At 62.8% G+C, this 56,695-nt stretch carries 54 protein-coding genes (2 of these 54 running past the window's edge); 14 read left to right on the top strand and 40 right to left on the bottom strand.

Annotated features, from left to right (window positions below):
• From OS035_RS07045 to OS035_RS07025, 5 genes are all read right to left on the bottom strand, one after another.
• On the bottom strand, positions 1-2,384 hold the 5' portion of the coding sequence (locus OS035_RS07045; RefSeq protein ID WP_331813574.1) for a DUF5801 repeats-in-toxin domain-containing protein. The gene continues 403 nt to the left of window position 1, outside the view; the window shows 2,384 of its 2,787 coding nt (coding positions 1-2,384); it begins with the start codon at positions 2,382-2,384; its stop codon lies off the left edge, out of view.
• Positions 2,385-2,929: 545 nt separating this feature from the next.
• Positions 2,930-3,331 (bottom strand): GFA family protein, encoded by a 402-nt coding sequence (locus OS035_RS07040; protein WP_183779103.1) that lies wholly within the window; start codon positions 3,329-3,331, stop codon positions 2,930-2,932.
• A gap of 10 nt (positions 3,332-3,341) precedes the next feature.
• Positions 3,342-4,874 carry a S10 family peptidase gene (locus tag OS035_RS07035; protein ID WP_131710686.1) on the bottom strand — a complete coding sequence of 511 codons (1,533 nt, stop codon included), beginning with the start codon at positions 4,872-4,874 and terminating at the stop codon, positions 3,342-3,344.
• A 199-nt stretch (positions 4,875-5,073) separates the two neighbouring features.
• Positions 5,074-6,366, bottom strand: a complete 1,293-nt coding sequence (locus OS035_RS07030) for a CynX/NimT family MFS transporter (RefSeq protein ID WP_331813573.1) — start codon at positions 6,364-6,366, stop codon at positions 5,074-5,076.
• Entirely contained in the window at positions 6,363-7,040 is a 678-nt protein-coding gene (locus OS035_RS07025; RefSeq protein ID WP_183779107.1) for a FadR/GntR family transcriptional regulator, read from the bottom strand. The genes OS035_RS07030 and OS035_RS07025 overlap by 4 nt, the downstream gene beginning before the upstream one ends.
• A 507-nt stretch (positions 7,041-7,547) precedes the next feature.
• Between OS035_RS07025 and OS035_RS07020 the strand changes: the two genes are divergently transcribed.
• Positions 7,548-8,360, top strand: a complete 813-nt coding sequence (locus OS035_RS07020; protein ID WP_097624622.1) for a class II glutamine amidotransferase — start codon at positions 7,548-7,550, stop codon at positions 8,358-8,360.
• A 29-nt stretch (positions 8,361-8,389) separates the two neighbouring features.
• On the opposite strand, the gene coaBC is transcribed toward OS035_RS07020, so the two are convergent.
• The 3 genes from coaBC to OS035_RS07005 all read right to left on the bottom strand — a co-directional run bounded on the left by coaBC (position 8,390) and on the right by OS035_RS07005 (position 11,421).
• Positions 8,390-9,595 (bottom strand): bifunctional phosphopantothenoylcysteine decarboxylase/phosphopantothenate--cysteine ligase CoaBC, encoded by a 1,206-nt coding sequence (gene coaBC / locus OS035_RS07015; RefSeq protein WP_331813572.1) that lies wholly within the window; start codon positions 9,593-9,595, stop codon positions 8,390-8,392.
• Between the two features lie 176 nt (positions 9,596-9,771).
• The gene (locus OS035_RS07010; protein WP_331813571.1) at positions 9,772-10,521 is read right to left on the bottom strand and encodes an SDR family oxidoreductase; all 750 of its coding nucleotides are present in this window, start codon (positions 10,519-10,521) and stop codon (positions 9,772-9,774) included.
• 135 nt (positions 10,522-10,656) lie between these two features.
• The gene (locus tag OS035_RS07005; RefSeq protein ID WP_331813570.1) at positions 10,657-11,421 is read right to left on the bottom strand and encodes an SDR family oxidoreductase; all 765 of its coding nucleotides are present in this window, start codon (positions 11,419-11,421) and stop codon (positions 10,657-10,659) included.
• A gap of 125 nt (positions 11,422-11,546) precedes the next feature.
• Here OS035_RS07005 and OS035_RS07000 point away from each other — a divergent pair, with 125 nt between their 5' ends.
• Positions 11,547-12,452 (top strand): LysR family transcriptional regulator, encoded by a 906-nt coding sequence (locus OS035_RS07000; protein ID WP_097624626.1) that lies wholly within the window; start codon positions 11,547-11,549, stop codon positions 12,450-12,452.
• Positions 12,453-12,552: 100 nt separating this feature from the next.
• On the opposite strand, the gene OS035_RS06995 is transcribed toward OS035_RS07000, so the two are convergent.
• On the bottom strand, positions 12,553-13,428 hold the full coding sequence (locus OS035_RS06995; protein ID WP_131710685.1) for a LysR family transcriptional regulator: 876 nt from the start codon (positions 13,426-13,428) through the stop codon (positions 12,553-12,555).
• A gap of 91 nt (positions 13,429-13,519) precedes the next feature.
• Between OS035_RS06995 and OS035_RS06990 the strand changes: the two genes are divergently transcribed.
• Positions 13,520-14,770, top strand: a complete 1,251-nt coding sequence (locus OS035_RS06990) for an MFS transporter (protein ID WP_331813569.1) — start codon at positions 13,520-13,522, stop codon at positions 14,768-14,770.
• Positions 14,767-15,153: a VOC family protein gene (locus tag OS035_RS06985; RefSeq protein ID WP_097624629.1), complete on the top strand. Its 387-nt coding sequence runs from the start codon at positions 14,767-14,769 to the stop codon at positions 15,151-15,153. The genes OS035_RS06990 and OS035_RS06985 overlap by 4 nt, the downstream gene beginning before the upstream one ends.
• A 17-nt stretch (positions 15,154-15,170) precedes the next feature.
• On the opposite strand, the gene OS035_RS06980 is transcribed toward OS035_RS06985, so the two are convergent.
• From OS035_RS06980 to ubiE, 8 genes are all read right to left on the bottom strand, one after another.
• Entirely contained in the window at positions 15,171-16,832 is a 1,662-nt protein-coding gene (locus OS035_RS06980) for a urocanate hydratase (RefSeq protein WP_097624630.1), read from the bottom strand.
• 33 nt (positions 16,833-16,865) lie between these two features.
• Positions 16,866-17,195 carry a TfoX/Sxy family protein gene (locus OS035_RS06975; protein WP_097624631.1) on the bottom strand — a complete coding sequence of 110 codons (330 nt, stop codon included), beginning with the start codon at positions 17,193-17,195 and terminating at the stop codon, positions 16,866-16,868.
• A 3-nt stretch (positions 17,196-17,198) separates the two neighbouring features.
• On the bottom strand, positions 17,199-18,296 hold the full coding sequence (locus tag OS035_RS06970; protein WP_097624632.1) for a DUF917 domain-containing protein: 1,098 nt from the start codon (positions 18,294-18,296) through the stop codon (positions 17,199-17,201).
• Positions 18,277-19,557: a Zn-dependent hydrolase gene (locus OS035_RS06965; RefSeq protein WP_097624633.1), complete on the bottom strand. Its 1,281-nt coding sequence runs from the start codon at positions 19,555-19,557 to the stop codon at positions 18,277-18,279. The genes OS035_RS06970 and OS035_RS06965 overlap by 20 nt, the downstream gene beginning before the upstream one ends.
• Positions 19,554-20,933 carry a dihydroorotase gene (locus OS035_RS06960; RefSeq protein WP_097624634.1) on the bottom strand — a complete coding sequence of 460 codons (1,380 nt, stop codon included), beginning with the start codon at positions 20,931-20,933 and terminating at the stop codon, positions 19,554-19,556. Before OS035_RS06960 ends, OS035_RS06965 begins: the two co-directional genes overlap by 4 nt.
• 24 nt (positions 20,934-20,957) lie before the next feature.
• Entirely contained in the window at positions 20,958-22,544 is a 1,587-nt protein-coding gene (locus OS035_RS06955) for an aromatic amino acid lyase (protein ID WP_097624635.1), read from the bottom strand.
• Between the two features lie 199 nt (positions 22,545-22,743).
• Positions 22,744-24,318 (bottom strand): 2-polyprenylphenol 6-hydroxylase, encoded by a 1,575-nt coding sequence (gene ubiB / locus OS035_RS06950; RefSeq protein ID WP_097624636.1) that lies wholly within the window; start codon positions 24,316-24,318, stop codon positions 22,744-22,746.
• 48 nt (positions 24,319-24,366) lie between these two features.
• Entirely contained in the window at positions 24,367-25,143 is a 777-nt protein-coding gene (gene ubiE / locus OS035_RS06945; RefSeq protein WP_097624637.1) for a bifunctional demethylmenaquinone methyltransferase/2-methoxy-6-polyprenyl-1,4-benzoquinol methylase UbiE, read from the bottom strand.
• Between the two features lie 149 nt (positions 25,144-25,292).
• On the opposite strand from ubiE, the gene mutM reads away from it, so the two are divergent.
• The 5 genes from mutM to OS035_RS06920 all read left to right on the top strand — a co-directional run bounded on the left by mutM (position 25,293) and on the right by OS035_RS06920 (position 31,099).
• Positions 25,293-26,198, top strand: coding sequence for a bifunctional DNA-formamidopyrimidine glycosylase/DNA-(apurinic or apyrimidinic site) lyase (gene mutM / locus OS035_RS06940; protein ID WP_097624638.1), 906 nt, complete (start codon positions 25,293-25,295; stop codon positions 26,196-26,198).
• Positions 26,199-26,213: 15 nt separating this feature from the next.
• Entirely contained in the window at positions 26,214-26,987 is a 774-nt protein-coding gene (locus OS035_RS06935) for an enoyl-CoA hydratase (RefSeq protein WP_331813568.1), read from the top strand.
• Between the two features lie 191 nt (positions 26,988-27,178).
• Complete coding sequence (rpsT, locus tag OS035_RS06930) at positions 27,179-27,457, top strand: 30S ribosomal protein S20 (RefSeq protein ID WP_003570835.1); 279 nt, start codon at positions 27,179-27,181, stop codon at positions 27,455-27,457.
• Between the two features lie 841 nt (positions 27,458-28,298).
• A complete protein-coding gene (gene dnaA / locus OS035_RS06925; protein ID WP_331813610.1) occupies positions 28,299-29,852 on the top strand; it encodes a chromosomal replication initiator protein DnaA in 1,554 nt (517 codons plus the stop codon).
• A 164-nt stretch (positions 29,853-30,016) separates the two neighbouring features.
• Positions 30,017-31,099, top strand: a complete 1,083-nt coding sequence (locus OS035_RS06920) for a saccharopine dehydrogenase family protein (RefSeq protein ID WP_003589021.1) — start codon at positions 30,017-30,019, stop codon at positions 31,097-31,099.
• 62 nt (positions 31,100-31,161) lie between these two features.
• On the opposite strand, the gene hemW is transcribed toward OS035_RS06920, so the two are convergent.
• From hemW to rph, 4 genes are read right to left on the bottom strand one after another with little or no spacing between them, the layout of a single operon-like run.
• On the bottom strand, positions 31,162-32,364 hold the full coding sequence (gene hemW / locus OS035_RS06915) for a radical SAM family heme chaperone HemW (RefSeq protein WP_183779127.1): 1,203 nt from the start codon (positions 32,362-32,364) through the stop codon (positions 31,162-31,164).
• Positions 32,365-32,373: 9 nt separating this feature from the next.
• Entirely contained in the window at positions 32,374-33,018 is a 645-nt protein-coding gene (gene rdgB / locus OS035_RS06910; RefSeq protein WP_097624642.1) for an RdgB/HAM1 family non-canonical purine NTP pyrophosphatase, read from the bottom strand.
• A gap of 9 nt (positions 33,019-33,027) precedes the next feature.
• On the bottom strand, positions 33,028-33,444 hold the full coding sequence (locus OS035_RS06905) for a VOC family protein (protein WP_331813567.1): 417 nt from the start codon (positions 33,442-33,444) through the stop codon (positions 33,028-33,030).
• A complete protein-coding gene (rph, locus tag OS035_RS06900; RefSeq protein WP_097624644.1) occupies positions 33,441-34,160 on the bottom strand; it encodes a ribonuclease PH in 720 nt (239 codons plus the stop codon). The genes OS035_RS06905 and rph overlap by 4 nt, the downstream gene beginning before the upstream one ends.
• Before the next feature lie 127 nt (positions 34,161-34,287).
• On the opposite strand from rph, the gene hrcA reads away from it, so the two are divergent.
• Positions 34,288-35,376, top strand: a complete 1,089-nt coding sequence (gene hrcA, locus OS035_RS06895) for a heat-inducible transcriptional repressor HrcA (RefSeq protein ID WP_183779129.1) — start codon at positions 34,288-34,290, stop codon at positions 35,374-35,376.
• A gap of 109 nt (positions 35,377-35,485) precedes the next feature.
• On the top strand, positions 35,486-36,118 hold the full coding sequence (gene grpE / locus OS035_RS06890; RefSeq protein ID WP_054182041.1) for a nucleotide exchange factor GrpE: 633 nt from the start codon (positions 35,486-35,488) through the stop codon (positions 36,116-36,118).
• Between the two features lie 30 nt (positions 36,119-36,148).
• Here grpE and OS035_RS06885 read toward each other — a convergent pair whose 3' ends face one another.
• Complete coding sequence (locus tag OS035_RS06885; RefSeq protein ID WP_097624844.1) at positions 36,149-37,093, bottom strand: nucleoside hydrolase; 945 nt, start codon at positions 37,091-37,093, stop codon at positions 36,149-36,151.
• Between the two features lie 238 nt (positions 37,094-37,331).
• On the opposite strand from OS035_RS06885, the gene OS035_RS06880 reads away from it, so the two are divergent.
• Positions 37,332-37,757 carry an Hsp20 family protein gene (locus OS035_RS06880; RefSeq protein WP_097624647.1) on the top strand — a complete coding sequence of 142 codons (426 nt, stop codon included), beginning with the start codon at positions 37,332-37,334 and terminating at the stop codon, positions 37,755-37,757.
• A 47-nt stretch (positions 37,758-37,804) separates the two neighbouring features.
• A complete protein-coding gene (locus tag OS035_RS06875; RefSeq protein WP_003570822.1) occupies positions 37,805-38,062 on the top strand; it encodes a DUF1150 family protein in 258 nt (85 codons plus the stop codon).
• A gap of 147 nt (positions 38,063-38,209) precedes the next feature.
• Here the strand turns inward: OS035_RS06875 and trmB are convergent, their stop codons facing one another.
• The 16 genes from trmB to OS035_RS06795 all read right to left on the bottom strand — a co-directional run bounded on the left by trmB (position 38,210) and on the right by OS035_RS06795 (position 52,210).
• Positions 38,210-38,911: a tRNA (guanine(46)-N(7))-methyltransferase TrmB gene (gene trmB / locus OS035_RS06870; protein ID WP_097624648.1), complete on the bottom strand. Its 702-nt coding sequence runs from the start codon at positions 38,909-38,911 to the stop codon at positions 38,210-38,212.
• An 8-nt stretch (positions 38,912-38,919) separates the two neighbouring features.
• The gene (gene metK / locus OS035_RS06865; RefSeq protein WP_097624649.1) at positions 38,920-40,158 is read right to left on the bottom strand and encodes a methionine adenosyltransferase; all 1,239 of its coding nucleotides are present in this window, start codon (positions 40,156-40,158) and stop codon (positions 38,920-38,922) included.
• 178 nt (positions 40,159-40,336) lie between these two features.
• Complete coding sequence (locus tag OS035_RS06860) at positions 40,337-40,756, bottom strand: helix-turn-helix domain-containing protein (RefSeq protein ID WP_003589003.1); 420 nt, start codon at positions 40,754-40,756, stop codon at positions 40,337-40,339.
• Between the two features lie 148 nt (positions 40,757-40,904).
• Positions 40,905-42,509 carry an apolipoprotein N-acyltransferase gene (lnt, locus tag OS035_RS06855; RefSeq protein ID WP_331813566.1) on the bottom strand — a complete coding sequence of 535 codons (1,605 nt, stop codon included), beginning with the start codon at positions 42,507-42,509 and terminating at the stop codon, positions 40,905-40,907.
• Between the two features lie 111 nt (positions 42,510-42,620).
• Positions 42,621-43,775, bottom strand: coding sequence for a hemolysin family protein (locus OS035_RS06850; RefSeq protein ID WP_097624650.1), 1,155 nt, complete (start codon positions 43,773-43,775; stop codon positions 42,621-42,623).
• Positions 43,772-44,287: an rRNA maturation RNase YbeY gene (gene ybeY / locus OS035_RS06845; protein ID WP_183779139.1), complete on the bottom strand. Its 516-nt coding sequence runs from the start codon at positions 44,285-44,287 to the stop codon at positions 43,772-43,774. The genes OS035_RS06850 and ybeY overlap by 4 nt, the downstream gene beginning before the upstream one ends.
• Positions 44,287-45,336: a PhoH family protein gene (locus OS035_RS06840; RefSeq protein WP_088940002.1), complete on the bottom strand. Its 1,050-nt coding sequence runs from the start codon at positions 45,334-45,336 to the stop codon at positions 44,287-44,289. Before OS035_RS06840 ends, ybeY begins: the two co-directional genes overlap by 1 nt.
• Positions 45,337-45,354: 18 nt before the next feature.
• A complete protein-coding gene (gene miaB / locus OS035_RS06835; protein WP_097624652.1) occupies positions 45,355-46,764 on the bottom strand; it encodes a tRNA (N6-isopentenyl adenosine(37)-C2)-methylthiotransferase MiaB in 1,410 nt (469 codons plus the stop codon).
• Between the two features lie 49 nt (positions 46,765-46,813).
• A complete protein-coding gene (locus OS035_RS06830; protein WP_183852836.1) occupies positions 46,814-47,611 on the bottom strand; it encodes a lysophospholipid acyltransferase family protein in 798 nt (265 codons plus the stop codon).
• A 27-nt stretch (positions 47,612-47,638) separates the two neighbouring features.
• Positions 47,639-48,067 carry a Fur family transcriptional regulator gene (locus tag OS035_RS06825; protein WP_012556376.1) on the bottom strand — a complete coding sequence of 143 codons (429 nt, stop codon included), beginning with the start codon at positions 48,065-48,067 and terminating at the stop codon, positions 47,639-47,641.
• An 83-nt stretch (positions 48,068-48,150) separates the two neighbouring features.
• Positions 48,151-48,651, bottom strand: coding sequence for a GNAT family N-acetyltransferase (locus tag OS035_RS06820; protein ID WP_003570810.1), 501 nt, complete (start codon positions 48,649-48,651; stop codon positions 48,151-48,153).
• Positions 48,648-49,310 carry a tRNA (adenosine(37)-N6)-threonylcarbamoyltransferase complex dimerization subunit type 1 TsaB gene (tsaB, locus tag OS035_RS06815; protein WP_097624654.1) on the bottom strand — a complete coding sequence of 221 codons (663 nt, stop codon included), beginning with the start codon at positions 49,308-49,310 and terminating at the stop codon, positions 48,648-48,650. Before tsaB ends, OS035_RS06820 begins: the two co-directional genes overlap by 4 nt.
• An 89-nt stretch (positions 49,311-49,399) precedes the next feature.
• Complete coding sequence (locus OS035_RS06810; RefSeq protein ID WP_183779141.1) at positions 49,400-49,966, bottom strand: NifU family protein; 567 nt, start codon at positions 49,964-49,966, stop codon at positions 49,400-49,402.
• Positions 49,967-50,071: 105 nt separating this feature from the next.
• Complete coding sequence (locus OS035_RS06805) at positions 50,072-50,563, bottom strand: universal stress protein (protein ID WP_003583845.1); 492 nt, start codon at positions 50,561-50,563, stop codon at positions 50,072-50,074.
• A gap of 87 nt (positions 50,564-50,650) precedes the next feature.
• Entirely contained in the window at positions 50,651-51,715 is a 1,065-nt protein-coding gene (gene trpS / locus OS035_RS06800) for a tryptophan--tRNA ligase (RefSeq protein ID WP_183779143.1), read from the bottom strand.
• Between the two features lie 96 nt (positions 51,716-51,811).
• Positions 51,812-52,210 (bottom strand): VOC family protein, encoded by a 399-nt coding sequence (locus OS035_RS06795; RefSeq protein WP_183779145.1) that lies wholly within the window; start codon positions 52,208-52,210, stop codon positions 51,812-51,814.
• A 187-nt stretch (positions 52,211-52,397) separates the two neighbouring features.
• Here OS035_RS06795 and OS035_RS06790 point away from each other — a divergent pair, with 187 nt between their 5' ends.
• Entirely contained in the window at positions 52,398-52,826 is a 429-nt protein-coding gene (locus OS035_RS06790; protein ID WP_097624657.1) for a YcbK family protein, read from the top strand.
• Positions 52,827-52,838: 12 nt separating this feature from the next.
• Here the strand turns inward: OS035_RS06790 and murJ are convergent, their stop codons facing one another.
• Complete coding sequence (murJ, locus tag OS035_RS06785) at positions 52,839-54,419, bottom strand: murein biosynthesis integral membrane protein MurJ (RefSeq protein WP_183779147.1); 1,581 nt, start codon at positions 54,417-54,419, stop codon at positions 52,839-52,841.
• 10 nt (positions 54,420-54,429) lie between these two features.
• On the bottom strand, positions 54,430-56,695 hold the 3' portion of the coding sequence (locus OS035_RS06780) for a [protein-PII] uridylyltransferase (RefSeq protein ID WP_183779150.1). It continues 641 nt past the right edge of the window; only the last 2,266 of its 2,907 coding nucleotides appear in the window; its start codon lies off the right edge, out of view; the stop codon is at positions 54,430-54,432.

Below are 56,695 nucleotides of genomic sequence, written 5' to 3'. Positions count from 1 at the left end.
TGGACGCCGGCCGTTACGCCATTCTGGTCGACAAAGTCGGAGCCGCCGCCGGTGTAGAAAGCGGCTGGGTGAATATCAGCGCCGATATCGTAGCCGAAGGCTCCGCTCGCCGAGGCGTTGAGCACGTTGGCGAGGGTTTCGTGCTGGGTGCCTGCGAGAGCGGGGTTGCCGTCAAACGGCACGGTGATCGTCGGCCCGTCGTCCTCGAAATTGAGGTTCTGGCCGATATTGTGGGTGGCGGTTGCCTGATCGCCGTCCTTGTCGGTGATGGTCGCGGTCAGGGTGATGAGGTCGTCGGCCGCCAGGGTCCGGCTGTCATCTGGGTTGGCGGCATCGGCGTGGATGATCGCCCGTTGCTGGTCGAGGGTGACGACGCCGGCAGCACTGACGCTGACGGTGAAGACGATGGCGCCGGCGGCCGATCCAGCGCGACCAACGACGTTGCCACCTTCGAGGAAGAGCAGCACGGACTGACCGGTTGCCGTGTCGGTGAGGCCGCTGACATTGGTGACCTGGCTGATGCCGAGCGCATAGGTGATGCCGTCGCCGTCGGCCCCGGCATTTGAGGTGAAGAAGGTCGAGAAGTCGCCCGGCGCGTTGGTCGCAAGGATAGTCTCGTCGACCGTCAGGTTCGGCGGGCTGCCGGTTGCCGTGATCGCCGGCCCGTCATCCTTGAAGATGAGGTTCTGGCCGATATTGTGGGTGGCCGGGGCGTGATCGCCGTCCTTGTCGGTGATGGTCGCCGTCAGGGTGATGAGGTCGTCGGCTGCCAGGGTTCGGCTGTCATCCGGGTTGGTGGCGTCGGCATGGAAGATCGCCCGTTGCTGGTCGAGGGTGACGACGCCGGCAGCACTGACGCTGACGGTGAAGACAATTGCGCCGGCGGCGGATCCGGCGCGGCCGACGACACTGCCGCTTTCGAGGAACAGCAGCACGGACTGGTTGGTTGCCGTATCGGTGAGGCCGCTGCCATTGGTGACCTGGCTGATGCCAAGCGAGTAGGTGATGGCGTCGCCATCGGCCCCGGCATTTGAGGTGAAGAAGGTCGAGAAGTCGTCGCTGGCATTGGTCGCAAGGATAGTCTCGTCGACCGTCAGGTTCGGCGGGCTGCCGGTTGCCGTGATCGTCGGTCCGTCATCGTCGAAATTGATGAAGGAGCCGACCTCTTCGTTGTGAGCATTGCTGACCTCGCCGCCGTAGTGCACCTCCTTGACGTCGAAGAAGTCTTTCTCCGTGTCGATGTTCTTGATGGTGAAGCGGTCGAAGGTTCCGCCGGCCCCGCCTGCAGTGGTGAAATCGATCGTCACGCCCTCGCCGACATTTTCGAGAATCAGTCCATTGCCGCTGAGATTGACCGTGATGCCGAGTGCGGCCGCCGTTGTTGCCACACCGTTCAGCTTGAACGTCACGCCGGTTATATTGATCTCGGTATCGTTATCGTCACCCGGGAATGCGGAGCCCTCGGCATTGTCGTCGTTATTGTAGGCGTGGATCTCGATGTCAGCGACGGTGCCGGTCGGAGTCGATTGCGAAACCGAGAAGCCGGCGCTCGAGACGTTTTCGATGTGAGCGGTGTAATCAGGCGCGGTTGGCGTATCGGTAAAGTCCTTGCCCGCGCTCTGGGTGCCGCCGCTGATCAAGTCGATTTGAAGCTCACGGCCGAAGCGCACATCTTGAGAGGCGACGCCCAGGCCCTGCGTGCTGACATTGACTTCCGCCTGCGCGCCTTCGTCGTGAGCCGTCACGAGAATCTTCTGTGTGCTGCCTGTGTCGGCGTCGAGGATGTACCAGTCGTTGTGTCCGGAGGGTGCGTCGTCAAGCTGGCTGAAATTGACCACCGTGGTCCCTGTGACCGAGGCAAATACCTTATTGGTCAGATCGATGCGGTCGTCGGGGTTGGTTGCGTCGGGATGGAGCAGCGGCACGTATTGGACCGTATAGAGGTCATGGGTGGCGCCGGTGCCGATCAGTCCGAGCGAGAAGGCAAGCGGTCCCGTCTCGGCGGGTTCGGCGAGCGGATCAGAGGTACCGATGACGCCGATCACGACGTTTGCATTCGTTGCGCTCTGGAACAGCCAGACATAATTGCCGTCGACCGTGCGGATGTTGCTGTTGACGCCGACGGTGGTGGAAAACGGGGTCCCGGAAGAATTCTGCGTGAGAACCACCGAGGTGATGGTTTCCCCTGCGCTCGCCGAGGCGACGACGAAGTTGGACTGGTAGGCGACTTCAGGTGAGGATAGCCCGCCCGAGCCATCGAGGCCCAACATGTATTGCAGCGTTGTGTTGGTGCTGTGCGGCGCAAGCAGCGGATCGATGTCGTCGTCCTGCAAATTGGCGCTTTCGTCGATGACGATGTCCTGGGTTGTGATGTCGAGTGCCATGGAGATGCTCCCTCGGTTAGAGTCGCAGGGGTCCAGGCCCCGGGCGCCGAATGCACCCGGCAGGTCTCCCCCCGCGCATCGAACTTGCTGCTTTCCATCGAGTCGCGATTGTCTCGCCGATGGAGGGCGCCAGTCAGTTGGAGGGCATTAAGACCAAAGTCCGTCGGTGGATTAAGACCAAAGTCCATGTACAGAGGTTGCCATAACGACAACTCCAAATATTACATCCTCTTAAAATGCAAGAAAGAGTTTGTAAAATCCGGAATAAAGACATTTATGACTATAAAACCCCCACCGAATACGCCATGCAATTCCCCTCCGCTTTCTTTTATACTATAAGTTGGGCGAATTTGCACTTAGCAAGTTTGAGCTAATGGGGGATCTGTACTGAACCTTAGCAGAATTTTTTCCGTTTTTTGCGAATGAATACATTGCGTTGACATTTCGCCAGGTCAAACGCGGACCTGCGGCGCGGCGATATTCAAAGATCCGACGCGGCGTCCGGTTGCGACAAGAGCAAGGCAAGGGGTCGCGCCGAATGTTTCTCAGTCTTCGCCGTCGGACCGTGGCAGCGGCTCGATATTCTCCACCCAGGGCAAGGCCGAGCGGCACCATATCTGCTTCCTCGGGGTGAGTTCCCGCCGCTGGTCGATGCCGCCGAGGCGGATGCCGATCGCGCCGCCGTCGCCATCCGTGCGGTAGAGCGGCGATCCGCAGTTCGGGCAGAAGAATTGCCGGCTGAGGCCGCCGCTGTCGCCGTATTTTGCATAGCCGCGCGGCTCGCCTGAGGTGAGCTCGAAACTTCCCGGCCGCGCCGGCGCGGTGATGCGATAGGCAGAGCCGGTCAGCCGCTGGCAATCGGTGCAATGGCAGATCGACACCCGCTCCGGCTCGATCTCCGCCTGATAGCGGATGGCGCCGCAATGGCATCCTCCGGTGATATGCATCCGCATTTCCTCAATCCGCCGGCTGCGCGGCCGGGTGCGTGGCGTAGAAGGCCTTGGCATCCGCCGTGAAGGCGGCCCGTTGATCGGCCTTGGTATAGAACATATGGCCGCCGCGATAAAGTTTCAGCCCGACGCGGCCGCCGCTAAGCGATGGCGGCAAGTGGTCGACCACGTAGCGGCTGACGCCGTAGGGCGTCACCAGATCGCTGTAGCCATGCGCGATCAAAAGATGGAAGGCCGTGTTCGAGGCAAGCAGCTGCCTGATGTCATCGGTCGCACTTGCCTGGAAGCGCGATCCGCCGCCGCGTCCGCTGCCCCATTCCCAGCGCCGGCTGATATCGCTGTCGAGCAGCGAATAGGTCATCTCGGTTTTGAAGCCGAGTTGGTTGCGGGCATAGTCGGCAAAGGCGCCGCCATAGGCGCGGGCGAAGCCATCGAGAATGGCGTCGTCGCCGCGGTCGTAATCCGATTCAGGATAGGCGTCGGGGGCCGCAAAAGAGGCGTCGTAAGGGCTCATCACTTCGCCGTTGCCCCCGTCGGAATGTTTGACGAAGGAGTTGCCGAGGAAGCCGCGGTTGCGCGTGACGATATCCTCAGGGATGCCCGTCAACCCGGCAATCCTGCCATAGAAGGCGGCGGCATTGGCGCCCGTCGGCGGCGGCCCGGCGAGCGTCGTCAGATAATCCCCAAGCGCGAAGGTTTCCGCTTCGCGCAGCTTCCCTTCGTCAAAGGCGTTGTGCCGGTCGAGTTCGGCCGCCGCCAGCGACGGCAGCTCCAGTGCTGCGCCGAGCGGGAACTGATCGGCGTTGAACATCAACTGGCCCTCGAGCAGGGGCGACAGCATCACCGCGCCGGCGACGATAATGCCCTGGCTTTCCTGCAGCGCCGAGGCGACCTTGGCGGCGCGGAAGCCGCCATAGCTCTCGCCGAGAAGATATTTCGGCGCGTTGGAGCGGTTGTTGTGCGCGACATAAAGCGCGATCGCCTTGGCGATGCTCTGAGCGTCCGCGTTGACGTTGTAATAATTGGAGGCGTCGTCGGCCTTCACCGTCCGGCTCCAGCCGGTGCCGATCGGATCGATCAGCACGAGATCGGTGAACTCAAGCCAGCTCTGTGGGTTGTCGACGAGCTGCGCATGCGCGCCGTCGCGCGCCTGAGGCCCGAAATCGAGCACCTTGGGCCCGACCAGCCCGAGATGCAGGAAGGCGGAAGCCGCACCCGGGCCGCCGTTGAAGGCGAAGGTCAGGGGCCGGCCCGGGCCGCCGCCTTTCGCGACATAGGCGGTGTAGAAGATGGCGCCGGTCGGCGCGCCGTCCTGGCCGAAGAGATCGAGCGTGCCGGCGGTTGCGGTATAGGCAAACTTCCGGCCGCCGATCGTCATTTCGTGCTCGGTGACGGAATCGGCCGGCAGCAGCTTCAGCACGCCGTCGCGCGCGCTGCGCTCGACATTTGCCCCGGGTTGGGTGCTTTCCTCAGCCGAGGAAAGGGCAGGGGCCAGCGACACCGCCAGCGCTGCAAACAGAAACAGAGGTCGTAAACGCAAGATGTCTCCTCCGGCGGTACGGGCTGCAGCTAAAGCATGTCGCGCAAAAGCGTGCAGCAGTTTTACGGCAACGGCATGCGTAAGAACAAAGAGCTAAAGCGCATCGCGTGAAACAAGTTTGATGCGACGCGCTCTAGAGATAGCGTAACATCCGCGGCCGGCGACCGGCATCAAGAGATGGTGATGGGCCGGTGAGGGCTCAGCTCACCTTCTCCACGGCATGAACATCGATCTCGATCGACCGGCCGGCCTTCCAGCCGTTGATCGCGGCTCCGAGCCCAAGCGCGACGAAGAGGGCGGCGCACCAGGAAAAGCTGCCGGTCCAGCCGCGGATGAGGCCGACGATGAGCGGGCCGATTGATGCAAGCAGGTAACCGACGCACTGCGCCATGCCGGAGAGATGGGCGGCGACATCGGGATCGCGCGACCGCAGCACGATCGTCGTCATCGCCGCCGCGATCAGCCCGCCCTGGCCGATGCCCTGCAGCACAGCCCAGAGCCAGACGGTCGACAGCGGCGCAAAGAGCAGGCCGAGCAGAGCGGTGACGGCGACGCCGCAAAGGCTCGCATTGATCAGCCGCTGGTCTTTCCCGCGCACGGCGATATGCGGCACGATCAGGCAGGATGCGGCCTGCACCATCACCGAGAGCGATACGATCGCCCCGGCGGTGACGCCGTCGAGGCCGCGCTCGCGCAGGATCGGAACCAGCCAGCCGAAGACGCAATAGGCAAGTGCGGATTGCAGACCCATGAACAGCGTCACCTGCCAGGCGAGCCGATCCCGCCAGAGGCCTTTGACATGAAATCCGTTTCGCCTTGCCTTGCCTCCGCTGCGCAGAACCTGCGGCAGCCAGATCAGCCCGACGACGAGCGCCGGCAGTGCCCAGATGGCGAGCGCGCCTTGGAGAGAGCCGCCGAGCGCGTGTTCGATCGGCAGCGTCAGCCCGGCCGCACTGGCCGCACCCGCGCAGAGCGCCATGGTGTAGAAGCCGGTCATCAGCGCGGCGCGCCCGGCAAAATCCCGCTTCACCAGCCCCGGCAGCAGCACGTTGCCGACGGCGATGCAGGCGCCTGCCAGCGCCGTGCCGATAAAAAGCAGCGGTACGGAGGAGAGCCCGCGCAAAGCGGTGCCAAGGGTCAGAAGCAGGATGACGCCGAGTAGCGTCCGTTCGGAACCGAGGCGTTGGGCAAGACGCGGTGCAAGCGGCGAGAATGCGCCGAGGCAGACGACCGGCAGCGTCGTCAGCAGGCTGGCGCCGAGCGCGGTGAGACCAAGTTCCGAGCGGATCTCCGGCAGCAGCGCCGAAGCGCTCGAAAAGACCGGGCGCAGGTTGAAGGCGATCAGCACAAGGCTGGCGCCAAGCAGGAAACGATCCGCGGCTCCGCGGACCGGTGTTGCCTGCGGCGGCGGCAGGCTGCCGGCCTCGGCATCGATCAGCAGTTCGTCGGACGGGTCGAGCGTGGCGGCGAGATCGCGGGAAGGCGTGTTCATGACAGGATCATCCGGTCGAGGGCGGCAAGAACCGGCGCCATGAAGCGGCGCACAGCCAAATCCGCCCTGTCCGGATCGCCGGTTTCGATGGCGTCGACGATATCGGCATGCGCCTGCATATCCGGTTCAGGAATATCCTTCCCGAGCGTCGCCGCGATGGTATCGGCGATCGAGGCCGAGAAGAAATCGTAGATCTCGATCATCGCCCGGTTGCCCGAAGCGGCGATGACGGCCTTGTGGAAGGCGAGGTCGCGTTCGATGAAGGCGGCCTGATCGCCGCCGTCGTAACTGCCGCGTTCGGCAAGCAGCCGGCGAAGCCCGGCAACCGTCTCCGGCGTCTTGCGAAGCGCGGTCAGCCGCGCGGCCTCGACGTCGAGCGCCAGGCGAGCCTCGAACTGGTCGCGCAGGCTGGCGCGCCGGGCCATGGTCAGCGGCCGGCCGACATCGCTGGTCGCCCGCACATAGGTTCCCGAACCCTGCCTTGTTTCGAGATAACCCTGCGACACGAGAACCCGCACCGCCTCGCGCACCGTGCCGCGGCTTACCGAGAGCATGGCAGACAGCGAGGCTTCATTCGGCAATTTCTCGCCGACCGCCCAGCGTTTGCCGAGAATATCGCTGCGGATCGCCTCGACGGCATCATCCGCGAGATTGGTCCTGCTGATTGCACGCATCCCGCTACTCATAAAGTCATCTGATGACTTTATGAGTAGCGGGATTTCGATGGTCCGTCAACGATCTTATATCAGGGCAATAAAAAGGGCCGCCTCGGCGACCCTTTCCATGAGTTTGGCCTCAAACTGGCCTGGGCTGTCTACGCAGCCCCAGGAAGGCGGGATTACAGCGAGGGCTGCCTCGCTTTCATCACCTCTCCCATGCCCGTTACGAGGTCCGAAATCTCATTAGACATTGGATCACCTTCCTTTCTTTCTGTTGCTGATAGGTCAAAGGTAGGCTGATTCTTTTCAGATGCAAGAACAAATCCGTGCAACGCGCTGCCGCAAGGCAATCCGTATGTTCACAAAAGGACACAGACTTTCGCCGAATTTGAAGATGCCAGAGTCATGAATCCGTCATCTTGCGCTTGCAAATCGGCGGCGCGTTAAGCTGTTATTAGCCGCGACGACAGACAATTTCAGCATGCCCGCCGGTGCGGCGGCGGGGTCCGGAGCAAGAAAGCCATGTGTCGCTGGGCAGCCTATCGCGGAGACCCTCTCTATCTCGAGGAGCTGGTATCCTCGCCCGCCCATTCGCTGATCGAGCAGTCGCATTGCGCTACCCGCGCCAAGACGGCGACCAATGGCGACGGTTTCGGCATCGCCTGGTATGGCGACAGGCCCGAGCCCGGCCGCTACCGCGATATCCTGCCGGCTTGGTCGGATTGCAATCTGAAGAGCCTGGCGCGGCAGATCCGCTCGCCACTCTTTCTCGCCCATGTCCGCGCCGCCACCGGCGGCGGCACGCGCCGCGACAATTGCCACCCCTTCACGCATGACACCTGGTCCTTCATGCACAACGGCCAGATTTCAGGATTCGAGCGCCTGCGCCGGCCGATGGAAGCGATGCTCGACGACGAGTTGTTCAACGCCCGCGGCGGCACGACCGATTCCGAGCTGATGTTTCTGCTGGCGCTGCAATTCGGCCTGCGCGAGGCGCCGATCGCTGCGATGGCCCAGATGGTCGGTTTTGTCGAGGATCTGGCCGAAAGCATCCTCGGCTCGATTGTGCTGCGCTTCACTGCCGCCTTCTCCGACGGCAAGACGCTCTATGCGATCCGCTATGCCACCGATCGCAAGGCGCCGACGCTTTATGCCTCACCTGCAAGCGCCGGCTATTGCCTCGTCTCCGAGCCGTTGAACGACGATGTCGATGCCTGGGCGGAAATTCCCGATGGCAGCGCCGTCACCGTCGGTAAAGATGGCATCAATGTCGCCGACTTCCGGCCGGAGAAGCGGAGTGCCGCAAAGCCCCAGCGCGTGGCCATTCCTGCCTAAACGCCTGGCAGCAGCGGAGCCGCAGGCGATTAGCTCAGTTGCTTGGCGATCAGCGCCGCGAGCCTTTCGGCAACCTCTTCCTTCGCCAGATCAGGCCATTGCTCGACGCCGTCGCGGCGAATGAGTTTGACGCTGTTGCGGCTGCCGCCCATGATGCCGGTGGCGGGCGAGACGTCATTGGCGACGATCATGTCGGCGCCCTTCCGCTCGAGTTTCGCCTTTGCATTGCTTTCGACGTCCTGCGTCTCGGCGGCAAAGCCGATCACCAGCTTCGGCCGCATCGTATGATGGCCGACGGTTTTGAGGATATCGGGGTTCTCGGTCAGCGCCAGCGTCGGAATGGATTCGCCCGGATGTTTCTTCAGCTTCTGGTCGGCGGCCGAGGCCACCCGCCAATCGGCCACAGCCGCGACCATGACGGCGATGTCGGCCGGCAGCGCCGCCAGCACGGCGTCGCGCATTTCCTCCGCCCGTTCGACATGCACGGTGTTGACGCCGACAGGGTCGGCAATCGTCACAGGACCCGAGACCAGCGTCACCTCGGCTCCCAGTTTGGCAAGGGCGGCGGCGATCGCATGCCCCTGCCGACCGGAGGAGCGGTTGGCGATATAACGCACCGGGTCGATCGGCTCATGCGTCGGGCCTGAGGTGACGATCGCCTTGCGTCCCTTCAGCGGTTTCTCCCCGTCGTCGAGCATGGTTTCGGCGGCCGCGACGATCTCCAGCGGCTCCGCCATCCGGCCGAGCCCGGCCTCGCGGCTTTCGGCCATCTCGCCGGCCATCGGCCCGACGAAGCGGATGCCGTCTGCCCGGAGCAGCGCCGCATTGCGCCGCGTCGCCGGATGCGCCCACATTCTGGGGTTCATCGCCGGTGCCGCGAGCACCGGCCTGTCCGTCGCCAAAAGCACGGTCGAGGCGAGATCGTCGGCCAGCCCGTTTGCCATCTTCGCCATCAGGTCGGCGGTGGCCGGGGCAATCAGCACGAGGTCGCAGTCGCGCGCCAGCCTGATGTGGCCAACATCCTGCTCGTCTTCACGCGAAAACAGATCGAGGAAAACATGGTCAGCCGCCAGCGCGCCGACGGCCAGCGGCGTGACGAATTCCTGGGCGCCCTTGGTCATCACCGGGCGCACGCTGGCGCCGCGCTCGCGCAGCCGGCGGATCAGATCCAGGCTCTTATAGGCGGCGATGCCGCCGGAGATGATGAGGAGGATGCGTTTGCCGCTGAGAGCCATGGCTTTCTTCCCGTCGCCTTATTGACCGGTCCCGACCCTAAGCCTTTGGCGGAGAACATGCAATCGCGAGGGCGACAGGCATCGGAGCTACTCCGGAAGCCGCCGCATGACGATCGCGATCGCCATGCCGAGGCGGGCAAGCTGCGGCGGCAGCCAGTCTCCGCCGCACTCGTGGGTCAGAGGTTGCTCATCCCGCCGTCGATGATGAGTTCGCTGCCGACGATATAGGCCGCCTCATCGGAGGCGAGGAAAACGATCGTCTTGGCGACTTCGCCGGGGGTTCCGAAACGGCCGACGGGAATCTGGGCCTGGATCTGCGCAGTCATCGACTCCGATTGGGCTTGCGAAGCGCCGAGCTTGCTGTAGAGCGGCGTGGCGATCGGACCGGGGCTGAGGGCGTTGACGCGGATGCCGCGGCCGATGAGTTCGCCCGACAATGTCTTGGCAAGCGTCAGCAGCGCACCCTTCGTCAGCGAATAGACGCTGGAATTCGGCATGCCAATATGGGCGTTGATCGAAGTGTTGAGCACGATCGCAGCCTGCTTCGAAAAAATCGGCAGCAACGCCTGAATCAGGAAGAATGGGCCCTTAACGTTGATATCAACCGACTTGTCGAAGGCGGCTTCGCTCCACTGTTCCAGCGGCCCGAATTCGGCGACCCCGGCGTTGACGAAGAGGATGTCGAGCGTGCCGAAAGTCTCTCTCACGCTATCGGCGACGGCCTTCTGGCCGACCGCATTGCCGGCATCGGCCTGGATGACGGTGGCTTTGCTGCCGAATTCGGCGCGGGCCGCCTCGACGCTTGCCGCGCTGCTGCCGGTAACGACGACGCGGGCACCTTCAGCGATGAACTGGCGGGTGGTCTCGAGGCCGATGCCACTGGTGCCGCCGGTGATGAGGGCTGTCTTGTTCTGCAGGCGTGACATGATGAAGTTCCTTTGACCGAATGTTGGGGCGTGGCCCGTTCTTGTTCAATGCGAGAATGCTCTGAAAAAGGCGGCGCGATAAGCCGGCGCGTTGAAGGATCATCAACCCGCAGCGGATAACCGCGCCGCGCCGCCTCAGGTGCGGGTGATCGAAGCGCCGCCGTCGACCAGCGACGCCGTACCGGTGACGAAGCTTGCATCGTCGGAGGCGAGGTAGAGGACCGAGCGGGCAAGTTCTTCGGGTGTTGCGACACGCTTCAGCGCATGCAGATTGGTGACGAAGGCCTGCTTCTCAGGCGTATCGTTCATGTCCCGATACATGTCGGTATCGACCGCACCCGGCAGGATGGCATTGACGCGCACGCTCTGCTGTCCGAATTCGGCGGCAAGCGCCTGTGTCAGGCCGATCAGGCCGGATTTGCTGGCGGCATAGGCGGCAACCCCCGGGAAGGCGAAGCTGTAGCCGACGAAGGTCGAGGTGAAGATCACCGAGCCGCCGCCATTTTCCACCATCGCCCCGATCTGGTGCTTGGCGGCGAGGAAGGAGGCCGTCAGATTGATCGCCAGCGCCTCGCTGAAGCCCGCTTCGGAAACGGCGGTGCTCGCACCGGCTTCGCCGAGCGTGCCGGCATTGTTGAAGGCGATATCGAGCTTGCCGTAATTTCTCACGGCGGCGGCGACCAGCGCCTTGTGATAATCTTCCGAGCGCACGTCGCCGGCAATGGCGACGGCATCGCCGCCCTCCGCCTTGATCTCCGCAACGAGGCTGTCAAGTTCGCCTTGACGGCGGGCGCCGACGACGACCTTGGCGCCTTCGGCGGCGAAGAGTTTTGCCGTGGCCCGGCCAATGCCGGAGCTTGCGCCGGTGACGATCGCGACCTTGTTGTTCAAGCGGTTCATGGTTCCATCTCCTGTGTTGAGGTGAGGCGGCCCTTGCCGTCCCTTCCGTTGAATGGAAGATGGCATTTTCCTTTCGTTCGGATTAGTCTCCAGATCGGGGAATTCGAATTCGGAAAGACCGAACGATGATCAGGATAGAAGGCATTGCGGCTTTTGTCGCCGTGGTCGAGGCAGGCTCGGTCAGCGAGGCGGCCCGGCGTCTTCGGCTGTCCAAATCCGTCGTCAGCGAAAGGTTGGCCGAGCTGGAGAAGTCGCTCGGCGGCATCCTGCTGCACCGAACGACCCGCAAGCTTACTTTGACCGAGGATGGCACGGTCTTCCTGGAGCGGGCTGCGCGCATCGTGCGCGAGATCGAGGAGGCCGCGGCCGATATGGCGGAGCGGCGCGGAACGCTGTCAGGCCCGATCCGCATCGCCGCCCCCGTCACCTTTGGCCGCATGCATCTCGGCCCGGCGCTCTATCCCTTTCTCGCCAAACATCCCGAGATCGAACTGACCCTCGATATCGATGATCGGCGGGTGGATGCCGCTTCGGACGGCTATGATGCCATTATCCGCAATGGTCCGATCGCCGATAGCCGGCTGGTCGCCTGGAACCTCACGCGAAGCCGCCGTCTTCTCTGTGCCTCACCGGATTATCTCGCCCGCCAGGGAATTCCGTCGTCGCTGGCCGATCTTAACAGCCATCGCGGCATCTTCTACACCAATCGCGGCGTTGCCGACTGGCGCTTCCAGACGCCGGAGGGTGCGATCGTCGTCCGTGCGAAACTGGCGCTCGGCATCAACAATGGCGACATGCTCCGCGACGCCGCGATTGCCGGCCTCGGCATTGCGCTGCTGCCCGCCTTCATCGCCGGCCCGGCCATCCGCGAGGGCCGGCTTGCCGAAATCGATGTCGGTCACAAGCCGGAGGCCGAATTCATCTATATGGCGCATCCCGAGGGCCGAAACCCCTCCGCCAAGCTCCGTGCCATCGCCGATCACCTGAAGAAGAGTTTTGGCGATCCGCCCTATTGGGATCCGGCGGGCTAGAGCATGTCGCGCAAAAGTGTGCAGCGGTTTTGCGACAACGACATGCGCAAAAACAAAGACCTAAAGCGCGAAGAGCGAATCTGAAAGATCGCGACGCGCTTTAGCTCAGCAGGCTCATCAGGTTCTCGGTGACCGGCGAGCGATGTGTTTTCAGGATTGCCAGCGCCAGGCGCGCCACGGCCGGAGGCCCCTCGATCGGCCGGTAGGTCACACCTTCGAGCTTGATCCGCGAAATCGAGGCCGGCACGATCGAGACGCCGAGATCGGCCGCCACCAGATTGACGACCGAGGAAATCTGCGGCGCCTCCTGCGCCACGGTCAGCTCGAATCCCGCCTTGCGGCAGGCGAGCACGACATCGTCGTAGAGGCTCAAGCCCACGAGCCGGGGAAAGAGGATGAAGGGTTCGTCCGCCAGCATTGCAAGCGGCAGGCTGCGATGTCTTGCCAGAGGATGGCTGGCGGGCAGGGCGATCACCATCGGCTCGTCCGGCAGCCGCCGCAGCCGGATGCCGGCGGGATCGTCCAGGCTGGGGCGCATGAAGGTGGCGTCGAGCTCGCCGCGTTCCAGCTTCTGCATCAACGCCAGCGTATTCATTTCCGTCAACGACAGCCGAACCTCCGGCCAGCGTGCGCGAAACAGTCGAATCGTCGTGCTGACCACGGGGTTGAAGGCGGAGGATGCGGTGAAGCCGAGCGACAGCCGGCCGGTCTCGCCGCGATTGGCGCTTTGCGCCGCAAGCTTCGCCTTCTCAGCTGCCACCAGCGACGCCTTTGCCTCGCCAAGGAAGGCCGCGCCCGCTGCCGTCAATTCGGCGCCGTGCGGCACACGGTGAAACAGCGCCGCACCCACTTCCCTCTCCAGGTCGCGGATCTGCTGGCTGAGCGGCGGCTGCCCGATGCCGAGCTTGCCGGCGGCACGGGTGAAATTGCCCTCTTCCGCCACCGCCAGAAAATACCTGAGATGCCGCAGCTCCATCACTATCTCCAAAACCTATCGGAATCGACGGTCTCATATATTGGACAAATGGAGGCGCTTTGACTAGATCGGAGGCTGGAAGGATGAAGATGTGCCGACGTCAGTGCATGCAGTGAAGACCTCCGAGACAGCTGCGACCCCAGGGCAGAAGCACTACCTGACCCGTGGCGCCGGCGCCTATCGCCGCGCCAGCCTGGCACTCTTCCTTTCCGGCTTCGCCACCTTCTCGCTGCTCTATTGCGTCCAGCCGCTGCTGCCGATCTTCTCGCAGGAATTCGCTGTCAGCCCGGCCGAAAGCTCGCTGTCCCTTTCGCTCTCCACCGGTTTCCTGGCGGTCGCCATCGTCTGCGCCGCCGCCCTCTCGGAAGGTCTCGGCCGCCGCAGCCTGATGTCGATATCGCTGGTCGGGGCGGCATTGCTGACCATTGCCACCGCCTTTGCCCCGAACTGGCATCTGCTGCTCGTCATCCGCGCGCTTCAGGGCCTTGTTCTCGGTGGTGTGCCGGCCGTTGCCATGGCCTATCTCGCCGAGGAAATCGATCCGCGCGGCCTTGGCGCCACCATGGGCCTCTATGTCGGCGGCACGGCCTTCGGCGGCATGTCCGGCCGCGTGCTGACAGGCATCTTCGCCGAATATCTCACCTGGCGTCCGGCGCTCTTCATCATCGGCGCCATCGGCCTTGCCGCCGCGATCGGCTTCATCGCCCTCTTGCCACCGTCACGCAATTTCGTCCGCCGGCCGGGCTTCGACCCACGCTTTCATGCAAAGGCCTGGCTCGGCCATCTCCGCAATCCGGCGCTGCCCTTCATCTTCGCCATCGCCTTCCTGGCGATGGGCTCCTTTGTGACGATCTACAATTATGCCGGCTTCCGCCTGGTGGCGCCGCCCTACGGCCTCAACCAGACCGAACTCGGCCTGATCTTCACCGTCTACCTCTTCGGCATCGGCGCCTCCTCGATCGGCGGCCTGTTGGGAGACCGGATCGGGCACTTTTCCGTGCTTCTCTTCGGTCTGGCACTCACCGCCGCCGGCAGCGCGCTGACGCTCTTTGCCTCGCTCCCGGCGATTATCCTCGGTATCATCGTGCTCACGACCGGCTTCTTCATGAGCCATTCGATCGCCAGCGGCCTTGTCGGCAAGCTGGCACATGGCACCAAAGGGCACGCCTCGTCGCTCTATATGCTCGCCTATTATGTCGGCTCCAGCCTCATGGGTTCGGCGGGCGGCTGGTTCTTCGCGGTTGAAGGCTGGGCCGCCGTCGTTATCTTCACGCTTGCCATGCTGGCGCTGGCCTTTGTCTCCGCCTGTCTTGCGCAGCACCTCGCGAGGAGAAAAGCATGATCCGCATAGACCGGCTTGACCATCTCGTGCTGACCGTCGCCGATATCGCCATCAGCTGCGACTTTTATTCCCGCATCCTCGGCATGTCGGTCGAAACCTTTGCTGAAGGCCGTAAAGCACTGAAATTCGGCGGGCAGAAGATTAATCTGCACCATGCCGGCCACGAATTCGATCCCAAGGCAAGGCAACCCACACCCGGCTCCGGCGACCTCTGCTTCATCGCCGACACTCAGCTTGCCGATGTCATCGCCCATCTGGAGGCCTTAGGCGTTGCCATCGAAGAGGGTCCGGTCGAGCGCACCGGCGCGACCGGGCGTTTGCGCTCGGTCTATTTCAGGGACCCCGACGGCAACCTCCTCGAGGTCTCCAATCTGATTGCCTGACGTCGGCCTCCCGCACATCAACCGAGCCGGATATAGGGCACGTCCTTCTTCGCCACCTCATCCAGCGCCTCCTCGTAACCGGCATCGGCGTAACGCATGACGCCAAGCGCCGTATCGTTGGTCAGCGCATGGTCGAGCCGTTCGTCGGCGGCATCCGTGCCGTCGGCGACCACGGTGACGCCGCAGCTCGTCATGTAGCCGGCATAGCCGCCGCCGCCGGAATGGATGACGACCAGATCGGCCATCGACGAGCAGAGCATCATCGCATCGATCAGCGGCCAGTCGGCGATTGCGTCGGAGCCGTCCTTCATGCCCTCGGTCATGATATTCGGATGCGCCATGGCGCCGGCGTCGAGATGGTCGCGGGAGAAGGCGACCGGGCCTTTGAGTTCGCCGCTCGCAACCAGCGTGTTGACGCGCCTTGCGAGTGCGGTGCGTTCGCCGTGGCCGAGCCAGGCGATGCGGGCCGGCAGCCCCTCGAAGGGCACATGCTCGCGCGCCAGCCGGATCCAGTTGGTGATGATCTTGTTATCGGGAAACATCTCGAGCAGCAGATCGTCGATCCGGGCGATATCGCTCTCCTCGCCTGACAGAGCCATCCAGCGGAACGGGCCGATCGCCCGGGCAAAGAGCGGCCTGAGATAGGCTTCGGTGAAGATCGGAATGTCGAAGGCATTGGCGACACCGCCCTCGCGGGCCTGCGTGCGGATGAGATTGCCGTTGTCGAAGACCTCCGAGCCACGCTTCTGGAATTCCAGCATCGCCGTCACATGCTCGACGATCGAGGCCCGGCTTGCCGCCATCAACTGCCCCTGGCCGTCGTCGCGCAGACCCTTGACCTGATCGAGGCTCATACCCTTCGGCACGTAACCGTAGACGAGGTCATGCGCCGAGGTCTGGTCGGTGACGATGTCGGGCACGATGCCGCGCCGGGCGATCTCGGGATAGACCTCCGCCGCATTGCCGACGAGGCCGACGGACAGCGCCCGCTTGTCCTTCACCGCTGCATCGATCATCTGAAGGGCGGTATCGAGATCGGGAGCGATTTCCTGGAGATAGCCGATCTGCTGGCGCTTGCGGGCGCGCTCCGGATCGATGTCGATGCAGAGGATTGCAGCCCCTGCCATGCGGCCGGCGAGAGGTTGCGCCCCGCCCATGCCGCCGAGGCCGGCCGTCAGCACGAACCGGCCGAGGAGATCGCCGCCGAAGCGCCGCTCGGCAATGCGCATGAAGATCTCGTAGGTGCCCTGGATGACGCCCTGGCTGCCGATATATTGCCAGGCGCCGGCCGTCAGCCCGCCCCAGCAGATCAACCCCTTGCGCTGCAGCTCGTAGAACACTTCAGCCTTTGCCCATTGCCCGACGATATTGCAGTTCGCCATGATGACCAGCGGCGCCTTGGCATGCGTTCGAACGAGGCCGATCGGCTTGCCGGACTGGATGAGCAGCGTCTGGTCCTCGTCCATCTCGGTCAGCGCTTTGACGATGCCCCTATGCGCCGCCCAGTTGCGGGCCGCCTTGCCGAGCGCGGCGTAGACGATCAGATTGTCGGGGTCCTCGCCGACGGAGAGCACGTTTTCGAGCAGCCGCAGCAGCGCCTCCTGCCGCCAGCCCTTGGCGCGCAGTTCCGGCCCGCCGGGAATCGGAAATTTCGGATGACGTGGATTGGCCTTCGGCATCGTGGGTTCCTCGTTTTGCTCTGCCTTCGTTCGTTATTTCCTGGGCAGCGATTCCACATAGGCGAGTGCCGCATCGAGCAAACGCCGTCTCAGGGTATCGTCGCCATAAACTTCGGCACCGCCTCGCACCCAGCCATGCATCACCCGCTCGCCCGACAGCATCTGGATCACGCCTGGCAGTGCCAGCGCCCAGTCGTCATTGCCCTTGCCGAGACGGATCAGCATGCCGTCATGGCGTGCGCAGCAGAGAAGATTGCCGTTCAGCATGAAGGCCCAGCCGCCGAACATCGATTTTTCGGCAAGACCCGGCCGATCGCCGAGTTCCTCACGCATCAGTTCTTCGAGACCCCGATCGCGCGCCATGGCTCAGGCCTTCGTCGCCAGTGCATAGCGGGCGATCTCGATCCCCATCGCCTTTTCGACGACGGGATAGACGGTCGGATCGAGCACGCTTGCCGACAGCGGAATGATATCCATCGGCACATGCAGGATGAACACCCGCATGCCCTCCTTGAGCTGGCCGACGCTGAGCGGCTCGCCCTGTGGTGAAAGCGTGGTGATGACCGCGGGAAAGGTGGCAAGCCGCCCGCCATCCGCATCGTCCACCGCCATATATTCGTTCATCACATGCAGCGTCACCGACTTTTCGCCCGCGCCGACGGTGATCGTGCCGATGTCGAAGGCTTCCTTGGTGTAGACGACCTCCTTGCGGGTAATGATTCCTTCGGCAAGAATATGTCCGCCCGTCGTCTTGCAGATCGCGTCGATGACATCAGATCCGCCCTTCTTCTCCGCCGCGATGATCGCCTCACCGAGCGAAAGTGCCATCGAAATGCCGCCGAGCGCCGCATGGCTGCGGACATAGGAGGCTCTGAGCGGATTGCGGCAACTGGCGATGAAGCCGCCGGATTGATCGGCGGCGGCGCGCAGCACCGGCGAGATCTTCGCGGTCGCGCCCTTCACCACCAGTTCGATATAGCGGCTTTCGGCCCGATTGCCGCCGACCGCGGTCTGGATCATCTGCTCCGGCGAGCCGGCCATGCCGATCGAGCCCATGTCGCCGGTGGGATGGGCGCGGATATCCCCGACCGCGTCGACCACCTTGGTACCGAGGATCGCTGACGGCAGCCAGCCGTTCAGCGTCGAGGATTTGCCGTTCTGGCCGATGATCAGCCCGGAAAGCTTTTCGCCGAGTGCCTCCTGCAGCAATTGCACCGCCTTCACATAATCGATGCCCTGCATTTCCCAGGGGGTGGTGGAGGCCGGCGCGCCGATCGCAGCCGCGGTGGCGATCCACTCCTCGTCCTTCAACTCGTCGATCGAGACCAGCTCGGGCTTGCCGACATTGACGGCGGCATAACCGAGCATCCGCCCGTGATCGGCCCAGCCGCCGCCACCGGCGGCATAGACGGAGCCGCCCTTGACCGCGGCTTCCACGTCCTTCTCAACCAGTATGCGTCCCATCGGTCTTCTCCCGCGTCAAATCCGTGTCCATCTCGCGCACCGCCTCGAACAGCACGGCGGCGCCGAGCGCAATATCGTCATTTTCCGCCCGTTCGTCGGGGCAATGGCTGCGTCCTCCCCGGCAGGGCACGAAGATCATCGCCGCCGGCGCCACCTTGGCGATCCAGGCCGTATCGTGTCCCGCGCCGGAGGCCATGCGCCGATGTTTGGCGCCGACGCGTTGGCAGGCAGTCTCCAATGTCGAAAGCAGGCCGGCATCGCCCGGCGTCGGCATATTGTCGGAGACCCGGTTCGGCGTCTCGATCGTGACGCCATAGGGGGTGGCCAGCTTTTCGACATGGCCATCGAGCCAGCGGCAGAAGGCCTCCATGTCGGCACGAATCTCGGCGCGGCCATCGATCAGCAGCACCACTTTCGACGGCACGACATTGGCGGCATTCGGCTCGATCCTGAATTCACCGACCGTCGCCGCGAAGTGGCCCGGCGTTTTGGAGAGCTCAGCCGCGGCGTTGCGAATGTCGAGCACCAGCTGCGAGGCTGCCACCAGCGCATCCGCCCGCCGGTCCATCGGCGTCGTGCCGGCATGATCGGCCCGTCCCTCGACGGTGATCTCGATGCGGGTAATGCCTGCAATCGCGGTGACGATGCCGATATCCTCTCTTTCGGCTTCGAGCACCGGTCCTTGCTCGATATGAAGCTCGAGAAAGCCGGCGAGATCCGGCCGCTTCTGCTGCGCCAGCACGCCGGGCTCGCCGCCCATCTCAGCGATGCCCTCGGCAAGATCGAGACCGCCACTGACGCGGGAAAGCCAGGCTTCCGGCAATTGCCCGGTCATCCCGCGGCTGCCGATGCAAGAGACGCCGAAGATGCTAACCTCCTCGGCAAGGAAGTCGACGATCTCCAGATCGTGGTCGAGTTCGATCGCCTGGTCGCTCAGCGCACGCGCCACTTCCAGCGCCGAGACCACCCCGGCAACGCCGTCGAAGCGGCCGCCGTCCGGCACCGTGTCGGAATGCGAACCGACCATGATCGTGCCGAGCCAGGGCTTGCGGCCCGTGCGCCGGCCGATCAGATTGCCGGCGGCATCGATCCGCGTTTCCAGTCCCGCCGCCTTCATCTTCGCTTCGATATAGGCCCGGCCTTCGAGAAAGAGCGGTGAGAAGGCCCGCCGCGTCCAGGGGTGCCCCGGCTCGGTAATCGCGGCCAGCGCCTCGATATCCCTGGCGATACGGCCGGCATTGATGGGAAGATTTCGGTTCATGCATCCGTTCCCGCAATGACCTGGCGCGGCAACGGCCGCACGAACCGTCCGCTGCCGGGCTCGGCCAGCACCTTGCCGCCTTCGGCGATCTTTTCACCCCTGAGATAGGTGGCGGAAACGGTCCAGGGCAGGCGAATGCCGTTGTAAGGGCTCCAGCCGACGACATTGTTGCCGCTTGCCGCAGCGTCATAGACGCTGTCCCTCGGTTCGAGCACGGTGATATCGGCATCTTTGCCCGGCGTCAGCGCCCCCTTGATATGGTCGAGCCGGAAATGCCTGGCCGGATTTTCGGCCATGAGCCGCGCTGCCCAGGTCAGGGGAATGCCGCGTTCGATGGCGCCTTTGACGAAGAGCGGCACCATCACCTCGAGGCCGGGAACACCTGAGGCGTTGGCGAGCATGTCGGGATTGGTCTTGCGGTTTTCCGACCAGCTGACGTGATCGGTCGAGACCAGCCAGACATCACCCTCGGCCACCTTCCGCCAGAGCGTCTCCACCTCGGCGCGCGGCCGCACCGGCGGATTGATCTTCGCCTTGCCACCGAGGCGCTTCACGTCGTTTTCCTCGTCGAGCGTCAGATAATGGATGCAGCATTCGACCGTCGCCGCAAAGCCGTCGCGGCGATAGGCGCGGGCGATATCGTAGCCGCGCCCGAGCGAGCAGTGCACCACGTGCGCCGGGCAGTGGGTCACGGCACCGGTCTCGAAGATCGTATGCATCGCCAGCAGCTCAGTGATCGGCGGCCGTGACAGGCCGTGCGCCCGCCAGTCGGTGACGCCGCTTGCCTTCACCTCAGCCATATAGCTGCGCACCGCCTCGTCATCCTCATTGTGCACGCCTGCCGTCAGCCCGGTCGGAGCGATCTCCGCAAAACAGGCGTCGAGCAGGGTCGGCGGAATGCGCGGAAAACGCTTGGGATCGGTGCCGAAGGTCGAGAATTTGAACGCCGCAACGCCGGCCTCGACCATCTCGCCGATCCGCGCCGGGCCTTCTTCCGGGTCGACGGTGCCGTAAAGCGCGAAGTCGACGCGCGCCTGCTGCCCGGCATGGTCGATCTTGCGTTTGACCGCCGCCGCCGAGCAGACAAGATCGCCCTCGTCATAGGGCATATCGACGATTGTTGTCACGCCGCCGGCCGCTGCCGACCGCGTCGACCAGATGAAATCCTCCTGGTCCTTCTGCGAGAGCGAATGCACCTGCGCGTCGATCGCGCCAGGCAGGATCAGTGCTTTGCCGAGCAGGTGGCGTTCCCGCGCCGCAGGCGGCACGCCGAGGCCGACCTCGGCGATCTTGCCGTTGCGCACGGCAACATAACCCGCTTCGACAATGCGGTCCGGCAGCACCACCGTGCCCTGCAGAACGAGATCGAAGTCCATGTCGGCTCCTCCAAAAAGCTGAGTTCAGATTGCCTGCGCCTCGTGGCGGGTCAGCCGCTCCTCGATATGCTCCAGTGATCCGAGCGCAAAGAAATCGTCGAAGGAGGCGATCGGAACCTGTGCAGTCAGTCTCGACAGGAAGTCGTCCGAGCCGAGCTCCTCCTCGATTGCCTCCACCTCAGCCGAAAGCGGCCGGTCCACGATATAGAAATCCGCATGTTTGCGCACGACCTCGTAGAGCATGGCGGCAACGCCCTTCGGTTCATCGCCGAGGATGTCGATCGCCTGGGCGGAGAGCAGTGCCTCCAGCGCCGCCAGGCGCTTCAACGCCTGCATCTGCCGCTCGAAGCGCTCGATGACCAGCGGCAGGAACGCCGCCTCGTCCTCCAGCCCGGCCGCCACCACCAGCGACTGCGCCGACACCGGATTGGACATCGACAGCACGCGCGAAAAAATCTCGCCGGCAAGTTTGATGATCGGCCCGAATCCGGTGGCGATCCGCCCCGGCGGCACGAGATTGACCGGCAGGTCGCGCCGCTGGCCGTTGCCGAGAATGACGCAGCGGTTGAAGGCGTTGCGCGCCGCATGCGCCATGCAGAGGGCGGCCGATTCGAGCAGGATCGTCACGTCGAGCGGAAGCGATCCGCCCGAGGTCATCACCCGGCCTTCGACCACCACGGGATTGTCGTCCGAACGCCCGGTGGCGGCAAGGATTTTGTGGCCGGTCGATAGCAGGTTTTCGATGACCGCACCGAACACCTGGGCAATCATGCGCAGGCTGAGCGGATCCTGCACATGCGTTGCAACAGGCCAGTTCCAGTCATCGGATGCGTTGCAGAGCCAGGCGCCGATCAGCGCCTCGCGCGCGGTGCCGACATGGCGGACCGCCTTCCACGGATCACGCGATGCGCCGAGCGCACCGGCCGCCATCATCGCCGTCGCCAGCAGGATCCGGATCGAGGCCGCCGCATTGCGCGTCGTTTCCGCCGCCGCGGCAAAACTTACCGCATTGATGCTGAGCGAGGCGAGGCTGTCGCGCGGCGCCATCCGCACCGGCTCCAGCCCGGCCGCCCGGAAGGCTTCCGCTGCCTGCATGCGGTTGCCGCGATAGATCGCTTCGCCGACCCCGGTCAGCACCGCGCCGATCTGCCCCATCAGGCCGATATCGGCGCAGCCGATCGAGCCGGTGCGGCGCACGACCGGGATGAGATCGGCTTTCAGCATGGTGATATAGGCCTCGATCAACTCCGGCGTGCAGCCGACCTGGCCGGTCAGAGCCGTATTGACGCGGATCGCCATGGCATTGCGGACGACATTGCAGGAAAACGGCGTGCCGGTGCCGAAATGATGGGCGCGCACCAGGCCGAGATTGAAGGTGTCGAGTTCGTCGGCCGACCATTCCACATCCTTCATGGCGCCGACGCCAGTCGTCGAGCCGTAGACGGGCATGCCGGAGGCGATCGCATCCTCGACGATCTCGCGGGCAATGGCGATGCGCGCCATGCCGGTGGCCGAAGCCGAAATCGTCGCCTTGCCCGCACCGATCGTCACCATCTCGGCAAAACCGAGCGGCCGTCCGGAAAGTTCGATGCCAGGGCGTTCGTGCTGCATGTGCCATATCTCCTAGAACAGGATGATCTTAGGCCGGTCCGGCCGAAAATCTGAATCCCGTTCCAAATTAAAGAGCTAGAGCATGATGTCGCCCGAAAACCGCTTACACTTCGGCATCATGCTCTAACGGCGAGACTAAGCGAGCCCTCGGTCGCATGGGATATCCTAAATGCCGAACACAGCATGTTTTACCGATGGATCAGCTCAGCATCCAGGCAATATAGAGAAGCGTCAATGCAATGACCCAAAGGGCGATCCTGGCCGAGCGGTTGTGTCGCGCCTCGGCCTTGCCGATCGCCTCAGCCGTCTGCGCGTCGAAGCGTAAGCCGTGTTCGCTCATGTGCAGAAGCTGGTGGTGGAATTTTTCGGTCTTCGCCGCAATTTCCGGCACGGCTTCGGCAAGTTTGACCGCCGCCTTCAGCCCATCCTTGAGGTCGGTGGCGATCCGCTTCGGGCCGAGATTGGTGCGGATCCAGTCGCCGACGACAGGCTCGGAGGCTTTCCACATGTTGAAGCGCGGGTTGAGCATGCGCGACACGCCCTCGACCACCACCATGGTCTTCTGCAACATTACCAGCTCCGGCCGTGTCGCCATGTCGAAGAGTTCGGTCACTTCGAACAGCAGCGTCAAGAGTTTGCCCATGGAGATCGTCTCGGCCGGCTGCCCATGGATCGGCTCGCCGATCGCCCGGATCGCCTGGGCAAAACTCTCGACATTGTGGTGGCCCGGCACATAGCCCGCCTCGAAATGCACCTCGGCGACGCGGATATAGTCGCGGGTGATGAAGCCATAGAGGATTTCGGCGAGGAACCGCCGTTCCTTTTTGCCAAGCCGTCCGACAATGCCCATGTCGACCGCAACGATCATGCCGTCCGCATCGACGAAGAGATTGCCCGGATGCATGTCGGCATGGAAGAAGCCGTCGCGCAGCGTGTGGCGCAGGAAGGACTGGATCAGCGTGTCGGCAAGCAGGTTGAGATCGTGGCCGGCCGCGCGCAGTCCTTCGACGTCGGACATGCGGGTGCCGTCGATCCATTCCATGGTGATGACATCGCGCCCGGTGCGCTCCCAGTCGACCTTCGGCACGCGGAAGCCGGGATCCTTTTCGGTATTCTCGGCGATTTCGGAGAGGGCGGCCGCCTCGAGGCGAAGATCCATCTCCACCTTCGTCGTCTGCTCCAGCGTCTTCGTCACCTCGACCGGCCGCAGCCGTCGGCTGGAGGCCAGGAAACGCTCCTGCATATGGGCAACGAGGTACATCGCCTCGATGTCATGAGCAAAACGCTGGCGCACGCCGGGCCGCACGATCTTGACGGCGACCTTCTTGCGGCCCTCGGATGTTTCGACTTCGGCCGGATGCACCTGGGCGATCGAGGCGGCGGCGATCGGCTCGCCGAAGCTCGCATAGAGTTCGCCGATCGGCCGCCCGAGCGAGCCTTCGATATTGGCCTTGGCGGCAGCCGAGGGGAAGAAGGCCATCCGATCCTGCAACTGCGACAGGTCGTTGGCGAATTCGACGCCGACCACGTCAGGCCGCGTTGCCAGGAACTGCCCGATTTTCACATAGGAGGGGCCGAGCCGCTCGACGGCATGCGCCAACCGGTCGCTGCGCTTCTGATGGCGCGCCTTGCTGCGCTCGAAAATCGTCACGAAGGATTTGGCGAGCGCCACCGGAGGCGGCAGGCCTTCGGACGGCAGAGCTGACACGACGCCCTCACGCACGAGCACCCAGCCGACGCGCCAAAGGCGGAAATAGGCCCCGAACGTGCTCATGCTGCAGTGCCCCGCCGGCCGAGGTTGGTGTTTGCTTCCCTCATTCCCTCAGAGCTTCCAGCCGGAATGCAGCGCGGCGATGCCGCCGGTATAGTTGGTGTAGGTGACGCGGGAAAAGCCGGCCTGACGGATCATCGCCGCGAAATTCTCCTGGTTGGGGAATTTGCGGATCGATTCCACCAGATACTGGTAGGGTTCGGCATCGCCGGTAATCGCCTTGCCGAATTGCGGAATGGCATTGAACGACCAGGCGTCATAAATCTTGTCGAGCAGCGGCATGTCGACCTCGGAAAATTCGAGCACCAGCAGCCGTCCGCCGCGCTTCAGCACGCGATAGGCCTCTGACAGTGCGGCATCGATCCGCGGCACGTTGCGGATGCCGAAGGCGATCGTATAGGCGTCGAAGCTCGCCGCCTCGAAGGGCAGTTCCTCGGCATTCGCCTCGACGAAGGTGAGATTGCCGGAAAGCTTCTTCTTTTCCGCCCGCTCGGCGCCGACGCCGAGCATCGAGCCGTTGATATCGAGCACGGTCGCATGCGCCTGCCGGCCCGAGGCCTCGACGATGCGGAAGGCGATGTCGCCGGTGCCGCCGGCAACGTCGAGCACCTTGTAGCCCTGCTCCTTGCGCGGGTTCAGCGCCGAAATCATCGCGTCTTTCCAGGCGCGGTGCATGCCCATCGACATGACGTCGTTCATGATGTCGTAGCGCTTGGCGACCTTGTGGAACACCTGGTTGACCAGGTCCTGCTTCTCGCCGCCCGGCACCTCGCGGAAGCCGTAGGAGGTCTCCATGCCGCCATCGGCGGAAGTGCGGCTTTCAGGCATCAGACTGCTCCGTTCCTCGATATTCAGCCGCGCAGGCCATAGCGAAAGACCGCGCGCGACGTTATCACTGGGCCGCGCTCTCCGCGGACCACTGGCGCTATAGCGCACATCGTCCTCGGTTGAAACACGTTAGATACAGATGGGTTAAGATGCCGGAATTGCCAGAAGTCGAAACGGTAAAACGCGGCCTGGCGCCGGCGATGGAGGGGGCTCGTATTGCCAGGCTTGAGCTGCGCCGTGGGGATCTGCGCTTTCCCTTTCCCGACGCTTTCGCCGACAGGGTTTCCGGCCGCACCATCGTCAGCCTTGGCCGCCGCGCCAAATATCTGCTGGTCGATCTCGACGATGGCAACACGCTGATTTCCCATCTCGGCATGTCCGGCTCTTTTCGGATCGAGGAGGGTCGCATCGAGGAGGGCGCTGGCGCGGCCACGCCTGGCGAATTCCACCATGCCCGCTCGAAGGACGAGAAGCACGATCACGTCGTCTTTCATCTGGAAAGTCCAGCCGGTCCGCGCCGCGTTGTCTATAATGATCCGCGCCGTTTCGGCTTCATGGATATGGTGGGGCGCGCCGATCTTGCCGCCCATCCCTTCTTCCGCGATCTCGGCCCGGAGCCGACGGGAAACGAGCTCGGCGCCGCCTATCTCGCCGAGCGCTTCCGCGACAAGGCGCAGCCGTTGAAGAGTGCGCTGCTCGACCAGAAGAATATTGCCGGTCTCGGCAATATATATGTTTGCGAGGCGCTGTGGCGCGCCCATCTTTCGCCGATCCGCGCCGCCGGCACGCTGGTGACGGCAGGCGGCCGGCCGAAGGAGCAGCTCAACCTGCTCGTCGCCTCGATCCGCCATGTCATTGCCGATGCCATCGCCGCCGGCGGATCCTCGCTGCGCGACCATATCCAGACCGACGGATCGCTCGGCTATTTCCAGCATTCCTTCTCCGTCTATGATCGCGAAGGTCAGGCTTGCCGCACGCCCGGCTGCGGCGGTACGGTCGCCCGCATCGTCCAGGCGGGCCGCTCCACCTTCTATTGCGCCACCTGCCAGAAGTAAGAACGGGAGAACAGCATGGCCTATGAGACCCTGATCGTCGAAACCCGAGGCAATGTCGGCCTCGTCACGCTGAACCGACCGCAGGCGCTGAACGCGCTGAATTCCACCGTCCTGAAGGAGTTGAAGGAGGCCTATGCCGCCTTCCATGCCGACGAGGCGGTCGGCGCGATCGTCATCACCGGTTCGGAACGCGCCTTTGCCGCCGGCGCCGATATCAAGGAGATGCAGGCGCTTCAGTTCGCCGATATCTATAAGAGTGATTTCATCAGCGGCTGGGAGGAGGTCGCCAAGGCCCGCAAGCCGGTCATCGCCGCCGTCAGCGGCTTTGCGCTCGGCGGCGGCTGCGAGCTTGCGATGATGTGCGATTTCATCATCGCTTCGGAAACGGCGAAGTTCGGCCAGCCGGAAATCACCCTCGGCGTCATCCCCGGCATGGGCGGCTCGCAGCGGCTGACGCGCGCCGTCGGCAAGGCGAAGGCAATGGATCTCATCCTGACCGGCCGCATGATGGATGCGGCCGAAGGCGAACGCTCGGGACTCGTTTCGCGTGTGGTGGCGCCCGAGCGTCTGCTCGACGAGGCGTTGGCGGCGGCGGAAAAGATCGCCTCGCTTTCTCAGCCTTCGGTGCTGATGGCCAAGGAGGCGGTCAATCGCGCGTTCGAGACCACGCTGGAGGAGGGGCTCCGCTTCGAACGCCGGCTGTTTCACAGTCTGTTTGCCACCGACGATCAGAAGGAAGGCATGGCGGCCTTCGTCGAGAAGCGCAAACCGGCTTTTAAGCACCGTTGAACGCTTTTCGGCGGTTCCGGCTGCAAAGCTTGAAAATCCGCGTTGACGTGGGCCGGCTTTAGAGTTATATGCCCGCCCACGGTTCGGAAAGCCGGTTTGGTTTTCCGCGATTGCTCCCGCATTGCTGGATTTTGTGGCCGCAGGGCCCGCGGTAATGGCGGAGTTTGTTCGAATTCTTGAGAGAGGCATCCATGGCCAATACAACTTCGGCGAAAAAAGCGACCCGCAAGATCGCCCGCCGTACCGACGTCAATAAGGCTCGTCGCTCGCGCGTTCGTACGTTCGTTCGCCAGGTCGAAGAGGCCATCGCATCCGGTGACGCCGCCAAGGCGAAGGAAGCTTTCCTGGCGGCTCAGCCCGAGCTTGCCCGCGCCGCCAGCAAGGGCGTGCTGCATGCCAACACGGCATCGCGCAAGGTCTCGCGCCTGGCCGCTCGTGTGAAGGCTCTTTCGGTCACCGCGACCGCGTAATCTTCCGTTAAGAACTTCCTCGTTATGATTAGCCCGGTAATTTTACCGGGCTTTTTCGATTCCGCCGATCAGCCCCTCTATGGTTAATCCTGCGACTGTTTCGTGTCAGCGCCATGACAGGAAAAATTGTTTGATAACAAACACTTGCGCAAGGATGCTTTCACGCCACGCGACTCTGACCCGACGTTCCGGGACCAGGGGGGAGTCAAGAAGATTTTTATTTTTTTTCTTTCCATGCGTGTCCAAATAGCCCGAACGGGGAATCTCCTTGATTCAAAAGCGATTCTTTTTTGACGGTGGTGTGACGCCCGAAAAGGGCAGGCGGAGTCAATGCCCGCTTCTTAATTTTGCGTAAAATTCATCGTTGATATTGCCTTTTGATCCTGCCTAAATGGCTTCCAACAGAGGGCGCGGACATCACCTGTAGAGGCTCGGTCTTAACTGCCACGTCGGCAGGGCGATAAGTTTGTGCCATTTGTTACGGAGCCTTGCGCTTCCGTTTTTTCAAGCACTCGACGGATTTGGGCCGTAACGTGGCTGTTACGGGCAGGGATGTTTTGTGCCTTCAGTGGCCACACGTTTAAGGCGAGGTCGCCGGAGAAGGTTAAAGTAATATTGCGTACGGGCTGATCGGTCGAAAACGAGGATCGACCGCCAGCCTGGCACGGAAAGCCGGTGAAGGTTGCCGCATGAACGCGGTCCCTGCAACGGTGTTCTGCGCCATGTTTGAGTGAACCGGCAGGTAAGCGGCTTCATGAGGATGCCGTCAGCTCGCCAAAGCGGGGAATAATCGGGCGGCTATTTTAGCGGAAGCCGCCCGGTGGAATTGAAAGGCGGCATTATGCAGATGAATACGATGATGACGGCGGGCGGGCCCGACAATGGGGATGTGGCACCGCAGGCGTTTGGCTCCATTCGCCTCGAAGGGGGAGAAGCAAAGGCGGAAATGAAGCACAGCATCTTGTTTGAGCGCGTCAGCGCGCGCTTGAAGGCCCAGGTCGGCCCTGACGTCTATGCCAGCTGGTTCGCCCGGCTGAAGCTGCATTCGGTGTCGAAGAGCGTGGTTCGCCTGTCGGTTCCCACCACCTTCCTGAAGTCGTGGATCAACAATCGTTATCTCGATCTCATCACCGGTCTGTTCCAGGCCGAGGATCCGGAAATTCTGAAGATCGAGGTCCTGGTGCGCACTGCGACGCGCAGCGGCACGAAGGCGCTTGATGAGGCGGTTCAGCCCGAGCCGGTCGTTGCCCCCCAGGCGCGCCGCCCCGCAAGCGCCCAGCCGGCCGGCCAGGCCGTCCAGCAGGCGGTTTCCTCCGTTGCCGCGGCAAGGCCCGCAAGCTTTGGCGCGCCGCTCTTCGGTTCGCCGCTCGACAGCCGTTTCACCTTCGACACCTTCGTCGAAGGCAGCTCGAACCGCGTCGCACTTGCGGCCGCCAAGACGATCGCCGAAGCCGGTTCCGGCGCCGTGCGCTTCAATCCGCTGTTCATCCATTCGACGGTCGGCCTCGGCAAGACCCACCTGTTGCAGGCGATCGCCAATGCGGCGGTGCAGAACCCGCGGGCGCTGCGCGTCGTCTATCTGACGGCCGAGTATTTCATGTGGCGCTTCGCCACCGCGATCCGCGACAATGATGCGCTGACGCTGAAGGATTCGCTGCGCAACATCGATCTCCTGATCATCGACGACATGCAGTTCCTGCAGGGCAAGATGATCCAGCACGAATTCTGCCATCTCCTCAACATGCTGCTCGACAGCGCCAAGCAGGTCGTCGTCGCCGCCGACCGCGCCCCCTGGGAGCTGGAATCGCTCGACCCGCGTGTGCGCTCGCGCCTGCAGGGCGGTGTCGCGATCGAATTCGACGCGCCGGATTACGAGATGCGCCTCGAGATCCTCAGGCGTCGCCTTGCTGCGGCCCGGCTTGAAGATCCGTCGCTCGAAATTCCGGCCGAACTGCTCCAGCACGTCGCCCGCAACGTCACGGCCAGCGGCCGCGAGCTGGAAGGGGCTTTCAACCAGCTGGTCTTCCGCCGCTCCTTCGAGCCGAACCTGTCGATCGAGCGCGTCGACGAACTGCTCGCCCATCTCGTTGGCTCCGGCGAACCCCGCCGCGTGCGTATCGAGGATATCCAGCGCATCGTCGCGAGGCACTACAATGTCTCGCGCCAGGAACTGGTCTCGAACCGCCGCACCCGCGTCATCGTAAAGCCGCGCCAGATCGCCATGTATCTGTCGAAGACGCTGACGCCGCGCTCCTTCCCCGAGATCGGACGCCGTTTCGGTGGACGCGATCACACGACCGTGCTGCACGCCGTGCGCAAGATCGAAGAGCTGATTTCCGGAGACACCAAGCTGTCGCATGAGGTCGAGCTTCTGAAGCGGCTGATCAACGAATAACGACCCGATTTTCGGAAAACGTTGACGGCTGGAAGCGATTCCGGCCGTTTTGCTTTATGAGCTTTTTATTCTATACCTCCGGCCACCCCGTGCATGCCCGATTTGGAGCGGCGTGTGCCGGGCAAAGACTGAGGCGCCGAAGAGGGCGCATGGGAGGATCATAAATGAGTTTTAGAAAGATCGCCGTTCTCGGCCTGGGCAAGGTCGGACGGCTGGCGGCGACGCTGTTGCATGAAGGTGGTTTCGAGGTCATCGGCGTCGATGCGCAACTGCCGCTGAGCGACGTTCCCTTCAAGTGCCGCGCCGGCGATATCTCGGACCCGCAAGTGGTCGGCGAACTGTTGTCGAATGTCGAGGCGGTGCTCTCCTGCCTGCCTTACCATCTGAACATCGAATTGGCGCGCGCCGCCCATCTCGCCGGCATTCATTATTTCGACCTGACCGAAGACGTTCCCACCACCAATTTCATCATCGAATTGTCGAAGACCGCCCGCGGCCTGATGGCGCCGCAATGCGGCCTGGCCCCGGGTTTCGTCGGCATCGTTGGCGCCAGCCTTGCCGACGGCTTCGATCGCTGCCGTTCGATCCGCATGCGCGTCGGCGCCCTGCCGCAGCATCCGACGGGGCTGCTGGGTTATGCCTTCAACTGGTCGCCCGAAGGCGTCGTCAACGAATATCTGAACGATTGCGAGGTCATCGAAGGCGGCGTGCGCAAGCTGGTCTCGCCGATGGAATGGCACGAGACCGTCTATGTCGGCGGCGTCAAGCTCGAAGCCTTCACGACCTCGGGCGGCCTCGGCACCATGTGCGACACCATGCTCGGCAAGATCGACAATCTCGACTACAAGACCATGCGTTATCCCGGTCACATGGAACTGATGAACTTCTTCTTCCACGAGCTTCTGATGCGCGACAAGCGCAAGCTCGCCGGCGAGATTCTGACCAATGCCAAGCCGCCGGTTGAAGACGATGTTGTCTATGTCCATGTCGCCGCCGAGGGCACGGAGAACGGCAGCCTGCGCCGCAAGGAGTTCGTGCGCGCCTATTACCCGATCGAGATTGCCGGTGCACGCCGCACGGCGATCGCCTGGACGACGTCAGCCTCCGTCGTTGCCGTTATCGAAATGGTCCGCGACGGCCTGCTGCCGGCGACCGGCTTCCTGCACCAGGAGCATATTCCGCTGGAGATGTTCTTGAAGACGCCGACCGGCAGCCTGTTCAAGGCCGGCGCCACCAGCCACGGCTGAGAATTGTTTTCCAACGCGGCGTTGATGTCATCGCCGCGTTGGAAACAATCCGTTGTCAGATGTCAGCAGGCGAGATCGGCGACGACGGAATCGAGGATCAGCATGCCCGCCGGCGTGCAGCGCAGCCGTGAATTGCCGATCCGCTCGATGAATTTGTGTTCGAGCAGAAACTCTTCGCGCTTCGGGTCGAGGTCACGGCCGGAAAGCTGCTGCCAGCGGGCAAGATCGACGCCTTCCCTGAGCCGCAACCCCATCAGCAGCAGTTCGTCGGACTGTTCCTCGTAGCCGAGCCGCTCCTCGTCAAGAATGCCGTGGCCGTCGCGCTCGACCATGTCGAGCCAGGCTTCCGGCTTGCGCTCGGTCGCCGTCGCGATCTTCTCGGGGCCACGCGTCAGCCGGCCGTGCGCGCCGGGGCCGATGCCGGCATAATCGCCGTAACGCCAATAGGTGAGGTTATGCCGGCTTTCGGCGCCCGGCCGGGCGTGGTTGGAAACCTCATAGGCCGGCATGCCCTCGCGCGCGGTGATTTCCTGCGTCGCCTCGTAGAGCACAGCCGACTGCTCGCCATCCGGCACGATCAGCTTGCCTGCTTTGTGCAGGCCGTAAAACGGTGTGCCTTCCTCGATGGTGAGTTGATAGAGCGAAAGATGATCGACCGCATAAGAGATCGCTTGCTTCAGCTCCCTTTCCCATTGCTCAACCGTCTGGTCCGGCCGGGCATAGATGAGGTCGAAAGACATGCGCGGAAAAATGTCGCGCGCCAGCCGGATCGCCTTCAGCGCGTCGGCGACATCATGCAGCCGGCCGAGAAATTTCAGGTCGCGATCATCAAGTGCCTGCACGCCGAGTGAGACGCGGTTGACGCCGGCCGCCCGGTAACCGCGGAAGCGATCGGCCTCGACACTGGAGGGATTGGCCTCCATGGTGATCTCGATACCATCGGGCACGTGCCAGTGCCGGGCAATGCCGTCGAGAATGGCGGAGACTGTTTCCGGCTTCATCAGCGACGGCGTGCCGCCGCCGAGGAAGATGCTCGTCACCGTCTTCGGCCCGCTCATTGCCCGGATCGCCGCCATCTCCTTCAGGAAGGCTGCTGCAAAGCGCTCCTGATCCACCGGCTGGTGGCGCACATGGCTGTTGAAATCGCAATAAGGACACTTCGCCGCGCAGAAGGGCCAATGCACATAGACCCCGAAACCGGGCTCGCCGGTATCGGGCAGCAGCGCAGCATCGCGCGAGGAGCCTGGCGTGTCGAAATTGTCCACTTCGCGACCTTATGCCTCCAGGCAGGTTTCGACAAAGAGTTTGAAGGCACGCGCCCGGTGGGACAGCGCCTGCGGCTTGCCGATGTTCCAGCCGTGTTTTTCCTCGCCGCTCATCTCGCCGAAAGTGACGCCGTAACCTTCCGGCTGGAAGACCGGATCGTAGCCGAAGCCCTGCGTGCCGCGCGGCGGCCAGACGACATTGCCTTCCACTTCGCCGCGGAAGAGCTCGGTATGGCCGTCCGGCCAGGCGAGGCAGAGCACGCTGACGAAACGCGCGGTGCGCTGTTCCGGCTTGCTCGCGCCCGCATCCTGCAGCGCCTTTTCCACCTTCGCCATCGCCATGTCGAAATCGCGTGTGCCGTCCGATGTCTCTGCCCAATTGGCGGTGTAGACGCCGGGATCGCCGCCGAGCGCATCGACCACCAGCCCGGAATCGTCCGACAGCGCCGGCATGCCGGCTGCATTGGCGGAGGCCACCGCCTTGATCGTCGCATTCTCCTCGAAGCTGGTGCCGGTTTCGTCAGGTTCGACGAAATTCAGCTCGGCCGCCGATTTGGCGGTGAAGCCGAGCGGTCCGATCAGTTCCTGGATCTCGCGGATCTTGCCGGCATTGTGGCTGGCGACGACGATGGTCTTCGTTTCGAGCTTGCGCATTCAGATATCCTATTCGATGCCCCAGATTTTAGCCTCCGCGCATTCCAGGCTGTTGCCGGCTGGATCGCGGAAATAGATGGAGCGGCCGCCATTCGGCCAATGCACCTCGGATTCGATCGCCACACCGGCCGCCGTCAGCCGTTCGGCCATCGCATTGATGTTGCGGCCGGACACCCGAAAGCAGGCATGGCCCTGTCCGGTCGTGCCATGCGGCGGCACCTGCAGCGCGTCAGGCGACGGCGGCTTCACGGTTTCCTCCGGACTGAAGATCAACAGAACGCCGGGGCCGCAGCGGAAGAAGACATGCCGGTTGGCGGCGCGGGTGATCTTTTCAAGCCCGAGGACGCACTCGTAGAACGCCTCCGCCTCATCGAGATCGCGCGCATAAAGCGCCGTTTCCAGCATGCCTTCCAGCATGGGGTTCATCCCGCAATCGCCTGTTTCTGCAGGGCGACGAGTTCGCCGATGCCGTTCTTGGCAAGACCCATCAGCGAAGTGAATTCCTCTTCGCTAAATGGCGTGCCTTCGGCCGTTCCCTGGATTTCGACGATGCCGCCGGCGCCGGTCATGACGAAATTGGCGTCGGTCTCGGCCGAGGAATCCTCGAGGTAATCGAGATCGATCACCGGCTGGCTGGCGAAAACGCCGCAGGAGATGGCGGCGACATGATCCTTCAGGACCCGGTCGACCTTGATCATGTTGCGGCTTTCCATCCATTTCAGGCAGTCGTAAAGCGCGATCCAGCCGCCGGTGATCGCGGCCGTCCGCGTGCCGCCATCGGCCTGGATGACGTCGCAATCAAGGGTGATCTGCCGCTCGCCGAGCGCCTGCAGGTCGACGACGGCGCGCAGCGACCGGCCGATCAGCCGCTGGATTTCCTGGGTGCGGCCGCCCTGCTTGCCGGCGGCCGCCTCGCGCTTCATGCGCTCGCCGGTCGCCCGCGGCAGCATGCCGTACTCAGCCGTGACCCAGCCCTTGCCGCTATTGCGCAGCCATGGCGGCGTCTTTTCTTCGAGGCTGGCCGTGCAGAGCACATGCGTATCGCCGAATTTCACCAGGCAGGAACCTTCCGCATGCTTGGAAAAATTGCGCTCGAACGAGACCTTGCGCATCTGGTCGATTTTTCTGCCTGAAGGCCGCATTCTTATCTCCTGGGGTTTGTTGACCGCTTCTACGATTGGCGGCGCCCATTTGCAAATTCCCTTTTGCCACGGCTGCGAGTTTGACTTACTTTTCGCGAAGTATCATCAGCGCGGGTTCGAGAGTTTCATGGGCATCAGGTCGACATCGGTTTCGGATGCCGTTGCTGCGCTGGACGAGCGCTCCAGGGAAATTTTTCGCCGCATCGTCGAGGGCTATCTGGAGAGCGGCGAGCCGCTCGGGTCGCGCAATCTGTCCCGCCTGCTGCCGATGTCGCTGTCGCCGGCCTCGGTGCGCAACGTCATGAGCGATCTCGAGGATCTCGGCCTCATCTATTCGCCGCATATCAGCGCCGGCCGGCTGCCGACCCAGATCGGCCTGCGTTTCTTTGTCGATGCCTTCATGCAGGTCGGCGATCTCTCCGCCGAGGACCGCGCCAGCATCGACCGCCAGGTGCGGGCCGAAAGCGGCGGCAATCCGGTGGAATCGATGATGAACGAGGCGAGCCGCATGCTGTCGGGCATTTCGCGCGGCGCCGGCTTGGTCATCACCTCGAAAAGCGATCCGGTGCTCAAACATGTCGAGTTCATCCGGCTGGAGCCGACAAAGGCGCTGGCCGTGCTCGTCGGCGATCACGACCAGGTGGAAAACCGCATCATCGAGCTGCCGGCGGGCGTTACCTCCTCGCAGCTGGCCGAGGCGGCGAATTTTCTCAATGCCCACATGTCCGGCCAGACCCTGCCGGAGCTGCGCAAACAATTAAGTCAGCTGAAGGATAACGTCCGCCACGAACTCGATGCCCTGTCGCGTGATCTCGTCGAGCGCGGCATCGCGGTCTGGGCCGGCAGCCCCGACGAGGGAAAGCCGGCGCAGCTGATCATCCGCGGCCGCGCCAACCTGCTTGAAGGTCTCGCCGGCGCCGAGGATCTCGACCGGCTGCGGATGCTGTTCGACGATCTCGAAAAGAAAGACAGCCTGATCGAGATCCTCAATCTCGCCGAAACCGGCTCGGGCGTGCGTATCTTTATCGGCTCGGAAAATAAGCTCTTCTCGCTGTCCGGCTCATCGCTCATCGTTGCGCCCTATCGTGACGACGACGATCGCATCGTCGGCGCCGTCGGCGTCATCGGCCCGACGCGGCTCAATTATTCCCGTATCGTGCCGATGGTGGACTACACTGCCCAGCTCGTCTCCCGGCTTTCACGCAATTCGCTTTGACCACTTTGACGAAGACCGCGGAATTTTCGCTTCTTTGTCACGCAGACTTGATTTTTTTCGGTCAAACCTCGATATCGGGCGCATCTGAAGACACCAACCGGAGACCGTCATGACCGATGACACGACGAAAAACGGACCTGACGCAACTGCGGCCGATGCCGCAGCCGACGCTGCCGCCTACGTCGAGAACGATATTGCGCAGGAAGAGGCGCCCCAGCCTGATGCACTCGAGCTTCTGAAAGCCGAAAACGGCGAACTGCGCGACCGCTATCTGCGCCTTGCCGCCGAAATGGATAATCTGCGCCGCCGCACCGAGCGTGAGGTCAAGGACGCCAAGTCCTATTCCGTCGCCGGTTTCGCGCGTGACATGCTCGCCGTCTCGGACAATCTGCGCCGGGCGCTGGATGCCATTCCGGCAGAGGTCAAGGACGCGGCCGATGCCGGCCTGACCACGCTGATCGAGGGCGTCGAGATGACCGAGCGCGCCATGCTGTCGGCGCTCGAGCGCCACGGCGTTCGCAAGCTGGAGCCGGTCGGCCAGAAGTTCGATCCGAATTTCCATCAGGCGATGTTCGAAGTGCCGAACCCGGATGTGCCGAACAACACGGTCGTCCAGGTCGTGCAGGCAGGCTTTTCCATCGGCGAGCGCGTGCTGCGCCCGGCCATGGTCGGCGTCGCCAAGGGCGGTCCGAAGGCCGCCGAAGCCGAAACCAATTCGGTCTTCGACGAGAAGGACGCCTGAACCTTCTCCCTTTGGAGAAGGATGCCGAAATCAGATGCGGGCGAAGCGTTCGATCAAAAGATCGAAGAAGCCGTCCGCATCGACTTGGCGCATGACCTTTGCATTGCGCTTGCGCTCGGTGACATGCCACCAGTCGACGACCGTCATGCCGACGGTGAGTTCGGAGTGGATCTCGATTTCGACATTGCAGTCCCGGCCGTTGAAAAGCTCCGGCTTCAGCAGGTAGGCGATCACGGTCGGGTCATGCAGCGGCCCGCCGTCGGAGCCGTATTTCTCGATATCGAAGCGTTCAAAGAATTCCAGCATCTCGACCATCGCCTTTGCCGGCGCCGTGCCGATCTCGGCCATGCGCTTCACCCGATCCTTGCGGGTCAGCAACTGGTGCGTCACGTCAAGCGGCATCATCACGATCGGAACGCCCGAGCGGAAGACGATATCGGCGGCCTCGGGATCGACGTAAATATTGAATTCGGCTGCCGGCGTGATGTTGCCGCCCTCGAAAAAACCGCCGCCCATCATCACCAATTCGCGGATGCGCGGGGCGATGTCGGGCGCCTTCTGTAAGGCCAGGCCGATATTGGTGAGCGGCCCGAGCGTGCAGAGCGTCACCGTGCCTTCTTCCTCACGCCGCAGCGTCTCGATGATGAAGTCGACGGCATGTCCCGTTTGCAGCGCCATCGTCGGCTCGCTGAGGTGAGGACCGTCGAGGCCGGTCTTGCCGTGTACATGCTCGGCGGTCACCAGCTTGCGGGCGATCGGCGCGTCGGCGCCGGCAAAGACCTTCGTCTCCGTCTGGCCGCAGAGTTCACAGACGATGCGCGCATTGCGGCTGGTCAGCGAAAGCGGCACGTTGCCGGCGACCGTGGTGATCCCCAGCAACTCCAGCTCGTCGGGACTGCCGAAGGCCAGCATAATGGCGGCCGCGTCGTCCTGGCCGGGATCCGTGTCAATGATGATCTTTCTTGCGCTTGCCATCCGATGCACCGTTTTCTTCATTTCTCGTCACAAATCGGCACATTCTGCGCCGGCCCGTTTTGATGCGAGGCAGCCGGCGCTTTGTCAAGCAAGGAGCCATCACCACCTTAAAATTGAGGGGTGGTGCCGAGACGTCACCCGCGTCTTGCAGCGCCGGGGTGCTGTCCCCATATTAGCGGCATCCGGATGCTGCCCTTAAGGTCCGGGATGGTCGCTTGCATCAAGGACTTGAAAAGAGATGAGCCGCATTACCCCTTTCGCCAGCCCGCTGCTTCTGGGCTTCGATGCCATGGAAAAGACGCTGGAGCGCATTTCCAAGGCGAGCGACGGATATCCGCCTTACAATATCGAACGCATCGCCGCCGATAACGGCGCGCCGGAACGTCTGCGCATCACGCTGGCTGTCGCCGGCTTCGGCGAGGAGGAACTCGATGTTTCCATTGAGGAGAACCAGCTTCTGATTCGCGGCCGTCAGGTGGAGCACGGCGAACGGGACTATCTCTATCGCGGCATCGCCGCCCGTCAGTTCCAGCGCACCTTCGTTCTGGCCGACGGCATGCAGGTGCTCGGCGCCGGTCTGAAGAACGGTCTGCTCTCCGTCGATCTAATTCGACCGGAGCCCGCGCGCATGGTCAAGAAAATTAACATTTCGGTCTCACAGTAGCACAACGGTTTGTCGAACCGTTGGTCCCTTCTTCCGGAGGAACAGGAATGTTGATGAAAGAAGCCACGTCTCACTTGACCAAATCCGAGCTTGCCCACATCGGCAGCGGCGAGGTCGCCTATATCAGAAAGATGCGCACCGAAGAGGTCGCCAAGTGTTTTCCCGAGGCGCCGGATATCGATCCGAACGTCGATCTCTGGGCACTTTTCGGCGCCGACGGCACGCCGATCCTCTTGACGGACAACCGCTCCAGCACCTTCTTCAAGGCTGCCGAGGATGAATTGAAGACGGTCAGCCTCCACTGACCGTCAAGATAATGCCTGGCGCGTTGTGCTGCTTTTGCGGTGCACTATCGCTTATTCGATTTCGCTGCGGAGGCTGCGTCAGGATAGGCTCATCGTTCGTGCCACACGGCACGCCCGTCACTATTGCCCTTTAGCCGCCGTTGAAACTCAGATCTTCCTGAACGTCAAATAGGCCGAAGACCGGCCCTCGCGTCGCGCCTTGGCCTCGTAGCGTGTGCTCGGCCAGCCCTCATAGGGCGTCAGCCAGTCCGCCGCATTGTCAGCCAGCCAGTTGAAGCCGCCATGGTCGCGGCATTTGAGCAGCGTCCAGTTCACATAGGTGTCGATGTCGGAGGCGAAGCAGAACAGGCCGCCCGGCTTCAGCACGCGGTGAAAGCGATCGAGATTGGTCTTCGAGACGAAGCGGCGCTTCCAGTGCTTCCGCTTCGGCCAGGGATCGGGATAGAGCAGGTCGATCTGATCGAGCGAAGCGTCCGGCAGCCAGTCGAGGAGTTGCGTCGCGTCGTCATTATAGACGCGAATATTGCGCGCCCCGGTCTCGCCGATGCGCGACAGCAGCTTCTGCATGGAATTGACGAAGGGCTCGACGCCGATGAAGCCGGTCGAAGGCCTCTCGAGTGCGCGGTGGATCAGGTGCTCGCCGCCGCCGAAACCGATTTCCAGCCGCAATCTGTCGACCGGAACCGTAAAGAGGGACGTCAGCGGCTCCAGCGGAGCCGCCGAAAGATCGATAAGGAATGCCGGCAGCAGGCTGTTCAGCGTCTCGGCCTGGTGTTCGCGCAGGGCCTTGCCTTTGCGGCGACCGAAGAAGGCTTCAGTCGCCCGGCCGCGGCGTTCCATATCCGTCATGCTTTATCTCAGGCCTTTACGCTTTCCTTGAGCGCCTTGACGAGGTCGGTGCGCTCCCAGGAGAACGAGCCATCGCGGCCGGCCTTGCGGCCGAAATGGCCATAAGCGGAGGTCTTCGCATAGATCGGCTTGTTGAGGTCGAGATGGCGGCGAATGCCCGACGGAGACAGGTCCATATTCTTGCGGATCGCCGCTTCGACCTGATCTTCGCTGACCTTGCCGGTGCCGTGCAGGTCGACATAGATCGACAGCGGCTGGGCGACGCCGATCGCGTAGGAAATCTGGATCGTGCAACGGTCGGCTAGGCCGGCGGCAACGACGTTTTTCGCCAGATAGCGGGCGGCATAGGCAGCCGAACGGTCGACCTTGGTCGTGTCCTTGCCGGAGAATGCGCCGCCGCCATGCGGTGCGGCACCGCCGTAGGTGTCGACGATGATCTTGCGGCCGGTGAGGCCCGCATCGCCGTCCGGTCCGCCGATGACGAACTTGCCGGTCGGGTTGATGTACCACTTGCAGTCGTCAGCGATCTTCAGTTCGCCGAGCGCCTCGCGGATATAAGGCTCGACGACGGCGCGGACCTTCTTCGAATCCCAGCTTTCGTCGAGATGCTGGGTCGAAAGCACGATCGACGTTGCTTCGGACGGCTTGCCGTCGACGTAGCGCACGGTCACCTGGCTCTTGGCGTCGGGGCCGAGCTTGGCGACTTCGCCGTCACCCTTCTTGCGGGCAACCGCGAGCAGCTGCAGGATCTTGTGGGAATAATAGATCGGCGCCGGCATCAAATCCGGCGTTTCCTTGCAGGCGTAACCAAACATGATGCCCTGGTCGCCGGCGCCCTCGTCGCCCTGCTGGTCGGCGGCGCTGTCAACGCCCTGCGCGATGTCGGCCGACTGCGAGTGCAACAGCACATCGATCTTGGCCTTCTTCCAGTGGAAGCCGTCTTGCTCGTAACCGATATCCTTTATGGCGCGGCGGGCAGCGGCCTTGAACTTAGAAGGATTGATGACGTCCTTGCCCTCCTTGTCCTTCTTCATCAGGCTCGGCGGCAGGCGGACTTCGCCGGCGATGACGACACGGTTGGTGGTCGCCAGCGTTTCGCAGGCAATGCGCACGCCCCACGGATTGACGCCTGTTTTGGCCGCTTCGCGGTAGACCAGATCGACGATCTCGTCGGAGATGCGGTCGCAAACCTTGTCAGGATGACCTTCGGCAACAGATTCGCTGGTAAAGAGATAATTCGCGCGCATTCCGGGATTCCCCTCAAAGAATAAAAGCTAGCTAGTAGGTACTCAGTTCGAGGCCCGATGACAAGCGCAGAAGGACATAAATATATCTTTATATCTGCGGCAAAGTGACAAATTTTGCCCCAAAAACGCAAAAAAGGCGGCCTTTCGACCGCCTTTGGGATTCAGCGATTGGTGTGGCTCAGTCGGAGTCGGCCTCGGCTGCCAGAGCCTTCACCAGCTCCACGACCTTGCGGCGAACCTTCGGATCGGAAATCTTGACGAAGGCGCGGTTGAGCTGCAGGCCTTCGGAAGAGGAGAGGAAATCGACGACGTAATTCGAGCTGGAGGCTTCGGCCATGCCGCCGCCGGCGCCTGCATGTTCGCCGGGTGCGTCCTCGAAGAAAAAGGAAACCGGAACATTGAGGATGTTCGAGATGTTCTGCAGACGGCTTGCGCCGACGCGGTTGGTGCCCTTTTCGTACTTCTGGATCTGCTGGAATGTGATGCCGAGGCTTTCGCCAAGTTTTTCCTGGCTCATGCCCAGCATTGTTCGGCGAAGACGAATACGGCTGCCAACGTGGATGTCGATCGGATTCGGCTTCTTTTTGTTTTCAATCATGGTCGTGCCCTAGCTAAGAATTTCAACCTGTTTAACCGGCATGCCCCTGATCCATCCCAAACGCCACGTTGCAAGCGGTGAGAACCCACCTTTGAACATACGTCCGGAACGCCGATTGTCATCACTATGCAATTTTAGGGGTTTTTGGTCAATTCAACCCGGAAATAAAACCTCTACGAGAAACCAGCGCAATCAAAATGAGCAGCGCCTCGGTCAACCAGAAGTATGTTTGCCGGGGGAATGCCGTCCCCGCTTCTACGCCTAACCTATCAAGAGTTGCATCAATAAAGCCGGTTTGTTCGAGATCGAGGCCGGCAATAATTTCCCCCTGTGCATTCACAATTGCTGAAATACCGCTGTTGGCGTCGCGAATCAGCGGCAGTCCGGTTTCAACAGCTCGCACCCGCGCCTGCTGGAAGTGCTGATAGGGGCCTGGCGTCGCACCGAACCAGGCGTCATTGGTGATATTGAGGATCGCATTGGCGTCTTCGATGTCGCCGGTCATTTCATCGGGGAAAATGATCTCGTAGCAAATCAGCGGATAAAGATTGAGCCCGCCGGGCAGCGCCAGCAGGTGCCGGCTCACTGCTGCCGAAAACCCTCCCGGCATTTCGACGACGTTCTGGATGCCGAATTCGGTGAGCAGGTCCTCGAAGGGCAGGTATTCGCCGAACGGCACCAGATGCACCTTGTCGGAGGCGGCGATGATCTGGCCGCGGCCGTCGATCACATAGATGGAATTATAGTAGCGCGTCGGCGTGCCGGGCCCCATCTCCTCGGCGCGCACGGCTCCGGCGATCAGGATCTGGTTGTCGTCGAGCGTATCGGCGATCCGCGTCAGCGCATCCTGATTGTCGGTCAGTATGAAGGGGATGGAGGTTTCCGGCCAGACGATAATGTCGGGCTCGCGCCCGCCATTTCTCGGTGCTTCGGCCGACAGCTTCAGATGCGTCTCGAAGATCGCATTGCGATCGGCGTCGTTGTCCATCTTTGCCGCCTGGTCGATATCAGGCTGCACCAGCCGCACCACCGGCCGCTTATCTTCAGGCAAGGCTTCGGCCCGCGGCGCGACATAGAGGGCATAAGCGCCATAACTGAGATGGGCGGCAAATAGCAGGACGGCGAGCGCGATGCCGGTGCGTGCGCCTTGCCGGGTGCCGACAAGGGCCGGCGCGGAAAAGACGAATACGGCAAGGGTAGTCACCCCCATCGCCCCGATCACATGCGCCGACTGCATCATCAGTGGAACCGGCATCATGCCATAGCCGATGGCGTTCCAGGGAAAGCCAGTCAGAACAACGCTTCGCAGCCATTCCATCAGCCCGAAGCCGGCCGCCAGTGCGGCGATCCGTCCCATGCCGTCGGACCAGAAGATGCGGGCAAGGGCCACCGCCAGCCCGTAGAAAATCGCCAGACAAGCCGGCAGCCCGAGAATGGCGAGTGGCAGCGCCCAGGCGAATTCCTCCTGATCGACCAGCAGCGCATGGCCGAGCCACCACAGGCCGGCGACGAAATAGCCGAAGCCGAACAGCCAGCCGGTGGCAAATGCCGGCCACAGCCTGCCGATGAGGCCGCTGTCAGGCGAAGCCGCGGCCCCGTCGATCAGCCAGACGAGCAGCGTGAAGGAGACGAACATTGCCGCGAAGAAGCCGAAGGGTGGCAGCGCCAGCACGGCGAATGCTCCGGCGGCAATGGCCAGCAGCGACCGTTTGAAACCCCAGACGAGGATAACCCTGTCCGCAAGCCGCTCCATGCGCACTCCCATCAAACCGCGAATCAACCCATGCGCAGTCTTTCAAAAAAGCGGCTCTTTGTCCTGTTAATGAAGATCGCCCGGAACCGCGCAGCGGGTTCCGGGACAGCATTAATTGGCGGTTGATTCCGCCGGCCGGTCGTCGCCGGCGTCGGAGCCGGGGGGAATGTCGCCATCCACCTTGGCGCGGCGGCGGATCGCATGGCGCTTGCGGGTGATGCGCAGCCGCTTGATGCGGCGCGGATCGGCGTCGAGGATGTGGAATTCGAAGCCCGGCAGCGCCTGCACGACCTCGCCGCGCACCGGGATGCGGCCGAGTGCGGAGAAGATCAGGCCGCCCAGCGTATCGACCTCGTCGACCTGCTCGCTGATGTCGAAATCCGGCCCGATCGCCGCGGCGATCTCTTCCAGTTCGACGCGGGCGTCGGCAATGAAGACGTCTTCGGCAACCCGCTTGAACATCACCTCTTCGTCGTCGTGTTCGTCGTCGATGTCGCCGACCACCATTTCGACGATGTCCTCATGCGAGGCGAGCCCGTCGGTGCCGCCATATTCGTCGATGACCAGCGCCATCTGCGTGCGGTTCACCTGCATGCGGCGCAACAGGTCCGAGGCCAGCATCGACGGCGGCACGAACAGGATCTTGCGGATGATGCCGGCTTCCGTCAGCGTCTTCTGCAAGTCGACGCGGGCGAGATCCAAATTCGGCTTGGCCGGCCGCGTGGTCTTCTGGATATTCTCGGGCGCTACCTCGATCGCCGGCAGCGCCGGCAGGGCTGCGGCCGGTTTCGCCGGGCCGCGGCGCTTGTTGCGCGCCTGCTTGGCGACATAGGAGAGCAGATCGCGGATATGCACCATGCCGCGCGGATCGTCGAGCGTGTCGGCATAGACGGGCATGCGCGAGCGGCCGGATTCCTCGAACAGGATCATCAGCTCGCCGATGGTGATGTTCTGGTCGACCGCCTCGATATCGGCGCGCGGCACCATCACGTCGGCGACGCGCACCTCGCGAAAGCGCAGAATGTTGTGCAGCATTGCCCGTTCGTCGGGTGAAAATGCGTCATCGCCGGCCGCATCGGTCATCAGCGCGTCGGCAAGATCCTCGCGCAGCCGCGAGCCCTGCTGCGGGCGAAGGATGCGCGCGGCGCGCGACCAGAAGGATTGGGATCGGCCGGATGGCCGACTACTACTGCCCGCCTCGTCGGAAGAGGAGGATGGCTCGGAGTCCTTGGCGTCTGCCGCCGGCTTCGTCGTAAAGTCGCTCATGGTTCCATTTTAAGGTCTTGACCCTCGTAAGGATCAGATAGGCCGAGCTGCGCCAAAATGCGAGTCTCCAGCCCCTCCATAATTTCGGCTTCATCACTATTCATATGGTCGTAGCCGAGAAGATGCAAGAAACCGTGCACCAGAAGATGGGTCAGGTGGTCATCGAAACTCTTTTCGAGCTCGATGGTTTCCCGCTCCACGGTCTCCCGGGCGATGATGATGTCGCCGAGCATCGGACCGGGCATTTTACCGGGCCGAACCGGAAAGGCTGGAAAGGAGAGCACGTTGGTCGCCTTGTCCTTCCCCCGCCATTCGGCGTTGATGTCCTGGATCGAGGCGTCGTCGGTGAAGACAAGCGAGACCTCGGGCGGCATCGTCGGGAAGGGCTGCTTCTCGCTGTCGCGGAGATAGACCACGGCGGCGCCGAGCACGCGCTCGCAAAAGGACAGCAGCGTCTCCTCGCCCGGCCAGCCGATGTCGTCGACGCTGATCTGGATGTCGAGTTCTGCCATCAGTCCTGCCGGCTGACCGCTTCGGCTTCGGCATAGGTGGAATCATAGGCCCTGACGATGCGCCCGACCAGCGGATGGCGGACGACGTCGGTATCCTTGAAGCGCACGATCGAGATGCCCTCGACACCGTTGAGAAGCTGCAGCGCCTCGACGAGGCCGGATTTGACGCCGCGCGGCAGGTCGATCTGGCTCGGGTCGCCGGTGACGATCATCCGCGCATTCTCGCCGAGACGCGTCAGGAACATCTTCATCTGCATCGATGTCGTGTTCTGTGCTTCGTCGAGGATGATGGCGGCGTTGGCAAGCGTGCGGCCGCGCATGAAGGCGAGCGGCGCGATTTCGATGACGCCGGCGGTGATCGCCCGGTCGACCTTGTCGGCGGGAATCATGTCATAGAGCGCGTCATAGAGCGGGCGAAGATAGGGATCGACCTTTTCCTTCATGTCGCCGGGCAAGAATCCGAGGCGCTCGCCCGCTTCGACGGCCGGGCGCGACAGGATGATCTTTTCGACCGCGCCGCGCTCCAGCAGTTGGGCAGCGTGGGCGACGGCGAGATAGGTCTTGCCGGTGCCGGCCGGGCCGACGCCGAAGACCAGCTCGGCCCGCTCCAGCGCCCGGATATAGGCGTCCTGTGTCGGCGTGCGAGCGATGATCGTCTTCTTGCGGGTGGAAACCTGCGCCATCGTCAGCTTGGCCTTGCGCTCCATGGTGGGAAGGCTGAGCTGATCGTCGGCGGCGACCGCCATGCGGATTGCGCCCTCGACGTCGGATCGTTCCACGCTGCCGCCTTTCTGAAGTTTTTCATAGAGATAGTCGAGCGTGCGCCGCGCCTGGTTGGTGGTCACGACATCGCCTGTGATGACGACCGAATTGCCGCGGGCCCGCGCATCGATGTTGAGCCGTTCCTCGAGCAGCTTGAGGTTCTGATCGAATTGACCGAAGAGCTCGCTGGCGAAGCGGTTGTTCTCGAACGTCAGGACGAAGTGATTGGTATCGCTCGGCGTGCGGGGGTGGCGCGGTGAAGAAGAAACCAATTCTTGTCCGTTCAAGCGGTCGGGCTCCTTGAGTTAAACCGCAGCCTCTGCGCGTTCGGCAAACAGGCTGTTGTTTCCGGTTCCTGTGATTCGCACTTTAATAATGTCACCGATTTGCGATGCTTTTGCATCAACATTCACGGATTGAAGCCAGGGAGAACGTCCGATCAGCTGTTCCGGCATGCGACCGGGCTTTTCCAGCAACAGGTCGATCTCTTTGCCGACGCAGGATTCGGCAAATTCCTGCTGCTGCTTTACGAGAAGCGCTTGCAGGCGTTCCAGCCGTTCTGCCTTGATCTCTTCCGGCACCTGGTCCTTCAGTTCCGCGCCGGGGGTGCCCGGCCGTGTCGAGTATTTGAACGAGAAGGCCTGCGCATAGCGCACCTTCTTCACAAGTTCTAATGTATCCTCAAAATCTTCGTCTGTCTCCCCCGGAAAGCCGGTAATGAAATCGCCGGACAGGGCGATGTCGGGCCGCACCGTGCGAATGCGTTCGATCAGCGAGAGATATTCGGCCGCTGTATGGCGCCGGTTCATCGCCTTCAGGATACGGTCGGAGCCCGATTGCACCGGCAGGTGCAGATAGGGCATCAGCGCCCGAAGATCGCGATGGGCGTCGATCAGCCGGTCGTCCATGTCGCGGGGATGGCTGGTGGTGTAGCGCAGCCGCGCAAGGCCGGGGATCTCGGCAAGCCGGTAGAGCAGGTCGCCGAGGCTCCACGCCTCGCCCCTCGGCCCGGCGCCGTGCCAGGCATTGACGTTCTGCCCGAGCAGGGTGATCTCGCGCACGCCGCCTTCGACCAGCTTTTCGGCTTCCTCGACGATCTGGGCAACCGGCCGCGACACTTCCGAGCCGCGCGTATAGGGCACGACGCAGAAGGTGCAGAATTTGTCGCAGCCCTCCTGCACCGTCAGGAAGGCGGTGACGCCGCGGGCTCGGATCTTCCGGCTCTCGGCGATCGGCAGATGCTCGAACTTGTCCTCGACCGCATATTCCGTATCGACGACGCGCTGGCCCTGCTTGGCCCGGCGCAGCGCCTCCGGCAGGCGGTGATAGGTCTGCGGGCCGATGACGACGTCGACGGCGGGCGCCCGGCGCAGGATCTCCTCGCCTTCGGCCTGGGCGACGCAGCCGGCAACGCCGATCATCATCTCCCGTCCGTCCGCCGCCTTCTTCTTTTTCATGTCGCGCAGCCGCCCGAGCGCCGAATAGACCTTCTCGGCCGCCTTCTCTCTGATATGGCAGGTGTTGAGCAGAACGAGGTCCGCCTCTTCCATATCCTCAGTCGGTTCGTAACCGTCGCGGGCGAGCGCATCGCTCATGCGCGTGGAATCATAGACGTTCATCTGGCAGCCATAGGTCTTGATGAATACCTTGCGGCTGTTGGAACCGTCGCGGCGTGTCGGCTCCGGAGCCTGGAGAAGGGCGCTGTCCTGTGTCATGGCGCGCTATTTAGTGGTTTTTGCCGCCTGAGAAAATCGAAATCTTCTTTTAGGAGATTTCGCGCCCGCGCAGGCGGCTGTTCAACAGGTTGCGGATGCGTGAGGCGATGGTCGCGCTCACTTCCTTGCGATTGGTGTCGGCGCGGTATTCCACCGCCTCGCCGAAGGAAACCTCTGCGTCGATCGCGCCGCATCGCACGATATCGATCAGGTGCGGCAAGAGCTCGGTATCCCCCGGCCAGGCGGCGAGCGGCCGGTGATAGCGGCCCATGGCGATGCCGTGCACCCTGGTATAGGCAACCGCCACCGGCTGCACCACCACGGTTCCTGTGGGCGAAGCGGGCACGGCCATGGCGGCAGCGCCGAACAGCGAGGACTTGACCTCCAGCAGCCGGTTGCCGTCCGAGGTCGTGCCCTCTGGGAAGAGCACGACGATTTCGCCATCGGCCATCCGCCCGGCGATCTCGTTTGCCTGATGGCCGGTCTTGCGCCTCTCCTCGCGTACGACGAAGACGCTCTTCTGCAGCTTGGCGAGCGTGCCGAAGATCGGCCATTCGGCCACCTCGATCTTGGCGATGAAGGCAACGTCGGCAACCGCCGACAGCACCATGATATCCATCCAGGAGGAATGATTGGAGCAGAGCATCAGCGGCCGGCGCTCTTCCAGCTGGCCGGTGACGCGGACGCGGATGCCGAGACAATAGCAGATGATACGGTGCCAGACGCGCGGCAGCCGGCGCCGCAGCCGCCAGTCGAAACGGAGGGCGAGCAGTTGCAGCGGCACGAGCACGATGCTGACGGTCAGGATGACGACCGCAGCACAGGCAATGCGCAGCCAGGCGATCAAATGCTGGTCTCCCCGGCGGCCATTGCTTCAGAGGTCTTCCTTCTTCAGCGGAACGCCGTAGAGTTCCAGCCGGTGGTCGACCAGTTTGAAGCCGTGCTCGCGGGCGATGCGCTCCTGCAGCGCCTCGATCTCCGGCGAGCGGAATTCGATCACCGTGCCGGTTTTCAGGTCGATCAGGTGGTCGTGATGCTCTTCCGGCACCGTTTCGTAGCGCGAGCGCCCGTCGCGGAAGTCGTGGCGGGCGATGATGCCGGCATCCTCGAACAGTTTCACGGTGCGGTAGACGGTCGAGATCGAGATCTTCGCATCGACCTTCACCGAGCGGCGATAGAGTTCTTCGACATCGGGATGGTCTTCCGAGTCTTCGAGAATGCGCGCGATCACGCGGCGCTGCTCGGTCATGCGCATGCCGCGTTCGGTGCAAAGCTCCTCAAGGGTCTTGGCTACATCAGGCATGGCCCGCCTTCAAAAGATATTCGTCTTGCGACAATGCCGAAGGGCTTTGGCGCCGATCAGCATGTCATCTCTCTGTCAGGGAACTAGCGAAGAACGCGCTTCATGACAAGCGCCGTGGAGAGAGCGCCGTTTTCCTGCTTGTAATAACCCTTGCGTTCCCCGACCTTTTCGAAGCCGAGCTTGCGATAGAGGCCAAGCGCTGCCGTATTGCCGTCGTCGACTTCGAGAAACATGCTCTCGCCGCCGCGTGCGCGTGCTTCCCGCATCGCTGCCTGCATCAGTCGCCAGCCGAGCCCGGCGCGAGCGACCTTCGCCTGCACGGCGATCGTCAGGATCTCCGCCTCGCCGGCGACATGGCGGGCGAGGATGAAGCCGGGAAGCGGCTTTTTCAGGATGGCATTGGTCTGGCGGGCGACGAAGCCGAACACGGTGTCCTGCATCAGCAACCCGTGAAATTCACCATCGCCCCAGGGCCGGGCAAAACGTTCGCCGTGCAGGACGGCGACATCGCGGCAATCCTCGCGCTCCATGGCGATGATCTCGAATTCCGGCTTCAGCGTCAGATAGGCTTCCAGCATCGTCATACTCGTCGGGCAATCGCATACCCGGCCTGCGGCTTGGCATCGGGTCCGCGCAGATAAAGGGGCTTCGGCTTTCCGGCATCGGGGGAGGCGGCAGCACCGAGGCGCGCCACGACGGAGATCGGGAAATTGTTGCTGTGATCGCCATGGGCGTCCGCCTTCAGCAGCGGCGTTGCCGATCCGGTGATCTCGCCGTCGAAGCCTGCGGCAAAAGCCTGCGCTTGCGCCACGCTTAACGCCCGTGGCGCGTCGAGGGGCGAACCATCCGATGAAAAGGACTGGAGGTAGATTTCGTCCCGCTTGGCATCCATCGCTGCCAGCACGGCGCGGCCGGGCGTTTTTTCGCGCTGGGCTGATGCCATGACCTCGAGCGTGGTGACGCCGACGGCGGGCACATTGAGGGAAAGCGCAAAACCGCGGGCTGCGGCAACGCCGACCCGGATACCGGTAAACGAGCCGGGGCCGATGGCGACGGCAATGCGGTCGATATCGGAAAGCGCCATATGAGCCTGATCGAGCGCGCGATCGACGATACCGATCAGATGTTCAGCATGCCCCTTGCCGATCATGTCCGATGCCTCCCCCAGCATCGTATTCCTGCCGCTGTCGTAAACGGCGGCAGCGCAGTCTACACCTGCCGTGTCGAGCGCCAGAACAATCATGCCATCAATTTCCGAAAAATCTATTGTCGCCTGATCATAAATTCGTCTGGCCGAACCACAGATGAACGGCCGGACGAACGCCAGAATTTTTAAGCGGCAATCACTTCCTGCACTTCCGGAACGAAATGGCGCAGCAGGTTCTGGACGCCATGCTTCAACGTCGCCGTCGAAGAGGGGCAGCCGGCGCAGGAACCCTTCATGTTCAGATAGACCTTGCCGTCCTTGAAGCCGCGGAAGGTGATGTCGCCGCCGTCCTGGGCAACGGCGGGGCGCACGCGGGTCTCCAGAAGCTCCTTGATGGTCAGCACGATCGACTCGTCGCCTTCGTCAAAAAACTCGTCGCCGGCGTCAACGTCTTCGGAGAGGATGGAAGCATCGCCCATGACAGGCTTGCCCGACATGAAATGCTCCATGATCGAGCCCAAAATAGCCGGCTTAAGATGCTGCCATTCGGCATCGTCCTTGGAGACGGAAATGAAATCATAGCCGAAATAGACACTGGTCACACCCGGTATTTCGAACAGGCGGGCAGCGAGCGGCGAAGCTTCAGCCTCCTCGGCACTGCGGAACTCGGCCGTGCCGCTTTCCATCACCACCTTGCCCGGCAGGAACTTCTGCGTGGCGGGGTTTGGCGTGGCTTCGGTCTGAATGAACATCTGGGTCTCCATGCGGCCGGCCCATGCCTCGCCGTCTTTAGAATTCTTCAAAAGAAGATAAGCCGATTGCCGGTGCCATTCAAGAGATTTTTACTCAAGAAATTGTCAGCAGAGGGCGTCGATTTCCTCATTGGTCAGCGTATCTGGCAGCACGGTGACCGGGATCGGAAACGCCGCCGCGCGGCCGGCGATCGACGAAACCAGTGGTCCCGGGCCTTCCTTCGCCGAACCGGCGGCCAGAACGAGGATCGCCACATCGCGGTCGTCCTCGATCACGGCGTTGATTTGTTCGGCCGCACCACCTTCGCGGATGACGATCTCCGGCTCGATGCCGATCGTCTCGCGCACGATCTGGGCGATCTTGGCAACGACCGCCTCGGCCTCCTCGCGCGCCTCGGCCCGCATGATCGCCTCGACGCCGAGCCATTGCTGGAAATCCCCGTCGGGAATGACGTAGAGCAGCACCAGCCCGCCATTGGAATTCTTCGCGCGCCGGCCGGCATAATGAACGGCGCGCTGGCATTCGGGTGTACCGTCGATCACCGCCATGAATTTGCGGCGATGACCTTCGAGCCGTGAGAGTCGCTTCGATACCATGGCGCGGACTCTGACACCCGAAGCGGAAAATTTGCAAGCCCAGTTTTTTTCCTCTTCTCCTCCACGTGGGAGAAGAAGAGATCACTCTCAGTAAAGGAAGCCGATCACATCGCGGACTTGGCGCATCGTCACCTCGGCGCGGGCCCTGGCCCGTTCGCCGCCCCTGCGCAGGATGGCGTCGATATGGCTGGTGTCGTCCATCAGCCGGCGCATTTCGCCGGTGATCGGCGCCAGCACGTGGATCGCCAAATCGACCAGCGCCGGCTTGAAGACGGAGAACTGCTGGCCGCCGAATTCGGCCAGCACGGCCGCCTTCGATTTATCGGCAAGCGCCGCATAGATCGCCACCAGATTGTCGGCTTCCGGCCGGCCCTGCAGACCTTCCACCTCGCTCGGCAAGCCGTCCGGATCGGTCTTTGCCTTGCGGATCTTCTTCGAGATCGCCTCCTCGTCATCCATCAGGTTAATGCGCGAGAGGTCGGAAGGGTCGGATTTCGACATTTTCTTGGTGCCGTCGCGCAGCGACATGACCCGCGGGGCCGGTCCGCCGATCAGCGGCTCGACCATCGGGAAATAGGCATGCACCGGCTCGTTGCCGACGGTGATGTCGACACCGTAACCGGTCTTGCGAATATGCTCGGCATAATCGAGGTTGAACTTCATCGCTATATCGCGGGCAAGTTCCAGATGCTGCTTCTGATCCTCACCGACCGGCACATGGGTGGCGCGATAGACGAGAATATCGGCGGCCATCAGGCTCGGATACGCGTATAGGCCGAGCGAGGCCTGCTCGCGGTCCTTGCCGGCCTTGTCCTTGAACTGCGTCATGCGATTCATCCAGCCGATGCGGGCGACGCAATTGAAGATCCAGGCAAGTTCGGCATGCTGTGGCACGGCCGACTGGTTGAAGACGATATGTTTTTCCGGATCGATGCCGGCGGCGATGAAGGCGGCGGCGATCGAGCGAGTCTGGCTCTGCATGTCTTCATGCACGAGCTGGGCGGTGAGCGCATGCATGTCAACGACGCAGTAGATGCAGTCATTGCCCTCCTGCAGCGCCACGAAGCGGCGGATCGCGCCGAGATAATTGCCGAGATGCAGATTGCCGGTCGGCTGCACGCCGGAGAATACGAGTTTCTTGAATTCGCTCATGTCGTCCTCAATAGGCTGGTGGAGGGCCCCAGGGCTGTTCGCCCATGTTGCTAACGCCGCGGCTTATGCACGGGCAGCCGATCGCAATCAAGAGGTTCAGGCAGCGTGATGCTGGATCAGATCGAAGCTGTTGCCGTAGGGATCGGCAAACACCGCGACCGTGCCGTAAACCTCATGCCGCGGCTCCTCCAGAAAGCGCACGCCGGCGGCGCGCATTGCGGCATGGTCGCGGGCGAAATCGTCGGTCTTCAGGAAGAAGCTGACCCGGCCGCCTGTCTGGTTACCGATCGCCGCCCGTTGCGTGTCGTTTGCGGCCTGCGCCAGCAGAAAGGCTCCGCCATCTCCTCCTCTGGGCTTCACCACCACCCAGCGCTTGCCCTCCGGCTGCGGCTCGTCCTGAAGGCAATCGAAACCAAGGGCGCCGCAGTAGAATGCCTTGGCGCGGTCGTAGTCGTCGACGACGAGGGTGACGAGGAAAAGCGACTGGATCGTCATGTCATATCTCCCGATTGAGATGTTTATTCCAAGCTGGATCGGCAATATCCGTTATTTTAAGCCGAAGTGATCAAGTCCGTTACTCACAATTGAGTATAAAATTTCACAGAAAAGCTTTTATTGAACTGAAAATCCTCGACCGCGCAGGGGCGTGCGATGGCCGCCCTGTCAACCGCCAGGAGGAACCATGCAGACCGCCAGTTTGCTCGCCATGGCAGGCCTTTTCGCCCTACAATCCGCAACCAGCGCCGTCGGTCAAGACAGCAAACGGCCGGTCATTCATCTTCCCAAGCAGGAGGCACGCCCAGCCTACACCGTCCAGACCGTCAGTGTCCGCACCGGCTGTTTTCCCGCGCGTCTTCAGGCGGTGCTGTCGCATATCGCCGCAAAAACCGGACGCCGGCCGATGATCACCTCCGGCCTCCGGGCGCATCCCCGCCGCCATGGCTCCCTGCATGGAAAATGCCTGGCGGCCGATATCAGGATGCCGGGCCTGTCGGAACGCACCATCATCGCAGCCGCCAGAAGCGCGCCCGGCATCGGCGGCATCGGCACCTATTGCAACGGCATCGTTCATGTCGATGTCGGACCGCAGCGGCGATGGGTGGATTGCTAGACCTTGACGGCGCTACGCATCCTCCGCCGCCGCCGGCTTGCGGTTCAGATTGCGGCGGATCATGCCGAGATCGGCGCCGCCGATCAGGAAGGCGGCGGCGAAATAGACCAGCATGGAAATCGCGATCAGCAGCCCCAGCGTGCCGATCTTGGTTAGAAGCGGCGAGCCGGAGGCGAGCCAGGGTGCGAAATACTGCTTGAGAAAGACGATGGCCGCCCCCATGACCGCCGCCGCGACGATCAGCAGGGCGGTGCGTTTTGCCAGCGCCCATTCCCATGTCAGATGGCCGCGGCGCAACAGCGTAGTGAACAGCAGCACGGTGCTGATCCAGCCGGCGGTGGCTTCGGCAACGGCGATGCCGGGCGCGCCCATAAAGGGAAAGAGGGTGAGCGCCGTGGCGCAGTTGGTGGCAACCGCGATCGCCGAAAAGCGCATCGGCGTCTTGGTGTCCTCGCGCGCATAGAAGCCCGGCTGCAGCGCCTTGATCAGCACGAAGGCCGGCAGCCCGATGCCGTAGATCGCCAGGATCGCGCCGACGACGGCGGTGTTTTCCTGATGGAAGGCGCCGCGCTCGTAAAGAACGCGGATGATCTCGTCGGAGAGGATCCACAGCGCGAAGGCGGCAGGGATCGTCAGGAACAGCACGAATTCGATCGAGCGGTTCTGCAGGTTTCCGGCTTCGCGCAGATTGCCGCCCTTCAGCGCCCGGGCAAGTTCCGGCAGCAGCACCACGCCGACGGCGACGCCGACGACGCCGAGCGGCAGCTGATAGATCCGGTCGGCATATTGCAGGGCTGCGATCGCGCCGTCGCGGGAGGAGGCGATTGCCTGGCCGATCAACTGGTTGATCTGGGTGATGCCGCCGGTCACGGCGGCCGGCACCGCAAGGATCAGCAGCCGCTTGACGTTCGGCGTCATCTTCGGGAAGCGGAAGCCGATGCTCATGCCGGCCGCAAGCACGCCGATATAGACGACGGCGAGCTGCAGCACGCCGGCGGCAAGAACACCCCAGGAGAGATACCAGGCCGTCGCCAGCGGATCGGCGCCGGTATAGAGCGCATAAAACAGCGCCCCAATCATCACCACGTTGAGGAAAACCGGCGCGATAGCGGCGGCGAAGAAATGATGCAGCGAATTCAGCATGCCGCTCATCATCGCCGTCAGCGACATGCACATCAGATAGGGAAACATCACCGCCGCCATGCGGATGGTGATCGAGAACTTGTCGGGATCGTCGGCAAAACCCGGCGCGATGACGAAGCGCACCAAAAGCGGCATGGAAAGCTCCATCACGATGGTGATGAGGAGCAGCACTGAAAACAGCACGCCGAAGACTTCCTCGGAAAAGCGCTTGGCCCCTTCCGTGCCGTTCGCTTCGATCTCCTTGGCAAAAAGCGGTACGAAGGCGGCGTTGAAGGCGCCCTCGGCAAACAGCCGGCGAAACAGGTTCGGGAAGCGGAAGGCGGCGTAGAAGACGTCGGCCATCGGTCCGGTGCCGAGTGCGGCTGCCATCAGCGTTTCGCGGGCGAAACCGAAGATGCGGCTGCCGAGGGTGGCGCCGCCGACGGTTGCGAATTTCTTGACGAGACTCATGCTTGGGGGCTCATGCGGGCGAATCGGCTTTCTTTTCGGCTGACGGCGATGTCCGGGCGGTGGCGGCCGGCGCGATGATGCCGGAGGGCATGCGCTCGCGCAGTTCGTCTTCCTCCTCGGCCATGACGGCCTTCATCCGGGCGGTGATGTTGGCGCGCTTGCTGTCGCCGGAGATTTTCTGGCCGACCAGGTCGGTGACATAGAAGGTGTCGATCACCTTCTCGCCGAAGGTGGTGATGCGGGCCGACTGGATGTCGAGCGACAGATCGGAGAGCACGGCGGTGATCTCAGACAAGAGACCCGGCCGGTCGAGGCATTCGACCTCGATGACCGTGAACTTGTTCGACAGGCTGTTGGTGATGTTGACCGACGGCGGAATGACGAAGGCCTTGCTCTTCTTGCGATTGCGCGCCCGCGTGGCGATGACCTCGGGCAGCCGCTTGCGGCCGGACAGCACGTCCTCGATCATCCGTCCGATCGTCGCGGCCCGGCGCAGCTCGTCGGCATCGTCGGTAAATTCGCGGCTGACATGGATGGTGTCGAGCGCCCGACCGTCCGACGTCGTGAAGATCTGCGCGTCGACGATGTTGGCGCCGGCCGCAGCACAGGCGCCGGCGATAACGGCGAGCAGCCGCGGATGGTCGGGCGACAGCACGGTGATTTCGGTGATCGCGTGGAAACTGTCGGTGCGCACCGTGGTGGCGAGCGCCTGGCCGGCTTTGTCGGCCTGGCGGATGAAATGGGCGTGGCGGATCTGGTCTTCCAGCGGCACCGAGAGCAGATAGGGCTGGTAGTGCAGCTTGGTATAGGTATTGCGGTCCTTCTGGCTCCAGTCGGCAAGGGCCGCATGCAGCGCCTCGGCGGCGGCATTGGCGCGCTCTTTGCGGGAGACTTCCGAAAAACCGCCGGCCAGCAGCAGCTCGGTTTCATAATAGAGCGTGCGCAGAAGCTGGCCTTTCCAGCCGTTCCAGACGCCGGGGCCGACGGCGCGGATATCGCAGATCGTCAGGATCAGCAGCATCTTCAGCCGGTCGAGCGACTGCACCCGGTCGGCAAAATCGGTGATCGTCTTGCGGTCGGTGAGGTCTCGGGTCTGCGCCACCATCGACATCGTCAGATGTTCCTCGATCAGCCAAACGACGATTTCCGTCTGCTTCTGCGACAGGCCGAAGCGGCCGCAGAGCTTGCGGGCGACGCGGGCGCCGGCAATCGAATGATCCTCCAGGCGGCCCTTGGCGATATCATGCAGGAGAACCGCGACATAGAGCGCCTCGCGGTCTTCGATGCCTGAGAACAGCTTGTTGGCGAGCGGATGCAGATCTTCGGCGCGTGCCTGATCGATCTCGGAGAGAACGTCGACGGTGCGGATCAGATGTTCGTCGACCGTATAGTGGTGATACATGTTAAACTGCATCATCGCGACGATCTTGCCGAATTCGGGGATGAAGCGGCCAAGCACGCCGGCCTCGTTCATCCGCCGCAGGATCAGCGCCGGATCGCGCTTCGACGTCAGGATCGACATGAACAGCCGGTTCGCCTCGTCGTTTTCCCTGAGCCGGTTGTCGATCAGGGCAAGCGAGCGAGTGACGCGTTTCAGCGCGTCCGGATGGAATTCCAGCCCGTTGATGTCGGCGACGTGGAAGAGCCGGAGGATGCTGACGGGATCGCGCTTGAACACCTCGGCGTCGGCAAGCGCGATGCGGCCGCGGTCCTCGACGAATTCGACGCTGCCGGCGATCTTGCGGTTGCGATGGGTGAAGCGGCTGATGACGCCGGTCAGGCCCGGGATCGACTTCGCCTGCTGGTCTTCAAGCGCAGCGCAGAGGATGCGCGTGAGATCGCCGACATCCTTGGCGACGAGGAAATAGTGCTTCATGAAGCGCTCGACGGCCGAAAGGCCGGGGCGGGTGTGATAGCCGAATGCTTCGGCGATTTCGCGCTGGATGTCGAAGGACAGGCGCTCCTCGGCCTTGCCTGTCAGGAAGTGCATATGGCAGCGTACCGCCCAGAGAAAATCGTCGGCTTTCTCGAGCAGGCGGTATTCGTGCTTCGACAAGACGCCGAGCTTGACCAGCTCGGCCTGGTCGCGCACGTGGTAATAATATTTCGAGATCCAGAACAGCGTGTGCAGGTCGCGAAGCCCGCCCTTGCCTTCCTTAACGTTCGGCTCGACGAGATAGCGTGTATCGCCTGCCTTGCGGTGGCGCTCGTCGCGCTCGGCAAGCTTGGCGGCGATGAACTCAGGGCCGGTACCGGTGACGATTTCCTTGTCGAAG

This window comes from Rhizobium sp. 268 (genome assembly GCF_036571585.1).
Classification (GTDB): Bacteria; Pseudomonadota; Alphaproteobacteria; order Rhizobiales; family Rhizobiaceae; genus Rhizobium; species Rhizobium redzepovicii.
The sequence above is the reverse complement of the archived record's forward strand: the minus strand, read 5'-3'. Positions and strand labels throughout refer to the sequence as shown.

Bases quoted from the DNA above. Each gene is read 5' to 3' on its own strand.
- ubiE (WP_097624637.1), bottom strand. From the start codon at position 25,143: ATGCCTGAAAGCCGCACTTCCGCCGATGGCGGCATGGAGACCTCCTAC.
- metK (WP_097624649.1), bottom strand. From the start codon at position 40,158: ATGCGCGCGAATTATCTCTTTACCAGCGAATCTGTTGCCGAAGGTCAT.
- ybeY (WP_183779139.1), bottom strand. From the start codon at position 44,287: ATGGCAGAACTCGACATCCAGATCAGCGTCGACGACATCGGCTGGCCG.
- OS035_RS06980 (WP_097624630.1), bottom strand. From the start codon at position 16,832: ATGCCGAAGGCCAATCCACGTCATCCGAAATTTCCGATTCCCGGCGGG.
- mutM (WP_097624638.1), top strand. From the start codon at position 25,293: ATGCCGGAATTGCCAGAAGTCGAAACGGTAAAACGCGGCCTGGCGCCG.
- trmB (WP_097624648.1), bottom strand. From the start codon at position 38,911: ATGACGGATATGGAACGCCGCGGCCGGGCGACTGAAGCCTTCTTCGGT.
- miaB (WP_097624652.1), bottom strand. From the start codon at position 46,764: ATGACACAGGACAGCGCCCTTCTCCAGGCTCCGGAGCCGACACGCCGC.
- hrcA (WP_183779129.1), top strand. From the start codon at position 34,288: ATGGGCATCAGGTCGACATCGGTTTCGGATGCCGTTGCTGCGCTGGAC.
- rpsT (WP_003570835.1), top strand. From the start codon at position 27,179: ATGGCCAATACAACTTCGGCGAAAAAAGCGACCCGCAAGATCGCCCGC.
- OS035_RS06960 (WP_097624634.1), bottom strand. From the start codon at position 20,933: ATGGACTTCGATCTCGTTCTGCAGGGCACGGTGGTGCTGCCGGACCGC.
- OS035_RS06885 (WP_097624844.1), bottom strand. From the start codon at position 37,093: ATGGCAAGCGCAAGAAAGATCATCATTGACACGGATCCCGGCCAGGAC.
- grpE (WP_054182041.1), top strand. From the start codon at position 35,486: ATGACCGATGACACGACGAAAAACGGACCTGACGCAACTGCGGCCGAT.
- tsaB (WP_097624654.1), bottom strand. From the start codon at position 49,310: ATGATTGTTCTGGCGCTCGACACGGCAGGTGTAGACTGCGCTGCCGCC.
- OS035_RS06860 (WP_003589003.1), bottom strand. From the start codon at position 40,756: ATGATTGAAAACAAAAAGAAGCCGAATCCGATCGACATCCACGTTGGC.
- OS035_RS06995 (WP_131710685.1), bottom strand. From the start codon at position 13,428: ATGGAGCTGCGGCATCTCAGGTATTTTCTGGCGGTGGCGGAAGAGGGC.
- coaBC (WP_331813572.1), bottom strand. From the start codon at position 9,595: ATGGCTCTCAGCGGCAAACGCATCCTCCTCATCATCTCCGGCGGCATC.
- OS035_RS07005 (WP_331813570.1), bottom strand. From the start codon at position 11,421: ATGAACCGCTTGAACAACAAGGTCGCGATCGTCACCGGCGCAAGCTCC.
- rph (WP_097624644.1), bottom strand. From the start codon at position 34,160: ATGCGGCCTTCAGGCAGAAAAATCGACCAGATGCGCAAGGTCTCGTTC.
- OS035_RS07000 (WP_097624626.1), top strand. From the start codon at position 11,547: ATGATCAGGATAGAAGGCATTGCGGCTTTTGTCGCCGTGGTCGAGGCA.
- rdgB (WP_097624642.1), bottom strand. From the start codon at position 33,018: ATGCGCAAGCTCGAAACGAAGACCATCGTCGTCGCCAGCCACAATGCC.
- OS035_RS06805 (WP_003583845.1), bottom strand. From the start codon at position 50,563: ATGGTATCGAAGCGACTCTCACGGCTCGAAGGTCATCGCCGCAAATTC.
- OS035_RS06825 (WP_012556376.1), bottom strand. From the start codon at position 48,067: ATGCCTGATGTAGCCAAGACCCTTGAGGAGCTTTGCACCGAACGCGGC.
- OS035_RS07025 (WP_183779107.1), bottom strand. From the start codon at position 7,040: ATGCGTGCAATCAGCAGGACCAATCTCGCGGATGATGCCGTCGAGGCG.
- dnaA (WP_331813610.1), top strand. From the start codon at position 28,299: ATGCAGATGAATACGATGATGACGGCGGGCGGGCCCGACAATGGGGAT.
- OS035_RS06920 (WP_003589021.1), top strand. From the start codon at position 30,017: ATGAGTTTTAGAAAGATCGCCGTTCTCGGCCTGGGCAAGGTCGGACGG.
- OS035_RS06965 (WP_097624633.1), bottom strand. From the start codon at position 19,557: ATGAACCGAAATCTTCCCATCAATGCCGGCCGTATCGCCAGGGATATC.
- murJ (WP_183779147.1), bottom strand. From the start codon at position 54,419: ATGAGTCTCGTCAAGAAATTCGCAACCGTCGGCGGCGCCACCCTCGGC.
- OS035_RS06975 (WP_097624631.1), bottom strand. From the start codon at position 17,195: ATGGCGCGCGATCGGGGTCTCGAAGAACTGATGCGTGAGGAACTCGGC.
- OS035_RS06875 (WP_003570822.1), top strand. From the start codon at position 37,805: ATGTTGATGAAAGAAGCCACGTCTCACTTGACCAAATCCGAGCTTGCC.
- OS035_RS06985 (WP_097624629.1), top strand. From the start codon at position 14,767: ATGATCCGCATAGACCGGCTTGACCATCTCGTGCTGACCGTCGCCGAT.
- OS035_RS06880 (WP_097624647.1), top strand. From the start codon at position 37,332: ATGAGCCGCATTACCCCTTTCGCCAGCCCGCTGCTTCTGGGCTTCGAT.
- OS035_RS07020 (WP_097624622.1), top strand. From the start codon at position 7,548: ATGTGTCGCTGGGCAGCCTATCGCGGAGACCCTCTCTATCTCGAGGAG.
- lnt (WP_331813566.1), bottom strand. From the start codon at position 42,509: ATGGAGCGGCTTGCGGACAGGGTTATCCTCGTCTGGGGTTTCAAACGG.
- OS035_RS07030 (WP_331813573.1), bottom strand. From the start codon at position 6,366: ATGAACACGCCTTCCCGCGATCTCGCCGCCACGCTCGACCCGTCCGAC.
- OS035_RS06905 (WP_331813567.1), bottom strand. From the start codon at position 33,444: ATGAACCCCATGCTGGAAGGCATGCTGGAAACGGCGCTTTATGCGCGC.
- OS035_RS06795 (WP_183779145.1), bottom strand. From the start codon at position 52,210: ATGACGATCCAGTCGCTTTTCCTCGTCACCCTCGTCGTCGACGACTAC.
- OS035_RS07040 (WP_183779103.1), bottom strand. From the start codon at position 3,331: ATGCATATCACCGGAGGATGCCATTGCGGCGCCATCCGCTATCAGGCG.
- OS035_RS06810 (WP_183779141.1), bottom strand. From the start codon at position 49,966: ATGTTCATTCAGACCGAAGCCACGCCAAACCCCGCCACGCAGAAGTTC.
- ubiB (WP_097624636.1), bottom strand. From the start codon at position 24,318: ATGAGCACGTTCGGGGCCTATTTCCGCCTTTGGCGCGTCGGCTGGGTG.
- OS035_RS06850 (WP_097624650.1), bottom strand. From the start codon at position 43,775: ATGAGCGACTTTACGACGAAGCCGGCGGCAGACGCCAAGGACTCCGAG.
- OS035_RS06970 (WP_097624632.1), bottom strand. From the start codon at position 18,296: ATGGGACGCATACTGGTTGAGAAGGACGTGGAAGCCGCGGTCAAGGGC.
- OS035_RS07010 (WP_331813571.1), bottom strand. From the start codon at position 10,521: ATGTCACGCCTGCAGAACAAGACAGCCCTCATCACCGGCGGCACCAGT.
- OS035_RS06955 (WP_097624635.1), bottom strand. From the start codon at position 22,544: ATGCAGCACGAACGCCCTGGCATCGAACTTTCCGGACGGCCGCTCGGT.
- OS035_RS06935 (WP_331813568.1), top strand. From the start codon at position 26,214: ATGGCCTATGAGACCCTGATCGTCGAAACCCGAGGCAATGTCGGCCTC.
- trpS (WP_183779143.1), bottom strand. From the start codon at position 51,715: ATGAGCGAATTCAAGAAACTCGTATTCTCCGGCGTGCAGCCGACCGGC.
- OS035_RS06820 (WP_003570810.1), bottom strand. From the start codon at position 48,651: ATGACGATGCTGGAAGCCTATCTGACGCTGAAGCCGGAATTCGAGATC.
- OS035_RS06790 (WP_097624657.1), top strand. From the start codon at position 52,398: ATGCAGACCGCCAGTTTGCTCGCCATGGCAGGCCTTTTCGCCCTACAA.